Annotated in this window: 53 protein-coding genes and 1 riboswitch (1 of these 54 only partly in view); of the genes, 38 read left to right on the forward strand and 15 right to left on the reverse strand. The window is 71.7% G+C overall.

The annotated features are described in order from the left end of the window. Window positions 1–431 precede the first annotated feature (431 nt). The 9 genes from ACIQGV_RS20635 to ACIQGV_RS20675 all read left to right on the forward strand — a co-directional run bounded on the left by ACIQGV_RS20635 (window position 432) and on the right by ACIQGV_RS20675 (window position 6,953). On the forward strand, window positions 432–1,163 hold the full coding sequence (locus ACIQGV_RS20635) for a hypothetical protein (protein ID WP_402496506.1): 732 nt from the start codon (window positions 432–434) through the stop codon (window positions 1,161–1,163). 20 nt (window positions 1,164–1,183) lie between these two features. Further along, complete coding sequence (locus ACIQGV_RS20640) at window positions 1,184–2,020, forward strand: hypothetical protein (RefSeq protein ID WP_402496507.1); 837 nt, start codon at window positions 1,184–1,186, stop codon at window positions 2,018–2,020. Beyond that, complete coding sequence (locus ACIQGV_RS20645; protein ID WP_402496508.1) at window positions 2,017–3,324, forward strand: CpaF family protein; 1,308 nt, start codon at window positions 2,017–2,019, stop codon at window positions 3,322–3,324. Before ACIQGV_RS20640 ends, ACIQGV_RS20645 begins: the two co-directional genes overlap by 4 nt. 7 nt (window positions 3,325–3,331) lie before the next feature. After that, a complete protein-coding gene (locus ACIQGV_RS20650) occupies window positions 3,332–4,315 on the forward strand; it encodes a type II secretion system F family protein (protein WP_402496509.1) in 984 nt (327 codons plus the stop codon). Then, window positions 4,312–5,235, forward strand: coding sequence for a type II secretion system F family protein (locus ACIQGV_RS20655; RefSeq protein WP_402496510.1), 924 nt, complete (start codon window positions 4,312–4,314; stop codon window positions 5,233–5,235). Before ACIQGV_RS20650 ends, ACIQGV_RS20655 begins: the two co-directional genes overlap by 4 nt. A gap of 56 nt (window positions 5,236–5,291) precedes the next feature. Next, on the forward strand, window positions 5,292–5,558 hold the full coding sequence (locus ACIQGV_RS20660; RefSeq protein WP_402496511.1) for a hypothetical protein: 267 nt from the start codon (window positions 5,292–5,294) through the stop codon (window positions 5,556–5,558). Window positions 5,559–5,682: 124 nt separating this feature from the next. After that, window positions 5,683–6,063: a TadE family protein gene (locus tag ACIQGV_RS20665; protein ID WP_402496512.1), complete on the forward strand. Its 381-nt coding sequence runs from the start codon at window positions 5,683–5,685 to the stop codon at window positions 6,061–6,063. Further along, entirely contained in the window at window positions 6,064–6,507 is a 444-nt protein-coding gene (locus ACIQGV_RS20670; RefSeq protein ID WP_402496513.1) for a TadE/TadG family type IV pilus assembly protein, read from the forward strand. Beyond that, window positions 6,504–6,953 carry a pilus assembly protein TadG-related protein gene (locus tag ACIQGV_RS20675; RefSeq protein ID WP_402496514.1) on the forward strand — a complete coding sequence of 150 codons (450 nt, stop codon included), beginning with the start codon at window positions 6,504–6,506 and terminating at the stop codon, window positions 6,951–6,953. The genes ACIQGV_RS20670 and ACIQGV_RS20675 overlap by 4 nt, the downstream gene beginning before the upstream one ends. 64 nt (window positions 6,954–7,017) lie before the next feature. Here ACIQGV_RS20675 and ACIQGV_RS20680 read toward each other — a convergent pair whose 3' ends face one another. From ACIQGV_RS20680 to ACIQGV_RS20695, 4 genes are read right to left on the reverse strand one after another with little or no spacing between them, the layout of a single operon-like run. Beyond that, complete coding sequence (locus tag ACIQGV_RS20680; protein WP_402496515.1) at window positions 7,018–7,359, reverse strand: hypothetical protein; 342 nt, start codon at window positions 7,357–7,359, stop codon at window positions 7,018–7,020. A 26-nt stretch (window positions 7,360–7,385) separates the two neighbouring features. Next, entirely contained in the window at window positions 7,386–7,991 is a 606-nt protein-coding gene (locus ACIQGV_RS20685) for a hypothetical protein (RefSeq protein WP_402496516.1), read from the reverse strand. A gap of 34 nt (window positions 7,992–8,025) precedes the next feature. Beyond that, window positions 8,026–8,475, reverse strand: coding sequence for a hypothetical protein (locus tag ACIQGV_RS20690; protein WP_402496517.1), 450 nt, complete (start codon window positions 8,473–8,475; stop codon window positions 8,026–8,028). Beyond that, the gene (locus ACIQGV_RS20695) at window positions 8,448–10,028 is read right to left on the reverse strand and encodes a putative T7SS-secreted protein (protein WP_402496518.1); all 1,581 of its coding nucleotides are present in this window, start codon (window positions 10,026–10,028) and stop codon (window positions 8,448–8,450) included. Before ACIQGV_RS20695 ends, ACIQGV_RS20690 begins: the two co-directional genes overlap by 28 nt. Before the next feature lie 300 nt (window positions 10,029–10,328). Here ACIQGV_RS20695 and ACIQGV_RS20700 point away from each other — a divergent pair, with 300 nt between their 5' ends. The 5 genes from ACIQGV_RS20700 (at window position 10,329) to ACIQGV_RS20720 (ending at window position 17,098) form a co-directional block, all read left to right on the forward strand. Further along, a complete protein-coding gene (locus tag ACIQGV_RS20700; protein ID WP_402496519.1) occupies window positions 10,329–13,376 on the forward strand; it encodes a BTAD domain-containing putative transcriptional regulator in 3,048 nt (1,015 codons plus the stop codon). Window positions 13,377–13,402: 26 nt separating this feature from the next. Further along, entirely contained in the window at window positions 13,403–14,425 is a 1,023-nt protein-coding gene (locus ACIQGV_RS20705) for a prepilin peptidase (RefSeq protein WP_402496520.1), read from the forward strand. Between the two features lie 71 nt (window positions 14,426–14,496). Beyond that, entirely contained in the window at window positions 14,497–15,693 is a 1,197-nt protein-coding gene (mqnC, locus tag ACIQGV_RS20710; RefSeq protein ID WP_402496521.1) for a cyclic dehypoxanthinyl futalosine synthase, read from the forward strand. Between the two features lie 7 nt (window positions 15,694–15,700). Next, window positions 15,701–16,300 carry an imidazolonepropionase-like domain-containing protein gene (locus ACIQGV_RS20715; protein WP_402496522.1) on the forward strand — a complete coding sequence of 200 codons (600 nt, stop codon included), beginning with the start codon at window positions 15,701–15,703 and terminating at the stop codon, window positions 16,298–16,300. Between the two features lie 102 nt (window positions 16,301–16,402). Further along, window positions 16,403–17,098, forward strand: coding sequence for a demethylmenaquinone methyltransferase (locus tag ACIQGV_RS20720; protein ID WP_402496523.1), 696 nt, complete (start codon window positions 16,403–16,405; stop codon window positions 17,096–17,098). An 11-nt stretch (window positions 17,099–17,109) separates the two neighbouring features. On the opposite strand, the gene ACIQGV_RS20725 is transcribed toward ACIQGV_RS20720, so the two are convergent. Continuing rightward, on the reverse strand, window positions 17,110–17,415 hold the full coding sequence (locus ACIQGV_RS20725; RefSeq protein WP_402496524.1) for a PASTA domain-containing protein: 306 nt from the start codon (window positions 17,413–17,415) through the stop codon (window positions 17,110–17,112). Between the two features lie 120 nt (window positions 17,416–17,535). Beyond that, a complete protein-coding gene (locus ACIQGV_RS20730) occupies window positions 17,536–18,042 on the reverse strand; it encodes a GNAT family N-acetyltransferase (RefSeq protein ID WP_402496525.1) in 507 nt (168 codons plus the stop codon). A 47-nt stretch (window positions 18,043–18,089) separates the two neighbouring features. On the opposite strand from ACIQGV_RS20730, the gene ACIQGV_RS20735 reads away from it, so the two are divergent. Then, complete coding sequence (locus ACIQGV_RS20735) at window positions 18,090–19,424, forward strand: geranylgeranyl reductase family protein (RefSeq protein WP_402496526.1); 1,335 nt, start codon at window positions 18,090–18,092, stop codon at window positions 19,422–19,424. Window positions 19,425–19,670: 246 nt separating this feature from the next. Here the strand turns inward: ACIQGV_RS20735 and ACIQGV_RS20740 are convergent, their stop codons facing one another. Next, the gene (locus tag ACIQGV_RS20740; protein WP_402496527.1) at window positions 19,671–20,537 is read right to left on the reverse strand and encodes a C40 family peptidase; all 867 of its coding nucleotides are present in this window, start codon (window positions 20,535–20,537) and stop codon (window positions 19,671–19,673) included. Between the two features lie 714 nt (window positions 20,538–21,251). Between ACIQGV_RS20740 and ACIQGV_RS20745 the strand changes: the two genes are divergently transcribed. The 14 genes from ACIQGV_RS20745 to nuoN are packed head-to-tail and all read left to right on the forward strand — an operon-like array spanning window position 21,252 to window position 37,212. Then, a complete protein-coding gene (locus ACIQGV_RS20745) occupies window positions 21,252–21,611 on the forward strand; it encodes an NADH-quinone oxidoreductase subunit A (protein ID WP_007383963.1) in 360 nt (119 codons plus the stop codon). 14 nt (window positions 21,612–21,625) lie between these two features. Further along, window positions 21,626–22,180: an NADH-quinone oxidoreductase subunit B family protein gene (locus tag ACIQGV_RS20750; RefSeq protein WP_003998928.1), complete on the forward strand. Its 555-nt coding sequence runs from the start codon at window positions 21,626–21,628 to the stop codon at window positions 22,178–22,180. Beyond that, window positions 22,177–22,938: an NADH-quinone oxidoreductase subunit C gene (locus ACIQGV_RS20755; RefSeq protein ID WP_402496528.1), complete on the forward strand. Its 762-nt coding sequence runs from the start codon at window positions 22,177–22,179 to the stop codon at window positions 22,936–22,938. Before ACIQGV_RS20750 ends, ACIQGV_RS20755 begins: the two co-directional genes overlap by 4 nt. Further along, window positions 22,935–24,257 (forward strand): NADH-quinone oxidoreductase subunit D, encoded by a 1,323-nt coding sequence (locus tag ACIQGV_RS20760; RefSeq protein WP_402496529.1) that lies wholly within the window; start codon window positions 22,935–22,937, stop codon window positions 24,255–24,257. The genes ACIQGV_RS20755 and ACIQGV_RS20760 overlap by 4 nt, the downstream gene beginning before the upstream one ends. After that, complete coding sequence (nuoE, locus tag ACIQGV_RS20765; RefSeq protein ID WP_402496530.1) at window positions 24,254–25,123, forward strand: NADH-quinone oxidoreductase subunit NuoE; 870 nt, start codon at window positions 24,254–24,256, stop codon at window positions 25,121–25,123. Before ACIQGV_RS20760 ends, nuoE begins: the two co-directional genes overlap by 4 nt. Continuing rightward, the gene (gene nuoF, locus ACIQGV_RS20770) at window positions 25,123–26,469 is read left to right on the forward strand and encodes an NADH-quinone oxidoreductase subunit NuoF (protein WP_402496531.1); all 1,347 of its coding nucleotides are present in this window, start codon (window positions 25,123–25,125) and stop codon (window positions 26,467–26,469) included. The genes nuoE and nuoF overlap by 1 nt, the downstream gene beginning before the upstream one ends. Continuing rightward, complete coding sequence (locus ACIQGV_RS20775) at window positions 26,466–28,970, forward strand: NADH-quinone oxidoreductase subunit G (RefSeq protein ID WP_402496532.1); 2,505 nt, start codon at window positions 26,466–26,468, stop codon at window positions 28,968–28,970. The genes nuoF and ACIQGV_RS20775 overlap by 4 nt, the downstream gene beginning before the upstream one ends. Then, entirely contained in the window at window positions 28,967–30,331 is a 1,365-nt protein-coding gene (gene nuoH / locus ACIQGV_RS20780) for an NADH-quinone oxidoreductase subunit NuoH (protein WP_402496533.1), read from the forward strand. The genes ACIQGV_RS20775 and nuoH overlap by 4 nt, the downstream gene beginning before the upstream one ends. Continuing rightward, complete coding sequence (gene nuoI / locus ACIQGV_RS20785; RefSeq protein ID WP_402496534.1) at window positions 30,324–30,926, forward strand: NADH-quinone oxidoreductase subunit NuoI; 603 nt, start codon at window positions 30,324–30,326, stop codon at window positions 30,924–30,926. The genes nuoH and nuoI overlap by 8 nt, the downstream gene beginning before the upstream one ends. Beyond that, complete coding sequence (locus ACIQGV_RS20790; protein ID WP_402496535.1) at window positions 30,923–31,765, forward strand: NADH-quinone oxidoreductase subunit J; 843 nt, start codon at window positions 30,923–30,925, stop codon at window positions 31,763–31,765. Before nuoI ends, ACIQGV_RS20790 begins: the two co-directional genes overlap by 4 nt. After that, complete coding sequence (gene nuoK, locus ACIQGV_RS20795; protein WP_402496536.1) at window positions 31,762–32,061, forward strand: NADH-quinone oxidoreductase subunit NuoK; 300 nt, start codon at window positions 31,762–31,764, stop codon at window positions 32,059–32,061. Before ACIQGV_RS20790 ends, nuoK begins: the two co-directional genes overlap by 4 nt. Window positions 32,062–32,075: 14 nt before the next feature. Further along, entirely contained in the window at window positions 32,076–33,989 is a 1,914-nt protein-coding gene (gene nuoL / locus ACIQGV_RS20800) for an NADH-quinone oxidoreductase subunit L (protein WP_402496537.1), read from the forward strand. 5 nt (window positions 33,990–33,994) lie between these two features. Beyond that, window positions 33,995–35,566 carry an NADH-quinone oxidoreductase subunit M gene (locus tag ACIQGV_RS20805; RefSeq protein WP_402496538.1) on the forward strand — a complete coding sequence of 524 codons (1,572 nt, stop codon included), beginning with the start codon at window positions 33,995–33,997 and terminating at the stop codon, window positions 35,564–35,566. Beyond that, a complete protein-coding gene (gene nuoN, locus ACIQGV_RS20810; protein ID WP_402496539.1) occupies window positions 35,563–37,212 on the forward strand; it encodes an NADH-quinone oxidoreductase subunit NuoN in 1,650 nt (549 codons plus the stop codon). Before ACIQGV_RS20805 ends, nuoN begins: the two co-directional genes overlap by 4 nt. A 60-nt stretch (window positions 37,213–37,272) precedes the next feature. Here nuoN and ACIQGV_RS20815 read toward each other — a convergent pair whose 3' ends face one another. Then, on the reverse strand, window positions 37,273–37,788 hold the full coding sequence (locus ACIQGV_RS20815) for a hypothetical protein (RefSeq protein WP_402496540.1): 516 nt from the start codon (window positions 37,786–37,788) through the stop codon (window positions 37,273–37,275). Between the two features lie 280 nt (window positions 37,789–38,068). Here ACIQGV_RS20815 and recQ point away from each other — a divergent pair, with 280 nt between their 5' ends. Continuing rightward, window positions 38,069–40,099, forward strand: coding sequence for a DNA helicase RecQ (recQ, locus tag ACIQGV_RS20820; RefSeq protein ID WP_402496784.1), 2,031 nt, complete (start codon window positions 38,069–38,071; stop codon window positions 40,097–40,099). A gap of 33 nt (window positions 40,100–40,132) precedes the next feature. On the opposite strand, the gene ACIQGV_RS20825 is transcribed toward recQ, so the two are convergent. Next, window positions 40,133–41,071 carry a M56 family metallopeptidase gene (locus tag ACIQGV_RS20825; protein ID WP_402496541.1) on the reverse strand — a complete coding sequence of 313 codons (939 nt, stop codon included), beginning with the start codon at window positions 41,069–41,071 and terminating at the stop codon, window positions 40,133–40,135. Window positions 41,072–41,704: 633 nt separating this feature from the next. Then, window positions 41,705–42,925 (reverse strand): fumarylacetoacetase, encoded by a 1,221-nt coding sequence (gene fahA, locus ACIQGV_RS20830; RefSeq protein ID WP_402496542.1) that lies wholly within the window; start codon window positions 42,923–42,925, stop codon window positions 41,705–41,707. 318 nt (window positions 42,926–43,243) lie between these two features. On the opposite strand from fahA, the gene ACIQGV_RS20835 reads away from it, so the two are divergent. Then, on the forward strand, window positions 43,244–44,068 hold the full coding sequence (locus tag ACIQGV_RS20835) for an HAD family hydrolase (RefSeq protein WP_402496543.1): 825 nt from the start codon (window positions 43,244–43,246) through the stop codon (window positions 44,066–44,068). Between the two features lie 12 nt (window positions 44,069–44,080). On the opposite strand, the gene ACIQGV_RS20840 is transcribed toward ACIQGV_RS20835, so the two are convergent. Beyond that, window positions 44,081–44,551 (reverse strand): transglycosylase SLT domain-containing protein, encoded by a 471-nt coding sequence (locus ACIQGV_RS20840; RefSeq protein ID WP_402496544.1) that lies wholly within the window; start codon window positions 44,549–44,551, stop codon window positions 44,081–44,083. A 5-nt stretch (window positions 44,552–44,556) separates the two neighbouring features. Beyond that, window positions 44,557–44,732: riboswitch (cyclic di-AMP (ydaO/yuaA leader) on the reverse strand. A gap of 1,302 nt (window positions 44,733–46,034) precedes the next feature. Here ACIQGV_RS20840 and ACIQGV_RS20845 point away from each other — a divergent pair. The 5 genes from ACIQGV_RS20845 to ACIQGV_RS20865 all read left to right on the forward strand — a co-directional run bounded on the left by ACIQGV_RS20845 (window position 46,035) and on the right by ACIQGV_RS20865 (window position 52,032). Beyond that, window positions 46,035–47,045 (forward strand): polyprenyl synthetase family protein, encoded by a 1,011-nt coding sequence (locus ACIQGV_RS20845; RefSeq protein WP_402496545.1) that lies wholly within the window; start codon window positions 46,035–46,037, stop codon window positions 47,043–47,045. Between the two features lie 285 nt (window positions 47,046–47,330). Next, a complete protein-coding gene (locus ACIQGV_RS20850; RefSeq protein WP_402496546.1) occupies window positions 47,331–48,551 on the forward strand; it encodes an outer membrane lipoprotein carrier protein LolA in 1,221 nt (406 codons plus the stop codon). Window positions 48,552–48,625: 74 nt separating this feature from the next. After that, window positions 48,626–49,660: an ABC transporter ATP-binding protein gene (locus tag ACIQGV_RS20855; RefSeq protein ID WP_402496547.1), complete on the forward strand. Its 1,035-nt coding sequence runs from the start codon at window positions 48,626–48,628 to the stop codon at window positions 49,658–49,660. Then, window positions 49,647–50,522: an ABC transporter permease gene (locus ACIQGV_RS20860; protein ID WP_402496548.1), complete on the forward strand. Its 876-nt coding sequence runs from the start codon at window positions 49,647–49,649 to the stop codon at window positions 50,520–50,522. The genes ACIQGV_RS20855 and ACIQGV_RS20860 overlap by 14 nt, the downstream gene beginning before the upstream one ends. Before the next feature lie 196 nt (window positions 50,523–50,718). Then, window positions 50,719–52,032 (forward strand): tetratricopeptide repeat protein, encoded by a 1,314-nt coding sequence (locus ACIQGV_RS20865; protein WP_402496549.1) that lies wholly within the window; start codon window positions 50,719–50,721, stop codon window positions 52,030–52,032. Between the two features lie 24 nt (window positions 52,033–52,056). On the opposite strand, the gene ACIQGV_RS20870 is transcribed toward ACIQGV_RS20865, so the two are convergent. Then, the gene (locus ACIQGV_RS20870; protein WP_402496550.1) at window positions 52,057–52,548 is read right to left on the reverse strand and encodes a VOC family protein; all 492 of its coding nucleotides are present in this window, start codon (window positions 52,546–52,548) and stop codon (window positions 52,057–52,059) included. Between the two features lie 21 nt (window positions 52,549–52,569). Here ACIQGV_RS20870 and ACIQGV_RS20875 point away from each other — a divergent pair, with 21 nt between their 5' ends. After that, window positions 52,570–53,211, forward strand: a complete 642-nt coding sequence (locus tag ACIQGV_RS20875) for a CGNR zinc finger domain-containing protein (RefSeq protein WP_402496551.1) — start codon at window positions 52,570–52,572, stop codon at window positions 53,209–53,211. A gap of 144 nt (window positions 53,212–53,355) precedes the next feature. On the opposite strand, the gene rarD is transcribed toward ACIQGV_RS20875, so the two are convergent. Both rarD and ACIQGV_RS20885 read right to left on the reverse strand, forming a co-directional pair. After that, window positions 53,356–54,369, reverse strand: coding sequence for an EamA family transporter RarD (gene rarD / locus ACIQGV_RS20880; protein WP_402496785.1), 1,014 nt, complete (start codon window positions 54,367–54,369; stop codon window positions 53,356–53,358). 155 nt (window positions 54,370–54,524) lie between these two features. Next, window positions 54,525–55,379, reverse strand: a complete 855-nt coding sequence (locus ACIQGV_RS20885; protein ID WP_402496552.1) for an SDR family oxidoreductase — start codon at window positions 55,377–55,379, stop codon at window positions 54,525–54,527. Window positions 55,380–55,467: 88 nt separating this feature from the next. Between ACIQGV_RS20885 and ACIQGV_RS20890 the strand changes: the two genes are divergently transcribed. Beyond that, the gene (locus ACIQGV_RS20890; protein ID WP_402496553.1) at window positions 55,468–55,902 is read left to right on the forward strand and encodes a winged helix-turn-helix transcriptional regulator; all 435 of its coding nucleotides are present in this window, start codon (window positions 55,468–55,470) and stop codon (window positions 55,900–55,902) included. Window positions 55,903–55,912: 10 nt separating this feature from the next. Here the strand turns inward: ACIQGV_RS20890 and ACIQGV_RS20895 are convergent, their stop codons facing one another. After that, window positions 55,913–56,040, reverse strand: partial view of a 2-oxoacid:ferredoxin oxidoreductase subunit beta gene (locus ACIQGV_RS20895; protein ID WP_402496554.1) — the 3' portion only. It continues 922 nt past the right edge of the window; only the last 128 of its 1,050 coding nucleotides appear in the window; its start codon lies off the right edge, out of view; the stop codon is at window positions 55,913–55,915.

Genomic DNA, 56,040 nt, shown 5'->3' on the forward strand with positions numbered 1-56,040 from the left:
CGGGCCGTACTTCGGCCGTCGGAGCCGTGACCCCTGCCACCCCGGTTCCACCCGCGTGAGCAATGTGTGCAGGCATCATGTCCTCCCCGTGACGTCCTCCCTCGTCCCCTCCGTCACAGCCGTGTGCGGGGACCGTGCGGGTACGGCAACAGATTCGCTGGCGCACAGGACAGGCGGGGGTGGAGGGCCGTATCCAAGAGGGGTTCGCCCAGGGGGAGTTGCAGAGGGGTAACGGTGGTGTCCGTGTGGTGCGGGTGCCCGGACGTGCCTTGAGGGGTGTTTGGGCGGCTGATACGGTGCCATGGCTTGACACTCGCCCCGGCGCTGCAATACCCGCGCAAGACGCGGACGGCAGGCGCGACGACGGGTGAAGTGTCCGCAAGGGCAAAGAATGTGGCAGACAGTTTCTTGGGTGTACGGGGAGCGGTTGCGTGAAGATCCAAGAGCGTACGGGGGTGGGCGCCGGGCGTTCCGGCGCTCCGGTCCAGCCGCCGGTCGGTGACCGGCTTCCCGCGCCGCCCCGCGAGCGCAAACCCGCACTGGCCGCACTCGCGGTCCTGCTGATCCTCGTCGGCGCGCTCGGCGCGACGATGCTGGTACTGCGGGCCGGGGACCGGATCGAGGTCGTGAAGGTGACCGAGGAGGTCCAGGCCGGTGAGTCCGTGGGCAAGAGGGTGACGTCCGTGATGGTCGCCGCCGACGACGGCATCAACTACATCCGCTGGGAGCAGCTGGACGCGCTGAAGGACCTCAAGGCCAAGTCCACCATCTACCCCGGCACCGTCGTCATCGGCGAGATGTTCACCGACAGCGACAGCCTCCCCGACGGCAAGGCCCTCGTCGGTCTCGCCCTCAAGGAGGGCCAGTACCCGGCGGACCTGAAGAACGGCGACGCCGTCTCCGCCTACCACGTCGGCTCCACCGGCTCCGCCTCCGGCAACTCCGGCAACTCCGGCAACTCCGGCGCGGGCGCGGACAAGGGCGACAGCGGCGGCCTCATCGTCGCCGACGCGCGCGTGGACAAGATGAAGACGAACAGCGACGCCACCGTGAGCACCGGCACCCTGGCGCTCACCCTCCTCGTCGACGAGGGCGACGCCGCGGCCCTGGCCCAGGCCGCCGCGGCGGGCGAGGTCGCCGTCGTGCGCGTCCCCGGCAACTAGAAGACAGGGCACCACGAACCATGGCGCTCATCGCTCTCGCCGCCGACAAGGGTTCCCCCGGCGTCACCACCGCGGCCGTCGCCCTCGCGGCGGTCTGGCCGCGCCGTGTCCTGCTCGCGGAGACCGACCCGGCCGGCGGCGACCTGGTGTACCGGTCCGCCGCCGCGCACGGCGGGCCGCTCAACCCGAACACCGGCATGCTGTCGATCGCCGCGACCGCGCGGCGCGGCCTCGTCCCCGACCAACTGTGGGACCACGTACAGCCGTTGAGCGGGGGACTGGAGGTCCTCGTCGGGCTCGGCATCGCCGAGCAGGCCGCGGGCCTCGCCGGGCTGTGGCCCACCCTCGGCCGTGCCTTCGCCTCGCTCGGCGACTCACCGAGCTCGCCCGCCGACGTCATGGCCGACTGCGGGCGGATCAGCGGGGAGACCCCCGCGGCGGACCTGTTCCCGCACGCCGCGCTGGTGCTGCTGGTCTCGCGGACCGAGCCGGAGGCCATCGCGCGCGTCCGCGACCGCGCCGCCGCGCTCTCCGCCAAGCTGCACGGCGGTGCCCGCGGGGCCGCGAGCCTGGGCACCCCGATGATCGGGGTCGTCCTCGTCGCGGACCCGGGCAGCGCCGCCAAGCTCGCCGGACAGGTCAACGACATGCTCGTGCACGCCCAGACCGGCGCCCGCGTGGTCGGCACCATCGCCGACGACCCGGCCGGCGCCGAACAGCTCGCCGGGCGCAGGCGCGGCCGGCTCGACAAGTCGCTGCTCATCCGCTCGGCCCGCAAGGTCGCCGCGGACCTCTACCAGCAGTACGGAGCCTCCTGGTCCGTGCCCGGGCAGGCCCCGCAGGAGGCCGGCCGATGACCGCTGTCGACCACCAGCTGGTCAAGCGGTTCCGCCAGGACGCCGGTGACCGCATCGCCGAGCAGCGGCGGCAGGACCAGGTCGCCGGGGTCACGCCGATGTCCGGCGAGGACGAGCGGCACTACGCCCGCGCGGTCATAGCCCAGATCCTGGAGGAGCACGCCCGCCAGGAGATCAACGCGGGGCGTACGCCGCTGGACGCCGAGACCGAGGAGCAGTACGCGGCCGCCGTGCACGCCGCGCTGTTCGGCGTCGGCCGGCTCCAGCCGCTGCTGGACGACCCCGAGGTCGAGAACATCGACATCAACGGCTGCGACCAGGTCTTCGTCGGATACGCCGACGGCCGCGAGGCGCGCGGCGAGCCGGTCGCGGAGACCGACGAGGAGCTGATCGAGCTCATCCAGGTGCTGGGCGCGTACAGCGGACTGTCCTCCCGGCCCTTCGACTCCGCCAACCCGCAGCTCGACCTCCGGCTGCCGGACGGCTCGCGTCTGTCGGCCGTGATGGACGTGGCCCGGCGGCCGGCGCTGTCCATCCGCCGCGCCCGCATGGGCAAGGTCTTCATCTCCGACCTCGTGGGCAACGGCACGGTGACGCCGGAGATCGGGCACTTCCTCGCCTGCGCCGTACGGGCCCGCAAGAACATCATGATCGCGGGCGCCACCAACGCCGGGAAGACCACGCTCCTGAGGGCCCTCGCCAACGAGATCCCTCCCCACGAGCGCCTCATCACCGTCGAGCGGGCGCTGGAGCTCGGCCTCGACACCTTCGCCGAACTCCATCCCAACGTCGTGGCGTTCGAGGAGCGGCTGCCCAACTCCGAGGGCCAGGGCGCCATCCCCATGGCCGAGCTGGTCCGCCGGTCGCTGCGCATGAACCCCTCCCGGGTCATCGTCGGCGAGGTCCTCGGCGACGAGATCGTCACCATGCTCAACGCGATGTCCCAGGGCAACGACGGCTCGCTGTCCACGATCCACGCCAACAGCTCCAGCGAGGTCTTCAACCGCATCTCCACCTACGCCCTCCAGGCGACGGAGCGGCTACCCATCGAGGCCAGCCAGATGCTGATCGCGGGCGCGGTGAACTTCGTGGTGTTCATCCAGCGCCGCAACGACTTCCAGGCCGGCGGCCGGCTCCAGCGCACGGTGACCTCCGTCCGCGAGGTCAACGGCGTCGACGGCCGCGTGCTGTCCAGCGAGGTGTTCGCCGAGGCGCCGGACGGCCGCATCGTGCCGCACGCCCCGATCGCCTGCCTCGACGACCTCATCGCGCAGGGCTACCGGCACACCGGGTCATGGGGGTGACTCGACCATGACAACGACTTCTCCGGCGGCGGCGCTCGCGGCAGCAGGCCGGTTCGGCTCCATGGGCGGACTGTTCTCCACGACCGTCCTGTACGCCGTCGGCAGCGGCATCGCCGTCGGCGGCGGCCTCGCCCTGCTGCTGATCGCCGTACGCGGACTGCCCGCCAAACCCGAGCACGAGAAGCAGAAGGCCACCGAGCGGGCCGAGGAACTGCTCAGGTTCGCCGGCCGGCGCGGCTCGCTCGCGGCCCTCGTCGGCCTCGCCGTGCTGCTGCTCACCCGCTGGGCGGTGGCCGGGATCGCGGCCGGCGTGCTCGTCTTCTTCTGGGACCGTCTCTTCGGCGGAGCCCGCGAGGAACGCGCCGCCATGCGCCGCGTGGAGGCCCTCGCCTCCTGGACGGAGTCGCTGCGCGACACCATCGCCGGCGCGGTCGGCCTGGAGCAGGCCATCCCCGCGTCCGCGCGCGCCGCGGCGCCCGTGCTGCGGCCGCATCTCGACGCGCTCGTCGACCGGCTGCGCGCCCGCACCCCGTTGCCCGACGCGCTCCAGATCCTCGCGGACGAGATCGACGACGCGTCCGCCGACATCATCGTCGCCGCGCTCATCCTCAACGCCCGGCTGCGCGGACCCGGTCTGCGCCAGGTGCTCGGCGCGCTCGCCAAGTCGGCGCGCGAGGAGGTCGACATGCGTCAGCGTGTGATGGCCCAGCGCGCCTCCACGCGCCGCTCGGTGCAGATCGTCGTCGCCGTCTCGATCGCGTTCGTCCTCGGACTGTCCGTGTTCAACCGCGACTTCGTCGAGCCGTACGGCACCGCCGTCGGCCAGCTCGTCCTCGCCCTGGTGTGCGCCCTGTTCGCCCTGGGCTTCTGGTGGCTGCGCAAGCTGTCCACCATCGAGACGCCCGAACGCTTCCTGGTGCGCGACGAGTCGTCGGTCCGGTTCGTCCGTCCCCGTACGCAGGCGCCGACGGAAGAGGGGGTACGGCGATGAGCCTGACCATGCCGATCGTCGTCGGGGTGATCCTGGGGCTGGGCGTGTACGCCCTGATCCGCGCCCTGATGCCGACCAGGCGCAGCGCGGTCGCGCAGGTCGCCCGGATCGACGCGATGCGGGCGCGCGGGGCGGCGTACGAGTCCTCCCGCAAGGCCCAGGACACCGGCGGCAGGTTCGCCTCCCTGCGCGCCGAGACGGGCGCCAGGGTGGCCGACCTCTACCTCCAGCAGGGCTGGGAGCTGCGCTCGCTGCGGGCCGACCTCGCGGTCCTGGACCGCAGCTGGGAGAAGTTCCTCGCGACGAAGGTGCTGCTGGGCACGGCGGGCCTGTTCTTCGGTCCCTTCCTCTTCGCCGTCGTCTGGACGATGGGCTTCGGCCGCAACCCGGTCGTGCCGGTGTGGCTGGCGCTGCTGTGCGCGGGCCTGTTCTTCTTCCTGCCCGACCTGGAGGTACGCCGGGACGCCGCGGAGAAGCGCCGCGACCTGCGCCGCGTCATCGGGGCCTACCTGGACCTGGTGTCGATGAGCCTCGCGGGCGGGCGCGGTCTGCCCGAGGCGCTGCTGGCCGCCGCCGAGGTCTCCGACGGCTGGGCCACGCAGCGCATCCGCAACGCCCTCGCGGACGCCCGGATCACCGGCATCAGCCAGTGGCAGGCGCTCGGGCAGCTCGGCGAGGAGCTGGGCGTGGAGGAGCTGAAGGACCTGTCGGCGTCGCTGGCGCTCGTCGCGGACGACGGCGCGAAGGTCCGGGAGTCCCTCGCCTCGCGCGCCGAGACCATGCGGCACCGCGAGCTCGCCGAGATCGAGGGCAGCGCGGGCGAGAAGTCGCAGTCGATGCTCGTGGCGCAGCTGCTGCTGTGCGCCGGCTTCCTGGTGTTCCTGATCTTCCCGGCGGCGATGCGGGTGTTCCAGGTGTGACGTCAGTGATCGCAACCGCCCCTGTTCCCAGCTGAGTCGAGAGGAAAGAGACCCTCATGAACGCACCGAAGAACGCACACGACGACTTCCGCACCGGTATCCCGGCGGTGGACTTCCTCGTCACCTTCCTGCGCGGCCGCGTCGAGCGCGCCCGCTCGGGCGAACTGGACCGCGGTGCCTCCGCGGTCGAGTGGGTCATCATCTCCGCGGTCGTCGTGGCGATCGTCGGTGTCGTCGCCGCGATCATCAACGCCGCCCTGAGCGAGGGCGCCAACAAGGTCGGCGACTGCATCAAGGGCGCGGACGCCGGCAAGACCTGCTGACGGCCGCGGATCGACGGGGGCGCAGGTGCGCGGACATCGCTGGGAGCGCGGCTCGGTGTGCGGCCGGGCGTGCCGCTGGGTACGCCGCAGGACGGAGGCAGCCTCCGCCCGCGGTGACTCCGGCATGACCGCGATCGAGTTCGTGCTGCTCACGCCGGTGCTGTTCTTCATGATCTTCGCGACGGTCCAGTTCGCGCTGTATTTCTTCGCCGATCATGTCGCCCAGGCGGCGGCCCAGGCGGGCGCGCGCAAGGCCCGGGCGACGGCGGACGCCCAGCCGGGCGGCTGGCGCGGCGAGGCCCGCGAGGTCGTCGACTCCTACATCGACCAGCTCGGTCCGCAGCTGGTGCTGTCGCCCGAGGTGAGGATGCTCCAGCCCGAGCAGAACACGGTCGGCGTGGAGATCACCGCCCGTGTCCCCACGGTCTTCCCCGGCCTGGACCTGACGGTGCACGCGCAGTCGTCGGGGCCGGTGGAGCGGTTCGTGCCGGAGGGGGAGAACTAGGTGAACCGGAAGGTGCCGTGGGACGGCCTGCCGACGGCGGTACGGGACGACGGCGGCGACAGCGGCCTGTCCACGGTCGAGGTCGTGATCCTGGCGCCGGTGATGATCCTCTTCATCCTGGTCCTGGTGGCCTTCGGCCAGCTGGTCGACGGCCGCGGCGCGATCGACGGCGCCGCCCGGGACGCAGCCCGCGCGGGCTCGATCCAGAAGGACCACGCCACGGCGATGGCCGAGGCGCGCAAGGCGGCGAGGGCGGACCTGGAGGACGTCTGCGCGGGCCCGGTCTCGGTCCGCCAGACGAGTGCAGGCTTCGAACCGGACACCTTCTTCACGGTCGAGGTCAGCTGTGAGGTGCGGGGACTGGCCATGCTGGGCCTGGACATCCCCACCACCCTGTCGGCGAGCTTCAGCTCACCCCTGGACCCCTTCCGGAGGACGGCGTGAGGGCATGGACCGCCTCGCGGCGGGCGGAACTGGACGACCGGGGCTCGGGCGCCGGCGCGGTGATCATCTTCGCGCTGGTGTTCCTGTCCCTGTCCGCGTTCGTGATCGACGGCGGCATGTCGATCTCCAAGCGGGAACGCGCCGCCGACATCGCGGAGCAGGCGGCCCGCTACGCCGCCCAGGACATCGACCGCGAGGCCCTCTACGACAACGAGGGCGGCCCGGCACCCATCAACTTCCAGAACTGCGACGCCCGCGTCAGGGCCTTCGCCCGCGAGATGGACATGACCGGCGCCGACATCGCCGCGTCCCGCTGTGTGGCGGCCGACGCGGCCCAGGTCGAGGTCGAGATCCAGCTGACGTACTCGCCGGTGTTCACCGGCATGTTCTACGGCGGCGACGTGGTCGTGCACGGTCAGGCGGTGGCGGAGAACGAGGTCGGCTGAGGACCTGTGGGGCCGGCGGCCGTCCGGTGAGGCGCCACGGGGCAGCCGGCTGTCCCCGCTGTCGTCACCCGGCCTTGTCGTCCTTCTTCCCTCTTCTGTCCTCGACCTTCATCGCCTCCCGCACCTGCTTGGCCAGCTCCTCGTCGAGCTTCGTGAACTCGCGCACGACCGCCTCCGACATGTCCGCGAGGGCGTCGAGCTGCTGGGTGATGTCCTCGCGGCCGTCCTCCCAGTTGGACTCGAAGTCGCCGAGGGCGTCGTTGACGCTGCTGTCCCCGATGTCGTCCTTGTAGGACTCGAAGAGCTTCCTGGTGTGGTCGAGGCGGGTTCTGACGGAACGCAACCGGCTGCCGAAGCCGGCCAGTTCCTCCAGCGGGAGTGAGAGGTCGCTCTTTCCCTTGCCCATGTGCCGGTGTCCCCCAGACGGGTCGGTCAGACGAAGCGGAAGGTGCTCGTGACGGCGTCGAAGATGTCGTGGAACGCCTCGGCCAGGTCCAGGACGGGGCTGGCGCCGGAGACGAGGAGGACCTGGTCCGTGGTTCCGGGGACCGGGATGTACGTCTGGGTCAGTGCCATCCGCAGGGTCCGGCTGTCGCCCCGCGCGACCGGCACGTCCTCCACGCCGTACGTCCGTGCCGCCGTCCCCGCCCCGGGGATCTCGACCGTGGTCACCGTCCGCCAGGCGTCGCCCTCCCGGCGGGCCGTGACCGTCCGCAGGCTGTCGGCGATGGCGCGGGGGTCGGTGGACAGGGCGACGCCCTGCCGGTTCCTGGCGCCGAGCGCGGAGACCGTGAGGGTCGCGACCAGCGGCACCCCCTCGAAGTTCTCGGCCATGCAGCCCAGGTAGAGCGCCCCGGAATCGTGTGCCTCCTTGGCCATCCTGTGCAGCACGGCCGTCACGTCCGCCCGGTAGGGCTGGAGTTCAGGCGTGTCGCGGACCCGTTCGTCCACCAGCGACCGGACGGTCGACTCGCGCCCCTCCGGGCGGATGTCGAATTCCCACCAGGTTTCTGGAACTGCCAGGGAAAAACTGGGCATTGAGGCAACTTTCCTTCGCTCCGTGGAACCCCGGTCAGCCGAGGTCCATACCGAGATCCTCTGTCGCGATTTCGATGAGCCTGCTGTCCGGGACCCGGGGAGCGGAATAGCCGAGCCCTCTGGCGTGGCCGAGGAAGTCGGCGGGCAGAGTCACATGGTATTTCGACAGGTAGTACGCGAGGTCCTCGCGCCAGATCCATGTGCCGTCGGTGTAGAGCGAGCCGATCCCCGTGAGGTCCGGAGCCTCGGGATCCAGTACGTCGGGTCCGGCGCTCATCTCGCTCCAGATGCCCGTTCCCCCTCTGAGGTAGCCGGCGATCCGGTCCTCGTCGAACTCGCCGGCCAGCCTGACGGCATCCCTGATCGAACCGTCGAGAGGCAGTCCCCAGCCGGGGGAGAGCTCCGCGAAGAAACCCAGAGGGTGAATCATCAGAAGTACCTCGATACTGTCGGGAGCTAGGCCATCGGCAGGAACGTCAGCCATACTCCTTCATCCTTGATGTGCGGAGTGAAGGGGCCTTCCCCGAAGCTGGGCACACCCACCGCGTTCGTCGGTGCTTTGACGGGTACTCCGAGGGAGTTCGCCATTTCCTGGATGACCTGGGGCTGGGCCGCCCCTGAATGGCAGGTCAGCATTCTGACGGGCTCGCCATTGTAGCCGGGTATCCGCTGGATCGTATCAAGCACGTGGTTCGGGTGGACCGTATGGCCGCCTGCCCGGACTCCGGCGCGGTTCGCCTCGCCGGCCACCATTCTGCCGTCGCGTGTTCCGTGGATGATGACGTCCTGATATCCCGGGAGCCGCTCGGCGACGTCGAAATTCCGCAGGGTGGCGGGGTCGTGGCCGATGGCCGTCGCACCCGGCTTGTGATAGACGGGGACATCCGAGGGGAGGGCGTCGTCGGCCGCCCGGCCGGGGGGACCCACGTGAGGCGAGTCGGCTTTCCACCACCGGCTCTTGCCCATCATGCTGAAGAGAGAGAAGCGGACGTTCTTCAATTGCCGGATGCTGTCGGCGGTGTTCTTCAGACCCCCGCCGATGCCTTTCATGGCTCCGGCGCCGAGCGCCTTCAGTCCGCCCGCCTTCCACAGCTTTCCCAGCTTGGCCAGGCTGGTGAAGCCTTTGGTGGCGGGTATACAGTCCAGCACCGCCCAGGCCAGGTCTCCCCAGCCCGCTGTGCCGTTGAGCATTTTTCTGACCGTGTCGGCCAGCACGATCAGGGCGGCGGCGAAGACCAGCCACCCGAGAGGGCCGCCGATGATCATGACGATGATGCCGACGATCGTCACGACCCATTTGCAGACGGTGACGATCTCGTCCCAGTGGTCGGTGACCCAGTCGCCGATCTCCTCCCACCAGTGCCGGTTGGGGATGCCGGCGTCGGACGCCTCCTGGAGCCTGGTGACCGTGCGGCGGGCGGCCTCCTCGCGCAGGCCCCGGGCCTGGGCGGCCAGCCTCTTCGCCGCCTCCAGGGCGTTCTGGGCGGCGCTGACGTCCCGCTGGGCCGTCTCCTGGCGCTCCTTGGCGTGCCGGGCGTCACGGGTGGCCCGGCGGACCTCCGACTCGTCCGGCTTCGGAACGTCCTTGCCGCCGTTCTTCGACGGGTCGTAGGAGTCGGTCTTCTCGGTGGCCCGGCGCACCCAGTCGTCCGCACCGGTCAACGCCGTCCGGGCCGTGCCCAGTTCGTCGCGGGCCTTGCGGCCGTCCCGCAGCGCCCTGTCCGCCTTCTCCTGGGCCTCCTGGAGGTCGGGCCAGAAGGAGGCGAGGGCGTCGCCCGCGAGGTCGTACGACTTCCGCAGCTTGCGCAGCTTCTTCGGGGCGTCGCCGAACTCGTCCGCGAAGACCTCGGCCGTCTTCCCGGCCCAGGAGAGGATCTCGTCCTCCTTCGCGATGCCTTTCAGGTCGCGCAGCGCGTCGCCCACGTCGTCGGCGAAGTCGTGCAGGCTGCCGGCGAGTTGGCGAATGCGGTGGGGGTCGCCCGGGGTCGGGTCCTTGTCCAGGTCCAGGACGTGCCAGTCGGTCGGCCGGTGCGACACGCGTTCACCCCCGTAACGCCTGCAATTCAGTTCATCGGAACGTACGTATGAATCTAGCCGCCGGACAGGCGGAGGCGCCCCGGCGGCGGCGAGGTGTGGTGAAGATCCCGGGGAGAGCGGCCGGTTCACACAGGCGCAAGTGGGGTGTAACGGGCGGAAATTCGTGAACGGGCAAGCAGGGTTCCGGTACTCGCTTCAGGGGCGAGGGCCCTGTCCATAAGATCTCAGTGGGCTCGGCAGACCCTTCTGCCCCGCGCCCGGACCCGCCCCGCCCACGCACCCGACCCCAGGACACCCGCCATGCCACGACGCCGCAGTTCCAGCTCGTCAAGCTCGACGGGAGACACGTCGGCCCCGAGGAACCGTACGCCGCAGCCCGTGCGCGTGCGGCGGCGGACGTTCGGGGACTTCGTGAAGGCGTTCCTCGCGTTCGTCGCGCTGGTCGTCCTCGTGCTCGGCGTACCGCTCGGGCTCGCCTCGCAGCTCGGCTGGCCCTTCCCGGACGGCGCGCCCGGCCTGGACTGGCTGCAGCGCGAGATCTCGGTGCAGACGTTCCTGAACATCCTCACCGTCGTCGTGTGGCTGGCCTGGGCCCAGTTCACCGCGTGCGTGCTCGTCGAGGTCAAGGCCGCGGTGTCCGGGGTGGGCGTACCGGGGCGGGTGCCGGGGTCCGGCCCCAGCCAGCTGCTCGCGCGGCAGCTCGTCGCCGCGCTGCTGCTGGTCGGCGCCACGGCCGCGAGCCTCACCCCGGGGCTGTCGCAGCTCGGGCAGAACCTGGAGGGCAACCAGCGGCCCACGGCCGCCGCCGCGCAGGCGACGCCCGGCCTCTTCGCCCAGCAGCAGGAGCAGACCGCCTCCGCCGCGGCCGCCCTCGCCGACCAGGCCGCCGACGCCGCCGCCCGCACCGGCCCGGACGGCGGCGCGAGCAAGGGCGACACGAAGTACTACCGGATCCAGCCGCCGGAGGGCCGTCACCACGACTCCCTGTGGGAGGTCGCCGAGCGTCATCTCGGCGACGGCCGCCGCTACAAGGAGATCTACCAGCTCAACAAGGACCGCGTGCAGCCCGACGGCTCCCGGCTGTCCGAGGCCAGCCTCATCCGGCCCGGATGGATCATGGAGATGCCCGGCGACGCCCGCGGCGGCGAGCTCGTCGAGATGCCCGACGAGGCGCCCGCGGTCTCGCCCGAGGTGCGGCAGCAGATCCGCGACTACGCCCGGACCGGCGACCACGCCGAGCAGCAGGGCGGAGACGAGCGGACCGGCGACCACGCCGAGCAGCAGGGCGGAGACGAGCGGGCCGGGGACGAGCGGGCCGGGGAGGAGGGGGCCGGGGACGGCGCCGGTGAGGTGTCCCTGCCCGGGCAGCGGCCCGCACCCGCCCCCGCCCCCGAGCGCGACGGCGGCCCGCAGCAGGCCCGGCCGGGGCAGCAGGCCGCCGGCACGGACGACGGCCGTTCCTTCGGTCTGCCCGAGGCCCTCCTCGGTGCCCCGCTGCTCGCCGCCGGTCTTCTCGGCGCCCTCGGCCGGCGCCGCCGCCAGGCCCTGTGGCAGTCGGCGCTCGGCGCCGTCGGCGGCCGGCGCGGCATGGAGCCGCCCACCCCCACCGGGGCCGCCGCGGACGCCCAGGACGCGCTCCTGGTCGGCGCCGACCCCGAAGCCGTACGCCTGCTGGACCGCTCCCTGCGGGGGCTCGCCGCCTCGCTCACCGCCGAGTCGCGGCCGCTGCCCGTCGTGTACGCGGCCTGGCTGAGCAACGGCGACCTGCACCTCCAGCTCGCCCAGCCCGCCGGGAAGCCGCCCGCGCCCTGGCAGCCCGGCCAGGACCAGACGTTCTGGACGCTGGCCCGCGCCGACGCCGAGCGCTACGAGGACGCCGACACCGCCGCCCCGTACCCCGGCCTGGTCAGTCTCGGCACCATGGACGAGTCGCGGCTGCTGCTCAACCTGGAGGCCGTCCCCGGTCTCGTCTCGCTGAGCGGCCCGGAGGCCGACCGGGCCGCCGTGTTCGCCTCCGTCGCCGCCGAGCTGGCCACCAGCGGCTGGTCGGACCGTATGACCGTCACCCTCGTCGGCTTCGGCGAGGACCTCACCCCGCTCGCCCCCAACCGGCTGCGCCACCTCGACGGCATCGACGACCTGATCGAGACGATGGACGCGGAGACCCGGCAGCGGCGCGGAGCGCTCGGCGCCGCCGGGCAGGACTCCGTGCTCACCGGCCGCACCGGGCCCGCCCAGCACACCCGCTGGGCCCCGCACCTGGTGCTGCTCGCCGCCCAGCCCTCCGCCGAGGACGCCCTCAAGCTCGCCGAACTCGCCGCCGACGCCGGCCGCCTCGGCATCGGCTACCTCGTCGGCACCGAGTCCGGCGATCTGCCCGGCGCCGCCTGGGAGATGGAGATCACCGGCGAGGGCAGGCTGCTCGCCCCGCTGCTCGGCCTCGAACTCGACGCGCAGCTCCTGCCGGTGCCGCAGCAGCGGGCCGTCGTCGAGCTGTTCGTCGAGGCCGACCCCGACGACAACGGTCCCGGAGGGCCGACCACCACGCCGCCGTTCCTGGTCGACGTCAGCGAACAGGGACGGCCCGCCGTCTACGCCCGGCTCGTCGGGTCGTACGAGATCATCGGCCTGGACACGCCCGACGGGGAGCGCAGCGCGCTGCTGCACGAGGCGCTCGCCCTGCTGCTCCTGCACCGCGAGGGTGTGCATCCGCGGGTGCTGGCCTCCGCGCTGTGGCCGCGCGGCGTCACCGACGACGTGCGGGACGCGCTGCTCGGCCGGCTGCGCGACTGGCTCGGCGCCGACCCCGACGGCACGCCGCGCCTCGGCTCCGACTCCACCGGGCGTCTCACCCTCGCCAAGTCGGTCGTCTCCGACCTCGACGTGCTGCGCTCCCTCTACCACGAGGCCACGCAGGGCCGGGGCACGGACAACCGCGCCGTGCGCGGGCGGCTGCTCACCGACGCGCTGGTGCTGGTGCGCGGGCCGCTGCTCGCCGACCGGCCCGAGAGCCGCTACCGCTGGCTCACCCACGAGATCGTCGACGCCCAGCTCCCGCTGCTCGTCGCGGACATCGGGCTCGCGCTGTCCGCGTTCCACCTGGAGAAGGACCGCGCGGAGAAGGCCATCGAGGCGCTCGGCGCGGCCCTGCGCACGGCCCCGGACGACGAGCGCCTGTGGAACGAACTCCTTCGCGCCACCCACGCCACCGGCGACACCGAGCGGCTCACCGCCCTCGCCGCCGACCTGCTCTCCCGCGGCGGCACCCGCGGCCTGCCGCCGCGCACCGAGGCCCTCCTGGACGAACTCCTCCCGTCCTGGCGCGACAGCGTCGCGGCCGCGGGATGAACGGGCCGGGCACCCTGGCCGCGGACATGGCCGAGCCCGCGCTGGCCGTCCTCGCCGCGCTGTGGGGCGCGGCGGCCGGTGCCCTGCTGCCCCGGGCGATCCACCGCTTCGCGGTCCCGGCGGGGGAGCCGTGGCGGGACCGATGCCCCGGCGGGCACCCCCTGCGGGGCTGGCTCGGCCCCGCACGCTGCCCGGAGTGCGCCTCCGGCGCGCCCCCGGCCGACGCCCCTGCCGTGTCCCCGACGGACGTCTCCGGTGTGTCCCCGGCCGATGCTTCCGCTGTGTCCCCGGCCGATGTCTCCGCCGTGTCCCCGGCAGACATCTCCGGTGCGCCTGCGGACGCCCTTTCCGACGCTCCCGCCGTGTCCCCGGCGGACACTTCTGCCGCCTCCCCCGCCGGGTCTCCGGCCGACGTCTCCACCGGGTCCCCGGCCGACGCCCCCGGTGCGCCCACGGCCGTCCCTCCCGGCGCAGGGCGTGCCGTACCGGCCGTGTCCGGGGCGTCGTACGGTCCGAAGGTCCTGGGGCCGGCGGCCGTCACGGCGCCGGTCTGTGCCGCGCTCGCCGCGGCCACCGGTGCCCGGCCCGAACTGGTCGTCTGGCTGCTGCTCGCGCCCGTCTGCGTGCTGCTGGCCGCCGTGGACCTGCGGGTGCAGCGGCTGCCCGATCCGCTCACCCTGCCCCTCGCGGCGGCGGCCCTCGCCCTGCTGGGGCTCGCCGCACTGCTGCCCGGGCACGCGGGGGAGTGGACGACGTCCCTGCTCGGGGCGGCCGCCCTGGGGGCCGGCTATCTCGTGCTGTTCCTCGTCAACCCCGGCGGCATGGGCTTCGGCGACGTGAAGCTCGCCCTCGGGGCCGGTGCCGCGCTCGGCTGGTACGGCTGGGGGACCCTGCTGCTCGGCACCTTCGCCGGGTTCCTGCTGGGCGCGCTCTACGGCGGCGCGCTCGTCGTCGCCCGGCGCGCGGACCGCAGGACGGCGATCCCCTTCGGGCCGTTCCTGATCGCGGGCGCCCTCCTCGGGGTGCTGGCCGGGGCGTACACGGCCTGACGTCGGCCTGGCGAAAGCCCTGGCGTACGCTGGATCAGTCCGTCCACAACCCTTGACGAAAGGGACACCCGGTGACCGAGAAGGCCGACCTCCAGTCCGTCCTCGACCGAGCCGCCGGGGGCGGGCGCATCACCCCCGAGGAAGCGCTCGACCTCTACCGGGACGCCCCGCTGCACGCCCTCGGCGCCGCCGCCGACGCCGTACGCCGCCGTCGCTACGCCGGGGTCGAGCACATCGCGACGTACATCATCGAGCGGAACATCAACTACACGAACGTCTGTGTGACGGCGTGCAAGTTCTGCGCCTTCTACGCCCCGCCCAAGAGCGACAAGGGCTGGACCCGCGACCTCGACGACATCCTGCGCCGCTGCGCGGAGACCGTGGAGCTGGGCGGCACCCAGATCATGTTCCAGGGCGGCCACCACCCGGACTACGGCGTCGAGTACTACGAGCAGCACTTCGCGGCCATCAAGAAGGACTTCCCCCAGCTCGTCATCCACAGCCTGGGGGCGAGCGAGGTCGAGCACATGGCCCGGATCTCCAAGGTGTCCGTGGAGGAGGCGATCCAGCGCATCCACACCGCCGGCCTCGACTCCTTCGCCGGCGCCGGAGCCGAACTGCTCCCCGAGCGCCCGCGCAAGGCCATCGCCCCGCTGAAGGAGAGCGGCGAGCGCTGGCTGGAGATCATGGAGACCGCGCACAACCTGGGCGTGGAGTCGACCTCCACCATGCTGATGGGCACCGGCGAGACCAACGCCGAGCGCATCGAGCACCTGCGCATGATCCGTGACGTGCAGGACCGCACGGGCGGCTTCCGGGCCTTCATCCCGTACCTGTACCAGCCGCAGAACAACCACCTGAAGGGCCGCACCCAGGCCACCATCTTCGAGTACCTGCGGATGATCGCGATCGCCCGGCTGTTCCTCGACAACGTCGCCCACATCCAGGGCTCCTGGCTGACCACCGGCAAGGACGCGGGTCAGCTGACCCTGCACTACGGTGCCGACGACCTCGGTTCGATCATGCTGGAGGAGAACGTCGTCTCGGCGGCCGGTGCCAAGCACCGCTCCAACCTCATGGAGATGATCGAGATGATCCGCGGCGCCGACCGGACGCCGGCCCAGCGCAGCACGACGTACGAGCACCTCGTCGTCCACGACGACCCGGCGGACGACCCCGTCGACGAGCGCGTCGTCTCGCACATCTCCTCCACCGCGATCGAGGGTGGCACCGCGCACCCCGAGCTGAAGATCCTCGCGGCCAACTGAGCCCGCGTTGCTGACTCTTCACGTCGCCGATGCCTCACCCGAGGCCGCCGTCCTCGTCGACGGCGCGCACATCGCCGCCGTCGGGCCGTACGAGGAGCTGGCCGGTGTCCGTCCGCAGGCCCGCGTGCGCCGCTGGCCCGGCATCCTCACACCCGGGCTGCTCAACCCTTACGGGCCCGAGCTGCTGGAGGGCACGTACCACCCGGATCCGCGGGAGGCCGACCGGTTCGGCACCGAGCCGATCGGCGGGGCCCGTGCGCAGGCCCTGTTCCGTGCGGACCCCTCCCGCAGGGGTGCCAGCGCCCGCCGGGGTGTGCAGCGGCTCCTCGCGCACGGCACCGTCGCCGTCGCGGGGGAGCTGCGCGAGCGGGCCGCACTGGACGCGGTGCGGCGTGCCGGGCTCGCCGTGGGGCAGCGGCCGCCGTCGCTGCCGGGGCCGCCCTCCCTGTCCCCGGTGCCGCTGATCCTGCTGCCGGCCCTCGCCGCGGGCGGGCCCGCGCGTTTCGCCGTCTTCGACGTGCCCGACCGGGCGGCCCTCGTCCGGCAGGGCGCCGCCACCTGTGTGGCGACCGTGATCGGCGGACGTCTGGTGCACCGGCGCCGGTGAGCACCGGTCCTGTGTGCTGCCGGCCGGCGTCACCGGCGGTCGCGTGCGGGACGTGCGGGGCCGCTTCCGGGGCGCCGTACCCCCTGCTGCCACAATGAACAGGTGACCCGCGCATCCCTGGACAAGCAGCCGCACGAAGTCGCCTCGATGTTCGACGACGTGGCGGAACGGTACGACCTCACCAACGACGTGCTGTCCCTCGGACAGGACCGGCGCTGGCGCAAGGAGGTCGCGAAGGCGGTCGACGCCCGCCCGGCACAGAAGATCCTGGACCTGGCCGCCGGGACGGGCACGTCCTCCCGGCCCTTCGCGCAGGCCGGCGCCTACGTCGTCCCCTGCGACTTCTCCCTCGGCATGCTCCAGGTCGGCAAGCGGCGCCAGGCGTGGATGCCGTTCACGGCGGGCGACGCCACCCGGCTGCCCTTCAAGGACGACACCTTCGACGCGGTGACGATCTCCTTCGGCCTGCGCAACGTGCAGGACTTCGACGCGGGCCTGCGCGAGATGCACCGCGTGACGCGGCCCGGCGGGCGGGTCGTCATCTGCGAGTTCTCGCAGCCGACCTGGGCGCCCTTCCGCACGGTGTACACCGAGTACCTGATGCGCGCCCTGCCGCCCGTCGCCCGCGCGGTGTCGTCCAGCCCGGACGCCTACGTCTACCTCGCCGAGTCCATCCGTGCCTGGCCCGACCAGCCCGCGCTGGCCGCGCGGCTGCAGGCGGCCGGCTGGACGGACGTGGCGTGGCGGAACCTGACCGGCGGCGTGGTCGCGCTGCACCGCGGGTTCAAGAAGGACTGAGCCGGCCCGCGTCACCGTACGGCCAGGTACGGATCCCCCGGTTCGTCCAGCTCCCGTTCCATGCCTCCGCCGCCCGGGCGCGGCAGGCGCGGCTCACGCACGCCCCCGCCGCCCTCACCCCGGCCGAAGTCGAACCACACCGTCACCACGGCGTCCCGCGGCACCTCGACGCCGGGCGGAGGGTACTGCCGTACGACGTGGTCGACGACCGTGCGCGGGAAGTCGGGCCGGTCGGGCGCGGCCAGCAGGACGCCGTGCCGCTCGGCCTCGCGACGCGCGTCGATCGCCATCAGACCGACGAGTCTCGGCACACGCACATCGGGTGTCTTGTGAGGTATGTGCACAGATGTCACCCCCAGCGGTACTGGAAGGGTAACCGCCCGGGGGTGCCGTCCGGAAGCGTCAAGTCGCTATCTGTAGCAGCCGATTACCGCGAGTCACAGGTCGAGCCGGTAGCAGTGCCCCTGCCGGTGCGACTCCGGGCTCACGAAGGTCTCCGCCAGTCGCATGCCGAGCCGCTGGGTCACCGCGATCGAACGGGTGTTGCCGGCGTTGACCATGGCGACCACCGCGTCCACGCCCGCCGCGCGCACGCGGTCCAGCGTCATCCGCGCGGCCGCGGTCACGTACCCCTTGCCCCACTGCGGGCGGGCCAGCCGCCAGCCGATCTCCGTCTCGCCCTTCGGGCCCCACTCCCCGGGCCACGGCTGGGCCCCGGTGAAGCCGATGACCTCGCCGGACTCGTCCAGCAGGGTCCACAGGCAGAAACCCAGCTCGGCGTCGTGCCGGCGCTGCCGGGCGGTCAGCTCCTCGTAGGCCGACAGCTCCCAGGCCCGGCCGCCGTGGAACTCCATGACGTCCGGGTCGGCGAAGATCCGGTGCCAGGCGAAGGCGTCCTCGTCGGTGGGGACGCGCAGCCGTACTGCGGGGAGAGCTCGGTTCACGGGGCAGCCCTTCAGCCGGGTGATCAATTCTGCTGAATAGACTGCCCATGTCCAGTGCCGGTCGGCACGCAGATTTCGAACCTTGGGGAGATCCCGCCGTGACCGAGCCCCTCTCCGACAGCACCGCCGATGTCATCGTCGTCGGCGCGGGGCCAGCCGGCTCCACGACCGCCTATCACCTCGCCAGGGCCGGCCTGGATGTCCTCCTGCTGGAGAAGACCGAGTTCCCCCGGGAGAAGGTCTGCGGGGACGGCCTGACCCCACGTGCCGTCAAGCAGCTGGTGGCGATGGGCATCGACATCTCCGAGGAGGCCGGCTGGCTGCGCAACAAGGGCCTGCGCATCATCGGCGGAGGCGTGCGCCTCCAGCTCGACTGGCCGGATCTCGCCTCCTTCCCGGACTACGGCCTCGTCCGCAAGCGCGACGACTTCGACGAGCAGCTCGCCCGGCAGGCCCAGAAGGCGGGTGCCCGCCTTCACGAGCACTGCAACGTCTCCGGGCCGATCGTCGACGACCGCACCGGCCGCATCACCGGCGTCACCGCCCGGCTCGGCGACGAGAAGCGGGAGGTCACCTTCCACGCTCCGCTGGTGGTGGCCGCCGACGGCAACTCCACCCGGCTGTCCCTCGCGATGGGCCTGCACCGCCGCGAGGACCGCCCGATGGGCGTGGCCGTACGGACGTACTTCGAGTCGCCGCGCCACGAGGACGACTACCTGGAGTCCTGGCTGGAGCTGTGGGACCGCCGCGGCCCCGAGGACCGGCTGCTGCCCGGCTACGGCTGGATCTTCGGCATGGGCGACGGCACGTCCAACGTCGGTCTCGGCGTGCTCAACACCTCCGACTCCTTCAAGGAGCTCGACTGGCGCGAGGTGCTCAAGGCGTGGTGCGCCTCCATGCCGGAGGACTGGGGCTACACCCCCGACAACATGACCGGCCCGATCCGCGGCGCCGCGCTGCCCATGGCCTTCAACCGCCAGCCCCACTACACGAAGGGGCTCCTGCTCGTCGGTGACGCGGGCGGACTGGTGAACCCCTTCAACGGCGAGGGCATCGCCTACGCCATGGAGTCCGGCCAGATCGCCGCCGACGTCATCGTCCAGGCCCACGCCCGCTCCACCCCGGCCCAGCGGGAGATCGCGCTCCAGCGCTACCCGCGCGTGCTGAAGGACACCTACGGCGGCTACTACACCCTCGGCCGCGCCTTCGTGAAGCTCATCGGCAACCCCAAGGTCATGAAGATCGCCGCCCAGCGCGGTCTGACCCACCCGATGCTGATGAAGTTCACCCTCAAGCTGCTGGCCAACCTCACCGACCCGACGGGCGGCGACGCGATGGACCGCATCATCAACGGGCTCAGCAAGGTGGCGCCCAAGGCGTGACGCCGCCGCACGGGCGCCGAAAGGCGTCAAAAGGTGCGGAAGCGGAAAGAGAAGCGAAAGGGGCGCCTCGGTGAAAGCCGGGGCGCCCTCGGGCGTAGACGGCTGAACGGTATTTTTCAGCAAACAGTCAAAAAGCCCTTTGTGTCCGGCCGTTCGAGAAGGCCGGGAAACGGTGAAGGGCCGCTGCCCCCGAGCGGCTGCGGCCCTTCACCCGGTCCCCGCGTGCGCGGGTGCACGCTGCGCGGCTCAGAGCACGCGCACCGCACCCGACGCCGGGTAGCCCGAGAGGTCCTGGATCACGACGCCCTTTCCGGGGTTGGCCGCGTCCAGGTACTGGCCGTCGCCGATGTAGACACCCACGTGGTACGCGGAGCCCTTGCCGCCCCAGTACAGGATGTCGCCGACCTGGATGTCGGACAGCGGGATGTCGGTGCCGGACATCGACTGGTCCTGCGAGACCCGCGGAAGGTCCACGCCGACCTGCTTGAACGCGGCCTGCACCAGGCTGGAGCAGTCCCACGCGTCGGGGCCCGTGGCGCCCATGATGTAGGCGTCGCCCACCTGCGCCTTGAGGAAGGCGATGACGGTCGCGACGGAGCCGCTGGCCGGCGCCGACGCCACGGTCTCATCGGCGCTGTCCGAGGCGGTGGACGCGGGCGCGGACGCGGTGGACAGGGTGGCCCGCTCCGCGGCGCGGGAGGCGGCCTCCTCGGCGGCGGCCCGGCGGGCCGCCTCCTGCTCGGCCTTCTTCTCGGCCGCGGCCTTCTTCGCCACCGCCAGGTCCGCCCTGGCCTGCTTGGCGGCCGCGGCGGCGGCCGCGTCGCGCTCGGCCTCCAGCTCGTAGTTCGCCGCGGCCAGCTCCATGGCGTCCGCGGACTCGGCGACCTGGGCGGACAGATCGGCCGTGAGGGCGGGCAGTTCGATGGTCTGCGTCACCGGCTCGGCGGCGTTCGCCGTGGCCGACGCACCTGCCGCCGCCATGCCGAGGACGCCACCGGCGACTCCGGCGCGCATCGCGATCGTGGACGACGCGGTGCGGCGGGGCTTCCGGTGGCTGCGTATGTGAGCGGTGGTGTGGGACATGAGAGCAATCGGTATCAGGGGCTCCTCCATACCTTCAAGAAACGTGTGCTGCGCCACAGTTGTTCAATCGAGGCCCCGAATCCCGGGCGCGTCACTCTTTATTGACGCCGTAACGGACATTGCGGACGCACCCTTTCAAGCCTGTGATCATGGGCTTTCGTCGTTACGTCCGGATTGCCCCGCACCTACCACTGGTGACGACAGTTGGCCAAGCCCGCTTCTCATGGGGCTCTTACGGATGTGGCGGAGGTCACGGAACGGTCACCGTGTCCGCCGCGTCCCGTGCGGGCAGGCGAGGGCGCTGCGCTCGTGAACGCGTGCACACGTCCACATTCGACCCCTCACCTCCCCCTGATGTGTGAATGCCGCCCCCTATCAGGAGGTGCCGCCGGGTGCCAATTTGCATGCAGCGGAAGTCTCTTGATATTGAGACGACCCCTCTGAGCTGCCCTGACGAGCGAAAATGTCACGTCTGGTGATCACTCGGACGCTTCGAGTGTGAAGATCACCGCTCATCCGACTTCATGATCCTTCGTCAGGTGGTGGAGATCACAAAGCTTGTGGAATACCCCGTGTCGCAGATCACAGAGCGCCGGGCATAGGATGCGAGGCAGTTGGGCTTGTGACCTGCTTCACATGTTCTCGATCTTCGCCCGGGACGAGCGGGATCCGAGGGGCCGGTGGGGCGGAAGCGAGCCAGTGCAACCGCCAGCAGTCAGTGCCGACTGAGAGGAGCGAGGAGCGGTGAACGCGTATGCGCCCATCCTCGTACTGGGAGCGCTCGGGGCAGGCTTTGCGATCTTCTCCGTGGTCATGGCCACGCTGATCGGTCCGAAGCGGTACAACCGCGCCAAGCTCGAAGCCTACGAATGCGGCATCGAGCCGACCCCCACGCCGGCCGGCGGCGGGCGCTTCCCCATCAAGTACTACCTGACGGCGATGCTCTTCATCGTCTTCGACATCGAGATCGTCTTCCTCTACCCCTGGGCCGTCACCTTCGACGCCCTGGGTGTGTTCGGGCTCGTGGAGATGCTGCTCTTCGTGCTCACCGTCTTCGTCGCCTACGCGTACGTGTGGCGGCGCGGCGGCCTGGAATGGGACTGAGGGGCCTAAAGGACATGGGACTCGAAGAAAAGCTGCCGAGCGGATTCCTGCTGACCACCGTCGAGCAGGCCGCGGGCTGGGTGCGCAAGGCGTCCGTCTTCCCCGCCACGTTCGGCCTCGCCTGCTGCGCCATCGAGATGATGACCACCGGCGCCGGCCGTTACGACCTGGCGCGCTTCGGCATGGAGGTCTTCCGGGGATCGCCGCGCCAGGCGGACCTGATGATCGTCGCCGGCCGGGTCAGCCAGAAGATGGCGCCGGTGCTGCGGCAGGTCTACGACCAGATGCCGAACCCCAAGTGGGTGATCTCCATGGGGGTCTGCGCCTCCTCGGGAGGCATGTTCAACAACTACGCCATCGTCCAGGGCGTCGACCACATCGTCCCGGTCGACATCTACCTCCCCGGCTGCCCGCCCAGGCCGGAGATGCTGATGGACGCGATCCTCAAGCTCCACCAGAAGATCCAGACCTCCAAGCTCGGGGTGAACGCCGAGGAGGCGGCCCGCGAGGCGGAGGAGGCGGCGCTCAAGGCCCTGCCCACCATCGAGATGAAGGGGCTGCTGCGGTGAGCGACGCCAACGGCACCAGCGGGGCGAACGGCGAGAACGGGGCGAACCCCGAGAAGGACCTCTCCGCCTCCAACCTCCCCGGCCAGCGGGGCCAGGGCGGTGAGGAGATCCGTGTCCAGCGCGGCATGTTCGGCGCCGAGAACGGCGGCGACACCTCCGGCTACGGCGGCCTGGTCCGCTCGGTCAGGCTCCCCGGACCGGCGAGCCGCCCCTACGGCGGCTGGTTCGACGAGGTGGCCGACGAACTGGAGGGCGCGCTGGAGGAACAGGGTCTCCTCCCCGGGAACGCGATCGGGAAGACGGTCGTCGACCGGGGCGAGCTCACCTTCCACATCGAGCGTGAGCACCTCGTCCGCGTCGCCCGCACCCTGCGCGACGACCCGGCCCTGCGCTTCGAGCTGTGCACCGGCGTCAGCGGCGTGCACTACCCGAACGACAAGGGCCGCGAGCTGCACGCCCTCTACCACCTGCGCTCGATCACCCACAACCGGCTGATCCGCCTGGAGGTCAGCGCCCCCGACAGCGACCCGCGCATCCCCTCGCTCGTCCCCGTCTACCCGACGAACGACTGGCACGAGCGCGAGACCTACGACTTCTTCGGAATCGTCTTCGAGGGTCACCCGGCCCTGACGCGGATCATGATGCCGGACGACTGGCAGGGCCACCCGCAGCGCAAGGACTACCCCCTCGGCGGCATCCCCGTCGAGTACAAGGGCGCCCAGATCCCGGCTCCGGACCAGCGGAGGTCCTACTCGTGAGCACTTCCCCCGCCTCTCCCCGCGAGACCACCGAGGGCACCGTGTACACGGTCACCGGCGGCGACTGGGACGAGGTCGTCCAGAGCGCGGCCCGCGCCGACGACGAGCGCATCGTCGTCAACATGGGTCCTCAGCACCCGTCCACCCATGGAGTGCTGCGCCTGATCCTGGAGATCGAGGGCGAGACGGTCACCGAGGCCCGCTGCGGCATCGGCTACCTGCACACCGGCATCGAGAAGAACCTCGAGTTCCGCACGTGGACGCAGGGCACCACCTTCGTCACGCGCATGGACTACCTCACGTCCTTCTTCAACGAGACCGCCTACTGCCTCGGCGTCGAGAAGCTCCTCGGCATCGAGGACCAGATCACCGAGCGGGCCAAGATCATCCGGGTGCTCCTGATGGAGCTGAACCGGATGTCCTCCCACCTGGTGTGCATCGCCACCGGCGGCATGGAGCTCGGCGCGACCACGATCATGATCTACGGGTTCCGCGACCGCGAGATGATCCTCGACATCTACGAGCTCATCACCGGCCTGCGGATGAACCACGCCTACATCCGCCCCGGCGGACTCGCCCAGGACCTGCCGCCCGGCGCGGTGGACCAGATCCGCGAGTTCGTGAAGAAGATGAAGAAGAACCTCCCGGAGTACGACAAGCTCGCCACCGGGAACCCCATCTTCAAGGCCCGTATGCAGGACGTCGGCTACCTCGACCTGGCCGGCTGCATGGCCCTCGGCGCCACCGGCCCGATCCTGCGCTCCACCGGCCTGCCGCACGACCTGCGCAAGGCGCAGCCGTACTGCGACTACGAGACGTACGACTTCGACGTCCCGACCGCCGACTCCTGCGACTCCTACGGCCGCTTCCTGATCCGCCTGGAGGAGATGCGCCAGTCGCTCAGGATCGTCGAGCAGTGCCTGGACCGGCTCCAGCCCGGCCCGGTCATGGTCGCCGACAAGAAGATCGCCTGGCCGGCCCAGCTCGCCCTGGGACCGGACGGACTCGGCAACTCCCTCGACCACATCAAGAAGATCATGGGCACCTCCATGGAGGCCCTGATCCACCACTTCAAGCTGGTCACCGAGGGCTTCCGCGTCCCGCCGGGACAGGCGTACGCGGCCGTCGAGTCCCCCAAGGGAGAACTCGGGGTGCACGTCGTGTCCGACGGCGGCACCCGCCCCTACCGGGTCCACTTCCGCGACCCGTCCTTCACCAACCTGCAGGCCATGGCGGCGATGTGCGAGGGCGGCCAGGTCGCCGACGTCATCGTCGCCGTCGCGTCCATCGACCCCGTGATGGGAGGCGTCGACCGGTGACCACCTCTTCTTCCGAGCGGGGCGTCAGCCTGGGCATGCCGGAACTGCCCGCGCCCGGCTACCCGGACGACGTCCGGGAACGCCTGGAGCGCGACGCGCGCGAGGTCATCGCCCGCTACCCGGACTCCCGCTCCGCCCTCCTGCCGCTGCTGCACCTCGTGCAGTCGGAGGAGGGACACGTCACGCGCACCGGGATGCGGTTCTGCGCCGACGTGCTCGGCCTGACCACGGCCGAGGTCACCGCGGTCGCCACCTTCTACACCATGTACCGGCGGCGGCCCTCCGGCGACTACCAGGTCGGCGTGTGCACCAACACCCTGTGCGCGGTGATGGGCGGCGACGCGATCTTCGAGGCCCTCCAGGAGCACCTCGACGTCGCCAACGGCGAGACCACCGACGACGGCAAGGTCACGCTGGAGCACATCGAGTGCAACGCGGCCTGCGACTTCGCCCCGGTCGTGATGGTCAACTGGGAGTTCTTCGACAACCAGACCGTCGAGAGCGCCAAGCGCCTCGTGGACGACCTGCGCGTCGGGCGGACGGTCTCACCCACGCGCGGGGCACCGCTGTGCACCTTCAAGGAGACCGCGCGGATCCTGGCCGGCTTCCCCGACGAGCGGCCCGACGCCGTCGAGGCGAGCGGCAGCGCGGGACCGGCCTCCCTGGTGGGCCTGCGCCTGGCCAAGGGAGAGACCGCGCCCGCGCGCGTGGTCCACCCGCGCGACGGCGGACCGCACGACGAGCCGCAGGACAGGGTGCACGAGCCGTCCCCGGCCGAGCACCTCAGCTCGCACGACGCGCCGCAGGACACATCGGCATCCGACGCCGCCCACCCGGCGGCGCCCAACGCCGAGGAGGGGGAGTGATGACCTTGGCACCCGAGCTGAAAGACACCAGCCCCGAGAAGCTGCTCGCACCCGTGCTGTCGTCCTTCTGGGACGAGGAGCGCTCGTGGACGCTGGACGTGTACCGAAGGCACGAGGGGTACGAGGGACTCCGCAAGGCGCTCGCCATGTCCCCGGACGAGCTGATCGCGTACGTCAAGGACTCCGGTCTGCGCGGTCGCGGCGGCGCGGGATTCCCCACCGGCATGAAGTGGCAGTTCATTCCGCAGGGCGACGGAAAACCGCACTACCTGGTGGTCAACGCCGACGAGTCGGAGCCCGGGACGTGCAAGGACATCCCGCTCCTCTTCGCGAACCCGCACAGCCTCGTCGAGGGCATCGTCATCGCGTGCTACGCCATCAGGTCCTCGCACGCCTTCATCTATCTGCGGGGTGAAGTCGTCCCCGTGCTGCGGCGGTTGCACGAGGCGGTGCGCGAGGCGTACGAGGCGGGCTACCTCGGTGAGAACATCCTCGGCAGCGGCCTCGACCTGGAGCTCACCGTGCACGCGGGCGCGGGCGCGTACATCTGCGGCGAGGAGACCGCGCTCCTTGACTCGCTCGAAGGCCGCCGCGGCCAGCCGCGGCTGCGTCCCCCCTTCCCTGCCGTGGCAGGTCTCTACGCCTGCCCCACTGTGGTGAACAACGTCGAGTCCATCGCGTCGGTTCCCGCCATCCTCAACAACGGCAAGGAATGGTTCAGGTCGATGGGCAGCGAGAAGTCCCCGGGCTTCACGCTCTACTCGCTCAGCGGCCATGTCGCCAGCCCCGGCCAGTACGAGGCCCCGCTCGGCATCACCCTGCGCCAGCTGCTGGAGATGAGCGGCGGGATGCGGCCCGGGCACCGGCTGAAGTTCTGGACGCCCGGAGGCTCCTCGACGCCGATGTTCACCGACGAGCATCTCGACGTCCCCCTCGACTACGAAGGAGTGGGGGCCGCGGGTTCCATGCTCGGCACGAAAGCACTCCAGTGCTTCGACGAGACGACCTGCGTCGTGCGCGCCGTGACCCGCTGGACCGAGTTCTACGCCCACGAGTCCTGCGGCAAGTGCACGCCCTGCCGCGAAGGCACCTACTGGCTGGTTCAGCTGCTGCGCGACATCGAGGCCGGCAAGGGCGTGATGAGCGACCTCGACAAGCTGAACGACATCGCCGACAACATCAACGGCAAGTCCTTCTGCGCCCTCGGCGACGGTGCCGCCTCGCCGATCTTCTCCTCGCTGAAGTACTTCCGCGAGGAGTACGAGCAGCACATCACGGGCCGTGGCTGCCCCTTCGACCCGGCCAAGTCGACGGCCTGGGCCGACCGTACGGAGGTGAACGCATGACAGTGACCACCAGCGCTCCCTCCGGAGGCGGGGAGGCGGCGGTGCCGCCGGAAGACCTCGTGACGCTGACGATCGACGGCGCCGAGATCAGCGTGCCCAAGGGCACCCTGGTCATCCGGGCCGCCGAACAGCTCGGCATCGAGATCCCCCGCTTCTGCGACCACCCGCTCCTCGACCCGGCCGGCGCCTGCCGCCAGTGCATCGTCGAGGTCGAGGGCCAGCGCAAGCCGATGGCGTCCTGCACCATCACCTGCACCGACGGCATGGTGGTGAAGACCCAGCTCAGCTCGCCCGTCGCGGAGAAAGCCCAGCGGGGTGTGATGGAGCTCCTGCTCATCAACCACCCGCTGGACTGCCCCGTCTGCGACAAGGGCGGCGAGTGCCCCCTGCAGAACCAGGCCATGTCGCACGGCCAGGCGGAGTCGCGCTTCGAGGGCCGCAAGCGGACCTACGAGAAGCCGGTTCCGATCTCCACGCAGGTGCTGCTGGACCGTGAGCGCTGCGTGCTGTGCGCGCGCTGCACCCGCTTCTCCAACCAGATCGCCGGCGACCCGATGATCGAACTGGTCGAGCGGGGCGCGCTCCAGCAGGTCGGCACCGGTGAGGGCGACCCCTTCGAGTCGTACTTCTCCGGCAACACCATCCAGATCTGCCCCGTCGGCGCGCTCACCTCGGCGGCGTACCGATTCCGCTCCCGCCCCTTCGACCTCGTCTCCTCCCCCTCGGTGTGCGAGCACTGCTCCGGAGGCTGCGCCACCCGCACCGACCACCGGCGCGGCAAGGTCATGCGGCGGATGGCCGCCCCGGACCCCGAGGTCAACGAGGACTGGATCTGCGACAAGGGGCGCTTCGGGTTCCGGTACGCGCAGCAGCGCGACCGCCTGCACACGCCGCTCGTGCGCAACGCCGACGGTGAACTCGTGCCCGCCTCCTGGCCGGAGGCCCTGGAGGCCGCGGCCCGGGGGCTGACGTCCGCCCGCGGCCGTACCGGCGTGCTGACCGGCGGGCGCCTGACCATCGAGGACGCCTACGCGTACAGCAAGTTCGCGCGCGTGGCGCTCGACACCAACGACATCGACTTCCGCGCGCGCGTGCACAGCAGCGAGGAGGCCGACTTCCTGGCGGCCCGGGTCGCCGGACGCGGCCGGGACCTCGACGGCACGGGGGTCACCTACACCGCCCTGGAGGACGCGCCCGCCGTCCTGCTGGTCGGCTTCGAGGCGGAGGAGGAGGCGCCGGGCGTCTTCCTGCGGCTGCGCAAGGCATGGCGCAAGCACGGCCAGAAGGTGTTCTCGCTGGCCACGCACGCCACCCGCGGCCTGCAGAAGGCGGGCGGCACACTGCTGCCGGCCGCTCCCGGCACCGAGACCGAGTGGCTGGACGCGCTCGCGAGCGGTGCGGGCCTGGAACAGCCCGGCGGGCGGTGCGCCGAAGCGCTGCGCGCGGACGGCTCCGTGATCGTCGTGGGCGAGCGGCTGGCCACCGTCGCGGGCGGGCTCACCGCCGTCGTACGAGCCGCCGGCGCGACCGGCGCCCGGCTGGTGTGGATCCCGCGCCGGGCCGGGGAGCGCGGCGCGATCGAGACGGGCGCGCTGCCGTCGCTGCTGCCGGGCGGACGTCCGGCCACCGACCCGCGCGCGCGGGAGGAGGTCGCGTCCGTGTGGGGCGTCGCCGAACTCCCGCACCGCTACGGCCGTGACACCGGCCAGATCGTCGAGGCGGCCGCCTCCGGCGAGCTGCGGGCGCTGCTCGTCGCGGGCGTGGAGATCGCGGACCTGCCCGATCCGGCACGCGCGCGTGAGGCGCTCGGCGAGATCGGCTTCCTGGTGTCGCTGGAGCTGCGGCCCAGCGAGGTCACCGAGCACGCCGACGTGGTGCTGCCGGTCGCGGCGGTCGCCGAGAAGGCCGGCAGCTTCCTCAACTGGGAGGGCAGGGTGCGCTTCTTCGACGCCGCGCTCAAGCCCGAGCAGATGACCCGCCGCCTGGCTCCCGCCGACGCGCGTGTGCTCCAGATGCTGGCCGACGCCATGGACGTGCACCTGGGCCTGCCGGATCTGCGCACCGTGCGTGCGGAGCTGGACCGGCTGGGCGCCTGGGACGGGCAGCGGGCCACCGACCCGCTGGAGACCGGAGGCGTGCTGCCCCGGCCCGCCGCCGGGGAGGCCGTGCTCGCCGGGCACCGGCTGCTGCTGGACCTGGGTGCCCTGCAGGAGGGCGACGAGGCGCTCGCCGGGACGCGGCACGCGGCCCACGCGCGGGTGTCGGCGGCCACGGCCGTCGAGGCGGGCGTGAAGGACGGCGACCTCCTGGCGGTCACCGGCCCCTCCGGCCGTGTCGAACTGCCGCTGGCGGTCACCGAGATGCCCGACCGCGTGGTGTGGCTCCCGCTGAACTCCACCGGCCGGGGGGTCGCCTCCGACGCCGGGGTGCAGTCCGGCTCCCTCGTCCGCATCGGCCCGGCGGCCTCCGCCGGCGAGGCCCCCAAGGAGGTGGAGGCATGAGCCCGTACCTCGCCGCTGAAGACCTCTCCATGTTCGGCCGCGACCCCTGGTGGCTGGTCGCGATCAAGGCGGTGTTCTGCTTCGCCTTCCTGATGGTGACCGTGCTGTTCTCCATCGTCTGGGAGCGCAAGGTCGTCGCCTGGATGCAGCTGCGCATCGGCCCCAACCGGCACGGCCCCTGGGGCATGCTCCAGTCGCTCGCCGACGGCATCAAGCTGATGCTGAAGGAAGACATCATCGTCAAACGCGCGGACAAGGTCGTCTACGTCCTCGCGCCGATCGTCGCGGCCGTCCCGGCGTTCATGGCGATCGCGGTGATCCCCTTCGGCCCGGCCGGCAACGAGATCTCGATCTTCGGCACCCGCACCACGATGCAGCTGACCGACCTGCCGATCGCGATGCTCTACATCCTCGCGGTCGCCTCGGTCGGCATCTACGGCATCGTGCTGGCCGGCTGGAGCTCGGGGTCGACGTACCCGCTGCTGGGCGGTCTGCGCAGCTGCGCGCAGATGATCTCGTACGAGATCGCGATGGGCGCCGCGTTCGCCTCGGTGTTCCTCTACTCGGGTTCGATGTCGACGTCGACGATCGTCGAGCAGCAGGCCGACCGCTGGTACGTCCTGCTGCTGCCGGTGTCGTTCATCATCTACATCGTCACGATGGTCGGTGAGACCAACCGGGCGCCGTTCGACATGCCGGAGTCCGAGGGCGACCTGGTCGGCGGCTTCAACACCGAGTACTCGTCGATCAAGTTCGCGATGTTCATGCTCGCCGAGTACGTGAACATGGTGACCGTCTCGGCGGTGTCGGTGACGCTCTTCCTGGGCGGCTGGCGGGCCCCGTGGCCGATCAGCGGCTTCTGGGAGGGCGCCAACCACGGCTGGTGGCCGATGCTGTGGTTCACCGTGAAGGTGCAGCTGCTGCTGTTCTTCTTCATCTGGCTGCGCGGCACGCTCCCGCGGGTGCGCTACGACCAGCTGATGAAGCTCGGCTGGAAGGTCCTCATCCCGGTCTCCCTGGTGTGGCTGATGCTCGTCGCCACCGTGCGGGTCCTGCGCAACGAGAACTACGACTTCGCCGACATCGCCCTGTACGTCGGCGGCGGGGTGCTCGCCCTGCTGCTGCTCTCCTTCGTCGCGGACTTCTTCCGCGACCGCGGCCGGCCGGCCGACGCGGTGCCCGCCGAGCAGGCCGCGTTCGACCCGATGGCGGGCGGGTTCCCCGTGCCGCCGCTGCCGGGACAGGAACCGCCGGCGGTGCCGCGCAGGCGCCCGCGCCGCGAGCGGGAGCTGATTGTCAGTGGCGGACCGGACACTGCCAGTGACGGATCTCTGGATGGAAAGGAGGCGTCCGATGGCTGAGGAGCCCAAGGAGACCAAGCCCGGTTTCCAGAACCCCGTCGCCGGCTTCGGCGTGACCTTCAAGGCCATGTTCAAGAAGCGGCTGACCGAGCAGTACCCGGAGCAGCAGAAGACCACCGCTCCGCGTTTCCACGGACGGCACCAGCTCAACCGCCATCCGGACGGCCTGGAGAAGTGCGTCGGGTGCGAGCTGTGCGCCTGGGCCTGCCCCGCCGACGCGATCTATGTGGAGGGCGCGGACAACACCGACGAGGAGCGCTACTCCCCGGGCGAGCGCTACGGCCGCGTCTACCAGATCAACTACGCCCGCTGCATCCTGTGCGGTCTGTGCATCGAGGCGTGCCCCACCCGCGCGCTGACGATGACCAACGAGTTCGAGCTGGCCGACTCCAGCCGCGCCAATCTCATCTACACCAAGGAGCAGTTGCTCGCCGGTCTCGACGACAACATGGTCGACTCGCCGCACGCCATCTACCCGGGCATGGACGAGCAGGACTACTACCGGGGCCTGGTGACGGAGGCCGCGCCCGGCACGGAGCGGCAGGTCGCCGTCTCCAAGGGCGAGAAGCCCGAGGACCAGGAGGTGCAGGCATGAGCGCGCAGCTCGCCGCCTACTCCACCTCCACCGGGGAGGCCGTCCAGTTCTGGGTGCTGGGCACGGTCGCGGTGATCGGCGCCCTGTGCACCGTCTTCATGAAGAAGGCCGTGCACAGCGCGCTCTGCCTGGCCGGCACGATGATCGTTCTCGCGGTGTTCTACCTGGCGAACGGCGCCTACTTCCTGGGCGTCGTGCAGATCGTCGTCTACACCGGCGCGATCATGATGCTGTTCCTGTTCGTGGTGATGCTCGTGGGTGTCACCGCGGCGGACTCCCTGAAGGAGACCATCAAGGGCCAGCGCTGGCTGGCCCTGGTGTGTGGCCTCGGCTTCGGCATCCTGCTGATCGCCGGCATCGGCAACGCCTCGCTGACGGAGTTCACCGGCCTGGGACAGGCCAACGCGGGCGGCAACGTGGAGGGTCTCGCCGCCCTGATCTTCACCAAGTACGTCTTCGCCTTCGAGATCACCGGCGCCCTGCTGATCACGGCCGCCGTCGGCGCGATGGTGCTCACGCACCGCGAGCGCACCGAGCGGGCCCGGACCCAGCGCGAGCTGGCCGAGCAGCGGGTGCGCGAGGGCAAGCACCTGCCGCCGCTGCCGGCGCCCGGCGTGTACGCCCGGCACAACGCCGTGGACGTCGCGGGCCTGCTCCCCGACGGGACCCCCTCGGAGCTCACGGTCAGCAAGACCCTGCGTGAGCGGGGCCAGATCCGGGACGTCTCGGCCGAGGCGCTGAACGACCTCAAGGCCATCGAGCGGCGGGCCGAGGAGCGCCTGGAGCGCACCGAGATCGATCCGCCGCACTTCAAGCGGGCCGAGGAGGCGTCGAAGTGAACCCGGTGAACTACCTCTATCTCGCCGCCCTGCTGTTCACGATCGGCGCCACCGGCGTGCTCATCAGGCGGAACGCGATCGTGCTGTTCATGTGCATCGAGCTGATGCTCAACGCCTGCAACCTCGCGTTCGTCGCCTTCTCCCGGATGCACGGCAATCTCGACGGCCAGGTCATCGCCTTCTTCACGATGGTCGTCGCCGCCGCGGAGGTCGTGGTCGGGCTCGCGATCATCGTGTCGCTGTTCCGTTCCCGCCACTCGGCCTCGGTCGACGACGCCAGCCTGATGAAGCTGTAAGGGGTCGCTGAATCGTGGAGAACCTGATTGCGCTGCTCATCGCGGCGCCTCTGCTCGGAGCGGCCGTACTGCTGTGCGGCGGCCGGCGGCTGGACGCCGTCGGCCACTGGATCGGCACGGCGCTGGCGGCCGTCTCCTTCGTCCTCGGTCTCGTCCTGTTCACCGACCTGCTGGGCAGGGCCGCCGAGGACCGCACCGTCGTCCAGCACCTGTTCACCTGGATCCAGGTCGGGGGCTTCGACGCGGACGTCGCCTTCCGCCTCGACCAGCTGTCGATGACGTTCGTGCTGCTGATCACCGGCGTCGGCTCGCTGATCCACCTCTACTCGGTCGGGTACATGGAGCACGACGAGCGGCGCCGCCGCTTCTTCGGCTACCTGAACCTGTTCCTCGCGGCGATGCTGCTGCTGGTCCTCGCCGACAACTACCTCCTGCTGTACGTCGGCTGGGAGGGCGTGGGTCTGGCCTCCTTCCTGCTGATCGGCTTCTGGCAGCACAAGCCCAGCGCCGCCACGGCCGCGAAGAAGGCGTTCCTGGTCAACCGCGTCGGCGACATGGGTCTGTCGATCGCGATCATGCTGATGTTCACCACCTTCGGCACCTTCGCCTTCGGCCCGGTGCTCGGCACCCAGGAGGAGCCCGGTCTGGTGGCCGACACCAGCGAGGGCAGGCTCACCGCCATCGGCCTGATGCTGCTGCTCGCGGCCTGCGGCAAGTCCGCACAGGTGCCGCTGCAGTCCTGGCTCGGGGACGCGATGGAGGGCCCGACCCCGGTCTCGGCCCTGATCCACGCCGCGACGATGGTGACCGCGGGTGTCTATCTGATCGTCCGCTCCGCGGCGATCTTCAACGGGGCTCCCGACGCGCAGCTGGTCGTCACCGTCGTCGGCGCGGTCACGCTCCTGTTCGGTGCGATCGTCGGTTGCGCGAAGGACGACATCAAGAAGGCGCTGGCCGGCTCGACCATGTCGCAGATCGGCTACATGATCCTCGCCGCGGGCCTCGGCCCCATCGGCTACGTCTTCGCGATCATGCACCTGGTGACGCACGGCTTCTTCAAGGCCGGGCTGTTCCTCGGCGCCGGCTCGGTCATGCACGGCATGAACGACGAGGTCGACATGCGCAGGTACGGCGGTCTGCGGAAGTACATGCCGGTCACCTTCGTCACCTTCGGCCTCGGCTACCTCGCCATCATCGGCTTCCCGGGTCTGTCCGGCTTCTTCTCCAAGGACAAGATCATCGAGGCGTCCTTCGCCAAGGGCGGCACCGAGGGCTGGATCCTCGGCGGCGTGGCCCTGCTCGGCGCCGCTCTCACCGCGTTCTACATGACGCGCGTGATGCTGATGACCTTCTTCGGCGAGAAGCGCTGGCAGCCCGACGAGCACGGCCATGAGCCGCACCCGCACGAGTCCCCGAAGATCATGACGATCCCGATGATCGTCCTGGCCGTCGGCTCCGTCGCGGGAGGCGCGTTCTTCAGCCTCGGCGACCGCTTCCTCCACTGGCTGGAGCCCGTCACCGGGCACGCCCACGGCGACGCCCCGCTCGGCGCGGGCGCGATCACCGGCGCGACGGTGGCCTGCATGGTCATCGGCGTGGCGATCGCCTGGGCCCGGTACGGACGTCGTCCGGTCCCGGCCGTCGCCCCGCGCGGGTCGCTGCTCACCCGGGCCGCCCGGCGCGACCTGTACCAGGACGACTTCAACCACGTGGTCCTGGTCCGCGGCGGCGAGCACCTCACCCGGTCCCTGGTCTACGTCGACCACACGCTGGTCGACGGTGTCGTCAACGGCACGGCTGCCTCGGTCGGCGGCCTCTCCGGACGGCTGCGCAGGCTGCAGAACGGCTTCGTGCGGTCGTACGCGGTCTCGATGTTCGGCGGTGCGGCGGTCATCGTCGCCGCGACCCTGCTGATGAGGGCGGTCTGATACCGATGTCCTTTCCTCTGCTGACAGCGACGGCGGTGCTCCCCGCGGTGGGGGCGGTGGCCACGGCCGCCGTGCCCGCCGCGCGCCGCACCGCCGCCAAGTGGCTGGCACTGCTGTTCTCGCTCGCCACCCTCGCCCTGGCCGTCGTCGTCCTGGTCCGCTTCGACCCGGACGGGGACCGCTACCAGCTCACCGAATCCCACGCCTGGATCGCGGAGTTCGGGGTCCGTTACGAGCTGGGTGTGGACGGCATCGCGGTGGCGATGGTCGCGCTCACCGCCCTGCTCATCCCGTTCATCGTCCTCGCGGGCTGGCACGACGCCGACCCGCTGGAGACCGGCAGCCGCCGCTGGCGTCCGACCCAGGGCTTCTTCGCCCTGATCCTCGCCGTCGAGGCGATGGTGATCCTCTCCTTCGAGGCCACCGACGTCTTCCTCTTCTACATCCTCTTCGAAGCCATGCTCATCCCGATGTACTTCCTCATCGGCGGCTTCGGGGACCGTGCCCACGAGCACGGCGAGGAGACGGCCTCGACGCAACGGTCGTACGCCGCGGTGAAGTTCCTGCTCTACAACCTGGTCGGCGGCCTGATCATGCTGGCCGCGGTGATCGGTCTGTACGTGGTCGCCGGGAACTTCTCGCTCACGGAGATCGCGCAGGCCCACGCCGCCGGCGAGCTCGACATGGCGACGAACACCGAACGCTGGCTGTTCCTCGGCTTCTTCTTCGCCTTCGCGGTGAAGGCGCCGTTGTGGCCGCTGCACACCTGGCTGCCGAACGCGATGGGGGAGGCGACCGCACCGGTGGCCGTGCTCATCACCGCGGTCGTCGACAAGGTGGGCACGTTCGCGATGCTGCGTTTCTGCCTCCAGCTGTTCCCCGAGGCGTCGAAGTGGGCGACGCCCGCGATCCTGGTCCTCGCCCTGATCAGCATCGTCTACGGTGCACTGCTCGCCGTCGGCCAGCGCGACATCAAGCGCCTGGTGGCCTACGCGTCGATCTCGCACTTCGGCTTCATCGTCATGGGCATCTTCGCGATGACCAGCCAGGGTCAGTCGGGCGCGACGCTCTACATGGTCAACCACGGCATCTCGACCGCCGCGCTGATGCTGGTGGCCGGGTTCCTGATCTCGCGGCGCGGCTCGCGGCTCATCGCCGACTACGGAGGGGTGCAGAAGGTCGCCCCGGTGCTCGCCGGCACCTTCCTGATCGGCGGCCTGGCGACGCTGTCGCTGCCGGGGCTCGCGCCGTTCGTGAGCGAGTTCCTGGTACTGGTCGGCACGTTCGCCAGCTACCCGGTGATCGGCATCATCGCCACCTTCGGCATCGTGCTCGCCGCGCTGTACACCCTCGTCCTCTACCAGCGGACGATGACCGGCCCGGTGAAGCCCGAGGTGGCCACGATGCCCGACCTCAGGGTGCGTGAACTCGTCGTCGTCGCCCCCCTCGTGGCACTGCTGATCTTCCTCGGTGTCTACCCGAAGCCGCTGACGGACATCGTCAACCCGGCGGTGCAGCACACCATGTCCGACGTCCAGAAGAAGGACCCCCAGCCCGAGGTGGAGGCGGCCAAGTGAGCGCAACAGCCGTCCACAGCCTGTGGACAACCGCGGCCGACCCGATCTTGAAGATCGACGCGCCGAAGATCGAATACGGGCAGTTGTCGCCCGTCCTGATCGTCGTGGGCGCGGCGATCGCCGGGGTGCTCGTCGAGGCGTTCGTGCCGCGCAGGACCCGCTATCACGCCCATCTGTTCGTCTCCGTCGTCGCGCTGGTCGCCGCGTTCGCCGCGGTCGTGGCGCTCGCCGCGGACGGGTACGGCACCACCAAGGCGCGGGTCGCGGCCATGGGCGCGATCGCGGTGGACGGTCCGGCGCTCTTCCTCCAGGGCACCGTCCTGCTGGTGGCGCTGGTCGGCCTGTTCACCTTCGCCGAGCGCCGGCTGGACCCGCAGGCGCACGGCAACCGCGTCGACTCCTTCGCCGCGCAGGCCGCCTCCGTGCCCGGCAGCGACAGCGAGAAGGCCGCCGTGAAGGCCGGGTTCACCACCACCGAGGTGTTCCCGCTGCTGCTGTTCGCGGTCGCGGGCATGCTGCTGTTCCCCTCGGCCAACGACCTGCTGACGCTGTTCGTGGCCCTGGAGGTCTTCTCGCTGCCGCTGTACCTGCTGTGCGCGCTGGCCCGCCGCAAGCGGCTGATGTCGCAGGAAGCGGCCGTGAAGTACTTCCTGCTCGGCGCGTTCGCCTCCGCGTTCACGCTGTTCGGCATCGCCCTGCTGTACGGCTACTCCGGCTCCATGTCGTACGCCGCGATCGCCCAGGTCGTCGACGGCTCCGCCACCGACATCACCCCGGCCCTCGCCGACACCATGGGCAACGACGCGCTGCTGCTGGTCGGCTCCGCGCTGATCGTGATGGGCCTGCTGTTCAAGGTGGGCGCGGTGCCGTTCCACATGTGGACGCCGGACGTCTACCAGGGCGCTCCGACCCCGGTGACCGGCTTCATGGCGGCCGCGACCAAGGTGGCGGCGTTCGGTGCGCTGCTGCGGATCCTGTACGTCGTGCTGCCGGGCCTGCGCTGGGACTGGCGGCCGGTGATGTGGGGCGTGGCGATCGTCACCATGCTGGGCGGCGCGATCGTCGCGATCACCCAGACCGACATCAAGCGCCTGCTGGCGTACTCGTCCATCGCCCACGCGGGCTTCATCCTCGCGGGTGTCATCGCCACCAGCCCGGACGGCGTGTCCTCGGTGCTGTTCTACCTGGGCGCGTACTCGTTCGTGACGGTCGGCGCGTTCGCGGTCGTCACCCTCGTCCGCGACGCGGGCGGCGAGGCGACGCACCTGTCCAAGTGGGCCGGTCTCGGCCGGCGCTCCCCGCTGGTGGCGGCCGTGTTCGCGGTGTTCCTGCTGGCCTTCGCCGGCATTCCGCTGACCTCGGGCTTCACCGGGAAGTTCGCCGTGTTCAAGGCGGCGGCGGAGGGCGGTGCGGCCCCGCTGGTCGTGGTCGGTGTGATCTCGTCCGCAATCGCCGCGTTCTTCTACATCCGGGTGATCGTGCTGATGTTCTTCAGCGAGCCGCGGCCCGAGGGCCCGACGGTGGCCGTGCCGTCGCCGCTGACGATGACGGCGATCGGTGTGGGCGTGGCGGTCACGCTGGTGCTCGGTGTGGCGCCGCAGTACTTCCTGGACCTGGCCGGCCAGGCCGGGGTGTTCGTGCGCTGAGCCCTTGCCCGGCCGTGGGCCCCGGTTCCCCCCGCGGGAACCGGGGCCCTGTGCGTGCGGTCAGGGGGCCGGGTCCGCCGGACACGTCACTCGGGGGTGCGTGGGGCTGAACAGTCCGTCGGGGTTCGACTTGTAGATCCAGGCATGCAGCGTGTAGCTGGAGCCGAGGGGCTGCGGGAGCGGGTGCGGGCCGCCGAACTGCCTGCCGAACAGGGTCGGACGGGCCACGCCCGGCGCGGCCTGCACGATCCACGTCACGGCGACCAGTCTGCGCCTGCCGTCCGGGCCGTTCTCGTAGACCAGCGCCGCGGGCCGTGCCGGGTCGGTGCTGTTGACGTCGGCCGCCCTGACGTAGTGGTAGCCCATGCCCGGGTCGCACGGGGTGGGGACGAACCCGTCGGCCCTCGCCGTCGACTCGTAGCCGTACTTGCCGGTCGCCGTGTACGTCCTGGTCAGCTGGATCTGGGCGAACGGGTCCGCGTCCGCGGCGGGCGCGGCCTGCGCGGGCGCCGCGGACAGGACGAAGGCTCCGGCTGCCGCCAGGCCGACGGCGGCTTCGAAGGGCCGAAAGGACATGGGGGGACTCCTTGGAACGGGAGGGGCGCGCGGCTGCCGGCACGCCGTCCGGGGGAAGGCGGGCCGAAGCGGCACACCGTACGGAGGGGCGGGCCTCCCCCCGTCCCGCCCGAGCAGCATCTCCACGGGAGCACCGGCACGCCATGTGACGGGGCCGTTCGGCTGAGCGCGGAGAGTGACGGCCATGACTCGACCGAGTCTGTGGACAACCCCTGCACTGTCGGTGCCGGCGCCTATCGTGGACGCAGTGGTCGAGAGACGACGTACGGGGGACACGACGATGGGCGGGACGGGCGGGATCATCGAGATGCCAGAGGTGACCGGGGCGCCGGCAGACGTGAGCGAGGCGCTGGCCGCACTGCACCGGGTCTTCGGCTATGAGGCGTTCCGCGGCGAGCAGGAGGCGGTGATCGAGCATGTGGTGGCCGGCGGCGACGCCGTGGTCCTCATGCCGACCGGCGGCGGCAAGTCGCTGTGCTACCAGATCCCGGCCCTGGTCAGACCGGGCACGGGCATCGTCGTCTCACCGCTGATCGCGCTGATGCAGGACCAGGTGGACGCGCTGCGGGCGCTCGGTGTGCGGGCCGGGTTCATCAACTCCACGCAGGACTTCGACGAGCGGCGTCTGGTGGAGGCGGAGTTCCTGGCGGGCGAGCTGGACCTGCTGTACCTCGCGCCGGAGCGGCTGCGTCTGGACGCCACACTCGGCCTGCTCGGCCGGGGCAAGATCTCGGTGTTCGCGATCGACGAGGCGCACTGTGTGTCCCAGTGGGGCCATGACTTCCGCCCCGACTATCTCGCGCTGTCCCTGCTCGGCGAGCGCTGGCCGGACGTGCCGCGCATCGCCCTCACGGCGACGGCCACGCGCGCCACCCACCGCGAGATCACCGAGCGGCTGCGCATGCCGGCCGCCCGCCACTTCGAGGCCAGCTTCGACCGGCCCAACATCCAGTACCGGATCGTGCCGAAGGCCGAGCCCAAGAAGCAGCTGCTGGGCTTCCTGCGCGAGGAGCACGCGGGAGACGCGGGCATCGTCTACTGCCTCTCCCGCAACTCCGTCGAGCGGACCGCCGAGTTCCTCACCGCCAACGGCATCGAGGCCGTGCCGTACCACGCGGGTCTGGACGCGGGCACCCGCGCCGCCCACCAGGCGCGGTTCCTGCGTGAGGACGGCCTGGTCGTCGTGGCGACCATCGCCTTCGGCATGGGCATCGACAAGCCCGACGTGCGCTTCGTCGCCCACCTCGACCTGCCCAAGTCGGTGGAGGGCTACTACCAGGAGACCGGCCGCGCCGGCCGTGACGGGCTGCCGTCGACCGCCTGGCTGGCCTACGGGCTCAACGACGTGATCCAGCAGCGCAAGCTGATCCAGTCCGGCGAGGGCGACGAGGCGTTCCGGCGCCGGGCGAGCGCCCACCTCGACGCGATGCTCGCGCTGTGCGAGAGCGCGCGATGCCGGCGCGGGCAGCTCCTGGCCTACTTCGGCCAGGACGCCGAATCGCCCGGCTGCGGCAACTGCGACACCTGTCTGAACCCGCCCGAGACCTGGGACGGCACGGTCGCGGCCCAGAAGGTGCTGTCGACGGTGGTGCGGCTCCAGCGCGAGCGGGGGCAGAAGTTCGGCACCGGGCAGATCATCGACATCCTGCTCGGCAAGCGCACCGGCAAGGTGATCCAGTTCGACCACGACCAGCTGTCCGTGTTCGGCATCGGGGAGGAGCTGGCCGAGGGCGAGTGGCGCGGCGTCGTCCGGCAGATGCTCGCCCAGGGCCTGCTCGCCGTCGAGGGCGAGTACGGCACGCTGGCGCTGACCGAGGCCAGCGGTTCGGTGCTGCGGCGCGAGCGGGAGGTGCCGCTGCGCAAGGAACCGAAGAAACCGGCGGGGGCGCGTTCGGGTTCCTCGTCCTCCGGCCGGGGCGAGCGCAAGTCCAAGGCGGCGGTGGCCGAGCTGCCCGAGGAACTGCTCCCGGTCTTCGAGGCGCTGCGTGCCTGGCGCGCGGAACAGGCCCGCGAGCAGGGCGTGCCAGCGTACGTCATCTTCCACGACGCCACGCTGCGGGAGATCGCCGCCGTCCGGCCCGCCTCGGTCCGTGAGCTCGGCGGCATCGGCGGGGTCGGAGAGAAGAAGCTGGCGACCTACGGGGAGGGTGTGCTGGCGGTGCTGGCGTCCCTGGGCGGGACACCGGACTCCGCCGGGACGCCCGGGACACCCGAGGTTCCCGGGCGGGCCGGCGCGGGGGCGGCTTCCGACGACTGGCCGGAGCCGGACGAGGAGCCGGAGCCGGAGCCGGAGCCGGACGACTGGATGTAGCGAGGCCGCGTCGGGCCGGGGACGGTCGGGCGGTCAGCCCAGCGCGGTCAGCCCCGGCGCGAACGTGATCAGCAGCGGCAGCAGCGGCACCAGCGCCGCCACGGTCGTCGTCAGGGCCCGATGTCCGCGGTCCAGGCGGGGCGGGGGCTGGAGGAGGCGGTCGACGCGCTCGCCCAGGAGGCGGTTGCTGGAGGAGCAGGACAGGACGCCGCGGTGCTGGTTCAGCTCGATCAGGGCGAGGGCCGTGGTGAGGTGCCCGCACCGGCGGGAGGCCGTGTCGTCCGCGGCGAGCTCCACCAGGCGGCGGGTCTGGTCGCAGAAGTGGGCGAAGAGCGGCACCCGGGGAAAGCCGGTGGCCAGGGCCGTCGACAGGTGCAGCAGCCAGTCGTGGTGGGCCCGGGCGTGACCTCGCTCATGGGTGAGCACGGCGTCCAGCTGACGGTCCGTGAGGCGGTGCAGGGCACCGGTGGTGACGACCAGCTGCGGCCGGTGGCCCGGCATCCACCAGGCGTCGGGGTACTCGTCCTCCAGCACCAGCAGCGGGCCGCGGGCGGCGGGGAGGTCCGCGGGCAGGTCGGGGGCGCGTTCCCGCAGATGCGCGCGGGTGAGACCACGTCCGCGGCGGGCCTCCACCAGTTCGCGGGCGAGCATCGCGGTGGTCCAGGCGGCTCCGCAGGCCAGGAAGAGGGTGAGGACGGTGGCCCAGGCCGGCGCCGTGGAGAGGTCGTAGGCGGCGGTGACGGCCGGGGGCGCCGGGGCGAAGACCCGGGAGCGGACGGTCTGGAAGACAGCGGCGGCACTGAGCACCAGGGCGGTGAGACAGCACAGCAGGACGGTGGCGACCAGGCACTGCCACACCCACAGCGCGACCACGGGCTCCCGCTCGGGCCAGGCGGCCCGGGTCAGGGCGCGAGGGGCCGGCACGGCGGCCGTCAGGGCGACGACGCCCAGCAGGAGCATGCAGACGGTCATGCCACGGGCTCCGGATCCTGATCGGGTACGGACGGGAGCGGCCGGGCGCCTCGCCCGCGGCCGCTGGGCCGGTCCGGCGACCGCCCGCCGCCAGTATGGCGGCGGCGGGCGGCCCGCGTCAGCGTCCGGGAAGGAGCGGATCGGCGGACGCGGTGCGCATCGGCGGAGCCTGCGCCCGGCAGGGCGAGGCGTTCAACAGGGCACCGGCGAGCGGGCCTTGGGCGATCCCGGCCGATCAGACAGCCGGTCGCCGCCCGCCGTCCTGGCCAGCCTCGCCGTCCTGGCCAGCCTCGCCGGACTGGCCGGTCCCGCCGGGCTGGCCGGTCCCGCCGGTCGGTCCGTTCCGGTCTGCCTCGCCGGGCCGGCCTACCTCGCCGTCCTGGCCTGCCTCGTCGGGCCGACCGGGCCGACCGGGCCGACCGGGCCGACCGGGCCGACCGGGCCTGCCGTTCCTGCCGGGCCTGCCGTTCCTGCCGTTCCTGCCGTTCCTGCCGTTCCTGCCGTTCCTGCCGGACCTGCCGGTCCGGCCTGCCTTGCCGTCCTGGCCTGCCGGGCCTGCCGTTCCTGCCGGGCCTGCCGTTCCTGCCGGGCCCGCCGGGCCCGCCGGGCCGGTCCGTGTCGTCGGGCCGGTGGTCACTCCGCCCGGGCGGGTGCGATCCGGCCGGTGACCTCTCCCAGCCCCACCCGGACACCGTCCGGCCCGGGGGCCCACGCCGTGAGGGTGACGACATCGCCGTCCTCCAGGAACGTGCGCTTGCCGTCGGGGAGTTCGAGGGGGTCACGGCCGTTCCAGGTCAGCTCCAGGAGGGAGCCGCGCTGGGCCTCGGAGGGGCCGCTGACCGTGCCGGAGCCGTACAGGTCGCCGGTGCGCAGGGAGGCCCCGTTGACGGTCATGTGGGCGAGCTGCTGGGCGGCGGTCCAGTACATGCTGGAGAAGGGAGGTTCGGAGATGACGTGGCCGTTGACGGCGACGGACATGCGCAGGTCGTACCCGTAGGGCTCCTCGGCGGTGTCGTCGAGGTAGGGGAGCAGCGGATGGGTGCGCGCGGGAGGAGCGACGCGCGCCTCGTCCAGCGCCTCCAGCGGGGTGATCCACGCCGACACCGAGGTGGCGAAGGACTTGCCGAGGAAGGGGCCGAGCGGCACGTACTCCCACGCCTGGACGTCGCGTGCGGACCAGTCGTTGAGCAGGCACAGTCCGAAGACGTGCTCGCGGAAGCCGGCGAGCGGCACCGGGCTGCCCATCGGCGACGGCGTGCCGACGACGAAGCCGACCTCGGCCTCGATGTCCAGGCGGACGGACGGGCCGAAGACGGGGGCGGCGTCGGAGGGCGCCTTGCGCTGGCCGGCGGGGCGGACGACGTCGGTGCCGGAGACCACGACCGTGCCCGAGCGACCGTGGTAGCCGATCGGCAGGTGCTTCCAGTTGGGGGTGAGGGAGTCCTCGGCGTCGGGGCGGAAGATCTGGCCGACGTTACGGGCGTGGTTCTCGGAGGCGTAGAAGTCGACGTAGTCCGCGACCGTGAAGGGCAGGTGCATGGTCACCGAGTCGAGCGGGTGCAGCAGGGGCTCCACGGTCTCCCGGTGAGCGGGCACCGTCACCCACGCGGTGAGCGCGCGCCGGACGTCCGACCAGGCCGTGCGGCCGGCGGCCAGCAGCCGGTCCAGGGACGGCTGGGCCAGCAGGGTGACATAGGGGGAGCCGAGGGCCCGGGCCGCCGCGCCCGCGTCGAGGACGTGGTCACCGAGCCGGACGCCGACGGTCCGCTCGTGCGGGTCTCCGGTGGAGAACACACCGTACGGAAGGTTGTGCGGGCCGAAGGGGTCACCCTCGGGGACATCGAAGGGGGGCATGCGGTTGTGCCTCACTCTCGTGCGTGCCGTGTGCGGTGCCGTGCGGCCGCGCGCCGGTGCGGGCACGAGCGGGCGGCTGGCCCACACGTTACGGCCGAGGCAGCCGTCTTGGGCAGTGCCCCAAGAGTTCGCAATGTCCCCTGCCGGAAGGGTGCGGGGAGGGCGGGGGAGGGGGGTGCCGTATGTCCGAGAGATGGCACAAGGGGGTGAAATCCCCGGGCGTGAAAGGGAGTTGAGGGGGCGCTCGGCTCGGTGCAGGCGCGTGCCGTCGTCCGTTCGCGCTGAGTCGGCGTGCCGTGGTGTCCGTATTCTCTGATCATGGCCGCACCCACCGCATATGCCGAGCGCACCGCGTACTCACTCGTCGCCACCGACCTGGACGGCACGCTGCTGCGTGGCGACGACACCTTCTCCGACCGTTCGAGGGACGCTCTGGCGCTGGTGGCGGCTGCCGGTGCCCGTCATCTGGTGGTGACCGGGAGGCCGGCGCCCCGGGTGCGCCCGCTCCTGGAGGAGCTCGGCAGCACGGGGCTCGCGGTGTGCGGGCAGGGTGCGCAGCTCTACGACGTGGACGCCGACCGGCTGCTGTGGTCCGTCACCCTGGACCGGGAGCTGGCGGAGACCGCGCTCGGCAAGATCGAGGCGGAGGTGGGCCAGGTGTACGCGGCCGTGGACCAGGACGGTGTCGACGGGCTGACACTGATCGAGCCCGGGTACACGATGCCGCACCCCACGCTTCCGGCGGTCAGGGTCGAGCGCCGCGACGACCTGTGGTGCGAGCCGATCAGCAAGGTGCTGCTGCGCCACCACACGCTGAGCGACGACGAGCTGGCGGCGGTGGCGCGCGGGGCCGTGGGGTCGCTGGCCACGGTCACCATGTCGGGCCCCGGGACGGTGGAGCTCCAGCCGTGCGGGGTCACCAAGGCGACGGGGCTGGCGCTGGCCGCCCGGCATCTCGGCCTGACCCCCGCGGACACCGTCGCCTTCGGTGACATGCCGAACGACATCCCCATGTTCGACTGGGCCGCGTACGGCGTGGCGATGGCCAACGCTCACCCCGAACTCAAGGCGGTGGCCGACGAGGTCACCCGCTCGAACGAGGACGACGGCATCGCCGTCGTCCTCGAACGCCTCTACGGCTGAGGGCCGGGAGGATCAGTACGCGCCGAAGACGTTGTCGATGGAGCCGTAGCGGTCCGCCGCGTAGTTGCAGGCGGCGGTGATGTTGGCGACCGGGTCGTAGGGGTCGAACGCGGTGCCGGCCACGTGGTAGGCCGCGAAGGTCGGGTCGATGACCTGGAGCAGGCCCTTGGAGGGCGTGCCGGCGGCCGCGTTGGAGTCCCAGTTGTTGATGGCGAGGGGGTTGCCCGAGGACTCGCGCATGACGTTGCGGTAGATGCCGTCGTAGGAGCCCGGGATGCCGTGCTGGGACATGATGTCGAGCGACTGGCGGATCCACCCGTCGAGGGTGTTCGGGTAGACGGTCGCCGAGGCCGCGGCGGCGGGGGCGGCCGAGGCGCCGGTGGCGCCGACGAGCGGCAGGGCGAGCACGGCGGCGCCGACTCCGGCGGCGGCCAGGGCACGGGCGAGGCGGGGACGGCGGTTTGCAGGCGTGTTCGTACGCATGGGGACATTCCTCTCCGGCGCCTGCGAGGTGAGCTGTCGGGTTCGGGCGGAAAGGTGCCCGGCCGTGCCTGAAGAAGGCATGGCTTAACCCCGAGCCGTGCCGTACGTCGTAGCTGGTACGACGTGCGGACCGGCGACTTACCTGGGTCCCCCGCTCCTGCCGCTGCGGTGTTGGTCGGATGCCTTGGGCGGCGGCAGGATTCGGCGTCCACCCGGCTGCCGGAACGTATGCGAGAGCGCATGAGGGAAACAAGTTCAGGATTCGCACAAAGTGCCGATCAAGCATGATCCAGGATCTTTACGGCACTTGATCCTTTATGGCCCTTGAGGCCCAATTGCACGGCAGAGTGGCTTTTTGGGTGTGGGGGGCGTGCCGGTCGCGGAGGGTCTGCGAGGTGAGCCAACTCACCGTCAGTCGCAAGAGTGGCAATTCGGGCATCACGCCCAACTCTGCCTCAAATGGCCGCTCGTGGGATCTGCTTCTCCCGGGCGTGGATCGCGGCGTCCGGGGCGGGCTCGGGACGCCGCGCCGCGGGCCGGTATCCGGACGCCGTGCGTCGCCGGTCACATCACGCACCCCCGGCCGGCTGGATCCTGCCCGCGGTCCGTGCCCCGTTCCCCGGCCGGGGCGCCGTGCGGACGTGCCCCCGGTGTGCCGGCGGGTCCGGCGCTCCGCGGGTGGCCGGTGCGGCGGAACCCTGGAGGGCGTGCGTCATCGGCGTCACGGTCGGTGGGGGGCGGGTGGCGGGCCGCGGTCGGGGCGCCGGCGGGGCCGGGGGCGATCGGGTCGTGCACCCGGCCGGCGGGAAGGCGCTCCGGCGGCCGGAGGGTGCTGTCGCGGCACGGGCCGTACCGGCCGGTCGGGTGGTGCCCGGGGAACGCGGGGCTGTCCGGTGTCGGGGGGGCCCCGGCGCGGCGGGGGGGGGGCGCCCCCCCGGCGCCCCGGGGGGGGGGGGGGGGGGGGGGGGGGGGGGGGGGGGGGGGGGGGGGGGGGGGGGCCGGGGGGGGGGGGGGGGGGGGGGCCCCCCCCCGGCCGCCGGGGGGCCCCCCGACACCGGACGGACAGGGGTGCGCAGGTCCTCGTGAGGCACGTGAGGCGTCTCGCGGGGGAAGGGTGTAAGGATGCGCGGGAGCGTGATCCCGCCGGCCTCGGTGGACCCGGGGTGCCCTGCGGCGCGGCGGCTGTGCGCCGGGTCGGGGCGCGGCGTCGGGTCGGGGTGTGGCGCCGGGGTGCGGGGCGCGGTGCTGACGTGGGGTGCGGCGCCGCTGCGAGGCGCGGATCACTACTTCCTGGTAAGTCGATAAATGTCCGTTCCTATCGATTGATCAGCAACATACCGGTCGTGCCGCGATACCGCCCGGCCTGCGGGGTGGGCGGCGACAGTGATCGAATCGTGACCGGATACGCTGACTTGAGTGATGGCAGCGACCTATCGACATACCGCGTAATCGCCAGTAGACACCAGCAGACAGGAGACCCCTCGTGACCGTCGTCGGGCCGTTCGGGCTGAGCGTGCGGGACCAGGCTCTGGAAGCCGATGTCCAGGCCGGATTGGCGGCTGTCGAGGAAGGGCTGCTCGAAGCCACCAAGAGCGGGGTCCCCTTCATCACCGAGGCCGCCCAGCATCTGGTGCGGGCGGGCGGCAAGCGCTTCCGGCCGCTGCTCGTGATGCTCGCGGCCCAGTTCGGCGACCCCTACGCGCCCGGCGTCGTACCGTCCGCGGTGGTGGTCGAGCTGACCCACCTCGCCACGCTGTACCACGACGACGTGATGGACGAGGCGTCCGTGCGCCGCGGCGTGCCCAGCGCCAACACCCGCTGGGGCAACTCGGTGGCCGTCCTCACCGGCGACTTCCTCTTCGCCCGCGCCTCGCACATCCTGGCCGACCTGGGACCCGAGGCGGTGCGGGTCCAGGCCGAGGCGTTCGAGCGCCTGGTCACCGGCCAGATCCTGGAGACGGCCGGCCCGGCCGACGACCGCGACCCGGTCGACCACTACCTGGACGTCCTCGCCGGCAAGACGGGCTCGCTGGTCGCCGTCTCCTGCCGGTTCGGCGCGATGATGTCCGGCGCCGACGAGACGATCGTCGACGTGCTGACCCAGTACGGCGAGCGGCTCGGCGTCGCCTTCCAGCTCGCGGACGACGTCCTCGACATCGCCTCCGACTCCCACGAGTCCGGCAAGACGCCCGGCACCGACCTGCGCGAGGGCATCGCGACCCTGCCGGTGCTGCGGCTGCGCGAGCGGGCGGCCCGGCTGGGCCTCGCCGAGGACCTCGCGCTGTGCGAGCTGCTCGACTCCGACCTCACCGACGACGCCCGGCACACCGAGGCGCTCACCGCGCTGAGGGCCCACCCGGCGCTGGAGCAGGCCCGCCGCGACACCGTCCGGTTCGCGGAGGAGGCCCGTTCGGCGCTTGCGCCGCTGCGGGAGTGCGACGCCAAGGCGTCGCTCCTGGAGCTGTGCGACGCGGTGGTCCACCGGGCCGGCTGACACCCCCCGTCCGGCACGTGCGGCCGGGACCGCGCACCTGTACACCAGGAGGGCGGCGCACCCCTTCGACCCCTACGGGTCGGGGGAGTGTGCCGCCCTCAGGTGTCATACCGCAGTAGTACGCGGAGTTGGCTCCGCGGAGTGACGCCCCGACGACTTCCGTTTGGTCAGATTGGAGACAGACGGAAAACACCACTCCTCACCGAATCGGGTGAGAATGGCGGCTCAGGGTGAACAGTGCGCATCGAGCTGAACGGCCGCCGCCGACACGGAGGTAGGGCACACATGGCACCGTACGAATCCGACGAGAGCATCACCGCCTCGGAGACCGAAGTCCCGCGCGGGCGACGCAGGGCCGCGCGGTATGTCGTCCCGCTCGCGGTCACCGGAGTGGCGGTGGCGACCATCGGGCTCGTCCCGGCCCTGGCCGACTCCGGCAGCCCCGACCTGCCCGAGATCAGCGCCGAGCAACTCGTCCAGAACATCGCCGAGTCCGACACCGAGCAGCTGTCCGGCACGGTCCGCATCAACACCGACCTCGGCCTGCCCGACCTCGGCGGACTGGAGAGCGGTCTGTTCTCCGGCGCCGCCTCGGGCGGCGACGGCGGCGAGGGCTCCGCGGCCGACCCGTCGACCCGCCTCACCGAGCTGGTCAGCGGCTCGCACACCCTGCGCGTGGCCGCCGACGGCCCGGACCGCCAGAAGGTGTCGCTGCTCCAGGAGGCCGCCGAGTACAGCGTCATCCACAACGGCAAGGACGTCTGGGGCTACGACAGCAGGTCCAACGAGGTCCACCACTCCACGAGCGGCGGGACCGGCGAGGCCGAGGACGTGCCCGCCACGCCCAAGGACTTCGCCGAGGAGGCGCTGAAGGCGGTCGACGAGACCACGTCCGTCACCGTCGACGGCACCGCCCGGGTCGCAGGCCGCGACGCCTACAAGCTGCTGATCAAGCCCAGGCAGTCCGGCTCCACCGTCGGCGCGATCAGCATCGCGGTGGACGCGAGGACCTGGACGCCGCTGAAGTTCACGCTCACGCCCGCCGCCGGCGGCGCGGCCGTCGTGGACGCCGGATTCACCCAGGTCGACTTCGGAAAGCCGGCCGCCTCCACCTTCGACTTCACCCCGCCCAAGGGGGCCGAGGTCACCGAGCAGGACGCGGCCGAGCAGGGTGAGGGCGGCTTCGAGCCCGGTGAGGGCGACCTGCCGTTCACCCCCGGGGAGGACCTCGGCCAGGGAGCCGAGGGCATGGACACCATCGGCGAGGGCTGGAACGCGATCGCCGTCCTCGACACCGGCGGCGAGGGCATCCCGTCCGGCGAGGAGGTCGGCGGCGACTTCGGCGGTTTCCTGGACTCCCTCGGCGACAAGGCGAGCGGCAAGTTCGGTTCGGGCACGGTCTTCAAGACCCGCCTGATCAACGCCCTCGTCACCGACGACGGCAAGGTCTACGTCGGCGCGGTCACCAAGGACGCGCTGGTGAAGGCCGCCGATTCGCATCGGTGACAGCGGTGGACGTCGTGCGCGTGAGGCAGTAAGAACCGTACGCGTACGACGAGTCGAGGGAGCCGGGGGAGCCCATGCGAGAAGCGCCCGCCAGGGAGCCGGAGGAGACACGAGCGGGCGCCGGTGCCCCGGAGGAGTTTGCTGCGGGTGCCGGCGGCCCCGAGGGGAGCGGCGCGGGCGGCGGTGTCATCGCCACCCGCGGCCTCACCAAGCGCTACCGAGGAGGGCAGCTCGCCGTCGACCGCCTGGACCTGACCGTCCCGGCGGGCAGCGTCTTCGGCTTCCTCGGCCCCAACGGTTCCGGCAAGACGACCACCATCCGCATGCTGATGGGCCTGATCGAGCCCACCTTGGGCACGGCGCACGTGCTGGGGCAGCCGATGCCCCGGGCCGCGCGCACGGTGCTCCCGCAGGTGGGCGCGCTCATCGAGGGCCCCGCCCTGTACGGCTTCCTGTCCGGCCGTGACAACCTGCTGCGGTACGACGCCGCCGACCCCACCGCCGATCCGCGCACCCGGCGTGCCCGGGTCGCCTCGGCCCTGGACCGGGTGGGCCTCGCGGCCGCGTCCGGCAAGAAGGCCCGGGCGTACTCCCTCGGCATGAAGCAGCGGCTGGGCCTTGCCGCGGCTCTCCTCCAGCCGCGCCGGCTGCTCGTGCTGGACGAGCCGACCAACGGGCTCGACCCGCAGGGCATGCGCGAGATCCGTACCCTGATCAGGGAACTCGCCGCCGACGGCACGACCGTCTTCCTCTCCTCCCACCTCCTCGACGAGATCGAGCAGGTCTGCACCCACGCGGCCGTCATGGCCCGCGGCCGGCTGATCACCCAGGGCGCGGTCGCGGACCTCGCCGCCGGGGCACGAGGGCGCCTGGTGGTGACGACGCCGGACGCGGGCGAGGCGGCCCGCGTGCTGAAGGAGCAGGGGGTGGGCGACGTGGTGGCCGACGGGGACAGGGTCTCGGGCGAACCCCCCGAGCGGGAACTCGCCGACGTGAACGCCGCGTTGGTCCAGGCAGGAGTGCGGGTGCGCGGCTTCGGTCTTGAGCGTGCCTCGCTGGAGGACGCGTTCGTGGCGCTCACGGGGGAGGGATTCGATGTCGCGGGCTGAGACCGCCGCCGCCGTGCGGCCGAACCCTCTGTGGACGTTCGGCCTGCTGCGCAGCGAGCTGGTGACGACCTTCCGGCGCTGGCGCACGCTCGCCCTGCTCGGTGTGCTGGCAGCGGTGCCGGTGCTGGTCGGGGTCGCCGTGAAGATCGAGACCAGTGACGGCTCCTCCCTCGGCGGAGGGGGCGGCGAGGGCCCGGCGTTCATCTCGCAGATCACCAACAACGGTCTGTTCCTGGTGTTCACGGCCCTCGCGGCGACGCTGCCGTTCTTCCTGCCGATGGCCGTCGGCGTGGTCGCGGGCGACGCGCTGGCCGGGGAGGCCAACGCCGGAACCCTGCGCTATCTCCTGGTCGCGCCCGCCGGCCGCACCAGGCTGCTGCTCACCAAGTACGCGACGGTGATCGCCTTCTGTCTGGCGGCCACCCTCACGGTCGCCGTGTCGGCCCTCGCGGTCGGCGCCCTGCTCTTCCCGCTGGGCGAGCTGACGACCATCTCGGGGACGCGGATCAGCTTCGCCGAGGGGCTCGGCCGGGCCCTGCTGATAGCTCTGGTCGTCGCCGCGTCACTGATCGGGGTCGCGGCGCTCGGCCTGTTCGTCTCCACCCTGACCGGCAGCGGCGTCGCGGCGATGGCGACCACGGTCGGCCTGCTGATCACCGTGCAGATCCTCGACCAGATACCCCAGCTGAGCGCGCTGCACCCGTACTTCTTCTCGCACCACTGGCTGTCCTTCGCCGACCTGATGCGCGAGCCGGTCTACTGGGAGGACCTGCGCAAGAACCTCGGCACACAGGCGGTGTACGCGATGGTGTTCGGGTCGGCGGCGTGGGCGCGGTTCACGGCGAAGGACATCACGGCGTAGAGCGCCCCTGTGCGGGGTTCCCGGACCTGGTGCTCTGGTGCTCTGGTGCTCTGGTGCTCTGGTGCCAGTGCCGGTCCGGCGCTTGGGACGAGGCTGTGACGTCGTGGTGACGTGTGCGGCGCCGGTGAGCGGAGAGACTCGACCATGCATGTCCGGCGGCGTTCGCGGACACATGTGAGTGGGGGGACCGATGACGATGACACGATCCAGCCGCGGTGAGCAGAGGGAGCAGCCGTACGCCGCCCAGGCGTCGGCCGCGGGTCCTGCGGCGCCGCTCGACGTCCGCGTCGGCACGGCCGGAGCCCTGGTCGACGGGGTGCGGATCGCTGCCGTCCCCGGCGAGGAGATCCAGCGCACCGTCCTCAAGCACCTCCACACCCTCGCCCGCACCTGCGGGCATCCGGTCCTGGCCATGGTGCACGACGACCGCATCGGCTACGTCGTCCCGCTCCAGGTCGACCCCGACGGGTCGAGCCGCTTCACGGCGGAGCCGGTCCGGGCGAGGCCGCAGGAGCCGGCACCGGCCGAGGCGGCTTCCCGGACCGAGGTCCCCGGTGGTCCCGGCAAGGAGACCCCGTCGGCCGGGACTCCCGGCGCGGACGCGCCGCGGGCCGAGCAGCCGTCGTCGACCGGCTCGCCCTCGCCCGAGCCGTCCCCCTTCGGAGCCCCGTCCCCGTCGGCGTCGGTCCCGGCGCCCGAGGGCTTCGGGCCGCCGCCGGTGATGGCGGGCTCCTCCTCCGGTTCCGAGCCGTACGCGGGGCAGCCGCAGCCCGGTGTCCAGGCGTCCGCCCCGGCCGACCCCGCCGCCTCGCCCTACGCCCCGCAGTCGCGGCAGGCACCGGCGGACGAGCCCAACCCGTATCTCCGCCCGACGGCCGAGCCCCGCCCGCAGGAGGCCGCCGCCGGGGCGGCACCCAGGCCGCAGAGGCAGGGCCCCGTGTACTCCTCCGCGCCCGCGTCCACCTCGGCTCCCACCCCTCCCCGGGGCTTCGACGCCATAGCGGAAGCCGTGCTGGACGAGGCGCCGGTCGTGCCCGGCCCGCTGGCGGAGCCCCTGGCCCGGGTCAACGAGGCCGTGCGGTCGGGGCAGGTGCGGCAGGCCGCCGAGCTGGCCGGTCGAGCGCTGGCTGAGGGGGCGGGGACGCTGGGCGCGGACCACCCCGAGGTGCTGCGACTGCGTGGACTGACGGCGTACATCGCCTACCTGGCGGGTGACGGCGAGCGCGCGCTGCGGCTCTCCCTGGAACTGGCCCGCGTCCACCGCGGGAGGGGTGACGCCGAGGCCGCCTACGGCGACGTCCAGAGCGCGGCGACGGCATGGCGCGCGGTGCGCGATCCGCGGCTCGGGCTCCAGCTGGGCCACGAGCTGATCGGCCTGTGGACGGAGCTGGCGGCCGAGGGCGGCCCTGCCGGTGACGACCTGGAGGAGCTGGAGTCGGCCCACACCCGTATGGGCCGTCTCACCGAACGGGCCGCCCGTCAGGCCGGAGACCGGCCCCGCCACCCGTAGGGGCCCGGCGCCGGCGCCCGACCCCTACTGCACGCAGAACTCGTTGCCCTCCGGGTCGGCCATGACGACCCACTGTCCCGAGGGTTCCTTCACCTCGCGCAGCACGCTCGCGCCGAGGGCTGTCAGCCGGGCCACCTCGCTCTCGCGCCGGTCCTCGCCGGGGTGCAGGTCGAGGTGGAGACGGTTCTTGCCGGTCTTGGCCTCGGGGACACGCTGGAACAGCAGCCGCCGGCCCAGGCCGGTGCCGCTGTCCGGGGCGACGGGGTCCTCGGGATGCCGTACGGCGACCAGGTCCCGGAAGGCGAGGCGGGCGTGGAACTCGACGACGGCCTCGCGCGGCAGGGCGCCGAGCTCCAGGAGCCGCTCGATGAGCGCGTTGTTGTCCTCGGTCTCGTAGTGGAGCGCGGCTGCCCAGAAGTCGGCCTGCGCCTGCGGGTTCTCGCAGTCGACGACGAGCTTCCAGTGCAGGGGCGCCGGGGAGCCGGCCGTGTCGGTCTGTGCGTCGGTGTCGGTCACGTAACCAGTTATATTGGTTACGTGAGTGAGCGTGCAACGGAAACGCCGGAGCCGTCGGGGACTTCCGCGAAGGCGCCGGGTCTGACCCTGATCTCGTACGAGGGCAGGCCCTATCGCTTCGACCCCGGAGCGCTGTGTCTGGAGCTGCTGCCGACGGGCGGGCCGGGGGCCTTCGCGCGCTACGAGGTGCTGCACGAGCCCGCCGATCTGGTGGCCTGGGTGCGCCGGAGCCGTCTTGCGGAGGGGCTGGAGCCGGTCGTCACCGACGAGGAGCTGGGCGATGTGCGGCATTTCCGTGACGCGCTGTTCCTGCTGACCGCCGACCGGGCGCACGGCCGTCCGCTCCAGCCGCGTCACCTGGACGTGGTCAACGCGGCCGCCGCCGAGCCGCCGCTGGTCTCCCGTATCACCCCGGACGGGTCGCGCGCCTGGGCGCCGGGCGCCACCGGTACCCGGCTGCTGGCCACCCTGGCCCGCGACGCGATCGACCTGTTCAGCGGACCGTACGCCGACCGTGTCCGCGAGTGCGGCGCCCACGACTGCTTCCTGCTGTTCGTCGACACCTCGCGCCCCGGCAGGCGCCGCTGGTGCGCGATGGAGCACTGCGGCAACCGCGAGAAGGTCCGCGCCCACCGCGCCCGCGGCGCGACCGGCAGGCACTAGGGCCCTTCTGACGCCGAGGCGCGATCAAGCGGCCAGGCGATCAAGCGGCCAGACGGTCGGGTGACCGGGCGACCAGGCGGCTCAGGTCGCCCCGCCCCCGCCCCGGGTGCGCCCGTCCCCGTCCCCGTCTTCCTCTCCGGCGGCCTACGGCCTGACGTCCAGCCGTACGCCCGACGCTTCCTCGCCGCCCTGCACGCCGACCCCCTCCAGGTCCGCCCCGGCGGCGACCGCACCGGCCCCGCTCGGCTCCACCCCGGCCGGGACCGCCGCGGCCGTCGCCGCGCTCTCCCGGAGGGCCTTGGCCGCCCGGCGTGCCGTACGCAGCGCGTCCCAGGTCAGCAGGGCCAGGGCCAGCCACACCAGCGCGAAGCCGGCCCAGCGCTCGGGCGGCATGGCCTCGTGGAACCAGACCACGCCGAGCAGGAACTGGAAGACCGGGGCGAGGTACTGCAGCAGCCCCAGCGTGGACAGCGGCACGCGGATCGCGGCCGCGCCGAAGCAGATCAGCGGGACCGCCGTCACGACGCCGGTCGCGGCCAGCAGGGCCGTGTGCCCGGCCCCCTCGGAGACGAAGGTCGAGCGGTCCTGGGCGCCCAGCCACACCAGATAGCCCAGCGCGGGCAGGAACTGGATCGCGGTCTCGGCGGCGAGCGACTCCAGTCCGCCGAGGTTGACCTTCTTCTTCACCAGCCCGTAGGTGGCGAAGGAGAAGGCGAGGACCAGGGAGATCCACGGCGGCCGGCCGTAGCCGACGGTCAGCACCACCACGGCGGCGGCGCCGACCCCCACGGCCGCCCACTGCGCGGGCCGCAGCCGCTCCTTCAGCAGCAGCACGCCCATGGCGATGGTGACGAGGGGGTTGATGAAGTACCCGAGGGACGCCTCGACCACGCGGTCGTTGTTGACCGCCCAGATGTAGACGCTCCAGTTGACGGCGATCACGGCCGCGGCGACCGCGACGAGCCCGAGGCGGCGCGGCTGCCGCACCAGCTTGCCGATCCACCGCCACCGCCGCACGGCGAGCAGCACCACGGCGACGACGGCGAACGACCACACCATCCGGTGGGCGAGCACCTCCATCGCCCCGGCGGGCTTCAGCAGAGGGAAGAAGAGGGGGAAGAGCCCCCACATCCCGTAGGCCGCGAAGCCGTTCAGCATTCCGATGCGCCGTTCCGCCTTCGGCTCGCCCACGGGCCCTCCTCGCCTGGTCGCCGTCACCCGCTCGGACGAAGGTAGCGCCGATCACCCCTGCCTGTCATGCCCGTATCGCCATACGGTCATGACAGGCAGGGGTTCCGGTGGATCCGTGCGGATCAGCTCTTGAGCGCCGCGGCGACGGCGTCGGTGAGCGAGGTGGTCGGACGCCCGGCCAGCCGGGACAGGTCGCCGGTGGAGACCACCAGCTCACCCTTCTCCACGGACACGTCCACCTCGGCGAGGATCCCGGCGAACACCTCGGGCAGCCCGGCGCCGGTCAGGATCCCGGCGAACGCCTCGGGCGGGACGGAGGTGTAGGCGATCTCCCGGCCGGTCTGCCGGCTCAGCTCGGCCGCGTACTCGGCGAAGCCGAAGGACTCGTCGCCGCCCAGCTCGTACGTCCTGCCCTCGTGGCCCTCGCCGGTCAGCACGGCGACCGCGGCGGCCGCGTAGTCCGCACGGGAGGCGGCGGAGATACGGCCGTCGCCCGCGGCCTGCACCACGGCGCCGTGCGCCAGGACCGGGGCGAGGTTCTCGGTGTAGTTCTCGAAGTACCAGCCGTTGCGCAGCAGGGCGTAGGGCACGCCCGAGGACAGCAGGATCTCCTCGGTGGCGCGGTGGTCGTCGGCCAGCGCGGCGGTCAGGCTGCCGGGGGCGCTGGTGTAGGCGAGCAGGGCGACGTCCGCGGCCTTCGCGGCCTCGATGACGACCTTGTGCTGGGCCGGGCGGCCCTTGTCGAACTCGTTGCCGGAGATCAGCAGCACCTTGTCGCCGGCCGCGAACAGCCCGTCGAAGGTCTCGGGGGTGTTGTAGTCCGCGACGGCCAGCTTCACGCCGCGCCCGGCGAGGTCGGCGGCCTTCGACTCGTCCCGCACGACGGCGGTGATCTGCTCCGCGGGAACCTTCTCCAGCAACTGCTCCACGACGTGGCGGCCGAGCTTTCCGGTGGCGCCGGTGACGACGATGCTCATGGTTCGGAACTCCTTCGGTGTCTGTGCCACTCACCTTAGGAGAGGTGCTAACTATTCGTAAGTACCCACTTTGAAGTAAGGTACTGGTATGGCAGTAAGCAGCTCACGGGTCTCGGCGGCCGAGGCCGAGGCCATGTGCCCGTACCGTCTGGTGCTGGAGCACGTCACCAGCCGCTGGGGCGTCCTGGTGCTGATCGCCCTCATGGAGCGCTCCTACCGGTTCAGCGAACTGCGCCGGGAGATCGGCCGGACCGGGCGGGGCGTCAGCGAGAAGATGCTCACCCAGACCCTCCAGACCCTGGAGCGCGACGGCCTGGTCCTGCGGGACGCCAAGCCCGTCATCCCGCCCCGCGTCGACTACTCGCTGACCCCGCTGGGCCACGAGGCCGCCGCGCAGGTGCGCGCCCTCGCCCTGTGGACCGAGCGCCGTATGACGGACGTCGAGGAGGCCCGGGTCGTGTACGACGAGGCCCGGGCGGCGTACGACGAGGTCCGGGCGGCGACGGCCGCCCGGACCTCCTGAGACGGCGGGCTCAGCCGACGACGGTCCAGGTGTCGCCGCCGGCCAGGAGCGCGGCGAGGTCGCCCTTGCCGCGCTGCTCCACGGCCGTGTCGAGCTGGTCGGCCATCTGCGTGTCGTAGACGGGCCGCTCGACCGAGC

This window comes from Streptomyces sp. NPDC093094, assembly GCF_044754345.1.
Lineage (GTDB): Bacteria > Actinomycetota > Actinomycetes > Streptomycetales > Streptomycetaceae > Streptomyces.

Coding starts and splice junctions, on each gene's coding strand:
- ACIQGV_RS20705 (WP_402496520.1), top strand. CDS start 13,403: ATGGCCGAGCCCGCGCTGGCCGTCCTCGCCGCGCTGTGGGGCGCGGCG.
- ACIQGV_RS20805 (WP_402496538.1), top strand. CDS start 33,995: ATGTCCTTTCCTCTGCTGACAGCGACGGCGGTGCTCCCCGCGGTGGGG.
- fahA (WP_402496542.1), bottom strand. CDS start 42,925: ATGCCCCCCTTCGATGTCCCCGAGGGTGACCCCTTCGGCCCGCACAAC.
- ACIQGV_RS20650 (WP_402496509.1), top strand. CDS start 3,332: ATGACAACGACTTCTCCGGCGGCGGCGCTCGCGGCAGCAGGCCGGTTC.
- ACIQGV_RS20640 (WP_402496507.1), top strand. CDS start 1,184: ATGGCGCTCATCGCTCTCGCCGCCGACAAGGGTTCCCCCGGCGTCACC.
- recQ (WP_402496784.1), top strand. CDS start 38,069: ATGGGCGGGACGGGCGGGATCATCGAGATGCCAGAGGTGACCGGGGCG.
- nuoH (WP_402496533.1), top strand. CDS start 28,967: ATGAGCCCGTACCTCGCCGCTGAAGACCTCTCCATGTTCGGCCGCGAC.
- ACIQGV_RS20855 (WP_402496547.1), top strand. CDS start 48,626: ATGCGAGAAGCGCCCGCCAGGGAGCCGGAGGAGACACGAGCGGGCGCC.
- ACIQGV_RS20840 (WP_402496544.1), bottom strand. CDS start 44,551: ATGCGTACGAACACGCCTGCAAACCGCCGTCCCCGCCTCGCCCGTGCC.
- rarD (WP_402496785.1), bottom strand. CDS start 54,369: ATGCTGAACGGCTTCGCGGCCTACGGGATGTGGGGGCTCTTCCCCCTC.
- ACIQGV_RS20890 (WP_402496553.1), top strand. CDS start 55,468: ATGGCAGTAAGCAGCTCACGGGTCTCGGCGGCCGAGGCCGAGGCCATG.
- ACIQGV_RS20685 (WP_402496516.1), bottom strand. CDS start 7,991: ATGCCCAGTTTTTCCCTGGCAGTTCCAGAAACCTGGTGGGAATTCGAC.
- ACIQGV_RS20885 (WP_402496552.1), bottom strand. CDS start 55,379: ATGAGCATCGTCGTCACCGGCGCCACCGGAAAGCTCGGCCGCCACGTC.
- ACIQGV_RS20850 (WP_402496546.1), top strand. CDS start 47,331: ATGGCACCGTACGAATCCGACGAGAGCATCACCGCCTCGGAGACCGAA.
- nuoI (WP_402496534.1), top strand. CDS start 30,324: ATGGCTGAGGAGCCCAAGGAGACCAAGCCCGGTTTCCAGAACCCCGTC.
- ACIQGV_RS20690 (WP_402496517.1), bottom strand. CDS start 8,475: ATGGCTGACGTTCCTGCCGATGGCCTAGCTCCCGACAGTATCGAGGTA.
- nuoF (WP_402496531.1), top strand. CDS start 25,123: ATGACCTTGGCACCCGAGCTGAAAGACACCAGCCCCGAGAAGCTGCTC.
- ACIQGV_RS20740 (WP_402496527.1), bottom strand. CDS start 20,537: ATGGAGGAGCCCCTGATACCGATTGCTCTCATGTCCCACACCACCGCT.
- ACIQGV_RS20735 (WP_402496526.1), top strand. CDS start 18,090: ATGTCCAGTGCCGGTCGGCACGCAGATTTCGAACCTTGGGGAGATCCC.
- ACIQGV_RS20815 (WP_402496540.1), bottom strand. CDS start 37,788: ATGTCCTTTCGGCCCTTCGAAGCCGCCGTCGGCCTGGCGGCAGCCGGA.
- ACIQGV_RS20775 (WP_402496532.1), top strand. CDS start 26,466: ATGACAGTGACCACCAGCGCTCCCTCCGGAGGCGGGGAGGCGGCGGTG.
- ACIQGV_RS20665 (WP_402496512.1), top strand. CDS start 5,683: ATGACCGCGATCGAGTTCGTGCTGCTCACGCCGGTGCTGTTCTTCATG.
- ACIQGV_RS20645 (WP_402496508.1), top strand. CDS start 2,017: ATGACCGCTGTCGACCACCAGCTGGTCAAGCGGTTCCGCCAGGACGCC.
- ACIQGV_RS20700 (WP_402496519.1), top strand. CDS start 10,329: ATGCCACGACGCCGCAGTTCCAGCTCGTCAAGCTCGACGGGAGACACG.
- ACIQGV_RS20680 (WP_402496515.1), bottom strand. CDS start 7,359: ATGGGCAAGGGAAAGAGCGACCTCTCACTCCCGCTGGAGGAACTGGCC.
- ACIQGV_RS20655 (WP_402496510.1), top strand. CDS start 4,312: ATGAGCCTGACCATGCCGATCGTCGTCGGGGTGATCCTGGGGCTGGGC.
- ACIQGV_RS20835 (WP_402496543.1), top strand. CDS start 43,244: ATGGCCGCACCCACCGCATATGCCGAGCGCACCGCGTACTCACTCGTC.
- ACIQGV_RS20865 (WP_402496549.1), top strand. CDS start 50,719: ATGACACGATCCAGCCGCGGTGAGCAGAGGGAGCAGCCGTACGCCGCC.
- ACIQGV_RS20750 (WP_003998928.1), top strand. CDS start 21,626: ATGGGACTCGAAGAAAAGCTGCCGAGCGGATTCCTGCTGACCACCGTC.
- ACIQGV_RS20660 (WP_402496511.1), top strand. CDS start 5,292: ATGAACGCACCGAAGAACGCACACGACGACTTCCGCACCGGTATCCCG.
- ACIQGV_RS20790 (WP_402496535.1), top strand. CDS start 30,923: ATGAGCGCGCAGCTCGCCGCCTACTCCACCTCCACCGGGGAGGCCGTC.
- ACIQGV_RS20860 (WP_402496548.1), top strand. CDS start 49,647: ATGTCGCGGGCTGAGACCGCCGCCGCCGTGCGGCCGAACCCTCTGTGG.
- ACIQGV_RS20825 (WP_402496541.1), bottom strand. CDS start 41,071: ATGACCGTCTGCATGCTCCTGCTGGGCGTCGTCGCCCTGACGGCCGCC.